General features: G+C 68.2%; 56 protein-coding genes (2 of these 56 running past the window's edge). 16 read left to right on the top strand and 40 right to left on the bottom strand.

Annotated elements, in window-relative coordinates:
- Positions 1-520, bottom strand: partial view of a CHAT domain-containing protein gene (locus NFW05_RS11660; protein WP_295306763.1) — the 5' portion only. The gene continues 701 nt to the left of window position 1, outside the view; only the first 520 of its 1221 coding nucleotides appear in the window; its start codon is at positions 518-520; the stop codon falls past the left edge of the window.
- 241 nt (positions 521-761) lie between these two features.
- Here NFW05_RS11660 and NFW05_RS11655 point away from each other — a divergent pair, with 241 nt between their 5' ends.
- Complete coding sequence (locus NFW05_RS11655; RefSeq protein WP_295306760.1) at positions 762-1748, top strand: DUF4351 domain-containing protein; 987 nt, start codon at positions 762-764, stop codon at positions 1746-1748.
- Positions 1749-1795: 47 nt separating this feature from the next.
- Here the strand turns inward: NFW05_RS11655 and NFW05_RS11650 are convergent, their stop codons facing one another.
- The 8 genes from NFW05_RS11650 to NFW05_RS11615 form a co-directional block, all read right to left on the bottom strand.
- Positions 1796-2677 (bottom strand): cell wall hydrolase, encoded by an 882-nt coding sequence (locus NFW05_RS11650; RefSeq protein ID WP_295306757.1) that lies wholly within the window; start codon positions 2675-2677, stop codon positions 1796-1798.
- Positions 2674-3618: a formylglycine-generating enzyme family protein gene (locus tag NFW05_RS11645; RefSeq protein WP_295306754.1), complete on the bottom strand. Its 945-nt coding sequence runs from the start codon at positions 3616-3618 to the stop codon at positions 2674-2676. The genes NFW05_RS11650 and NFW05_RS11645 overlap by 4 nt, the downstream gene beginning before the upstream one ends.
- Positions 3619-4020: 402 nt before the next feature.
- On the bottom strand, positions 4021-5043 hold the full coding sequence (locus NFW05_RS11640; protein ID WP_295306751.1) for an RNA-directed DNA polymerase: 1023 nt from the start codon (positions 5041-5043) through the stop codon (positions 4021-4023).
- Between the two features lie 11 nt (positions 5044-5054).
- Entirely contained in the window at positions 5055-5525 is a 471-nt protein-coding gene (locus NFW05_RS11635; protein ID WP_295306748.1) for an HRDC domain-containing protein, read from the bottom strand.
- 65 nt (positions 5526-5590) lie between these two features.
- A complete protein-coding gene (locus tag NFW05_RS11630; protein WP_295306745.1) occupies positions 5591-8521 on the bottom strand; it encodes a formylglycine-generating enzyme family protein in 2931 nt (976 codons plus the stop codon).
- Positions 8518-9501, bottom strand: a complete 984-nt coding sequence (locus tag NFW05_RS11625) for a MoxR family ATPase (protein ID WP_295306742.1) — start codon at positions 9499-9501, stop codon at positions 8518-8520. Before NFW05_RS11625 ends, NFW05_RS11630 begins: the two co-directional genes overlap by 4 nt.
- On the bottom strand, positions 9498-10925 hold the full coding sequence (locus NFW05_RS11620) for a trypsin-like peptidase domain-containing protein (RefSeq protein ID WP_295306739.1): 1428 nt from the start codon (positions 10923-10925) through the stop codon (positions 9498-9500). Before NFW05_RS11620 ends, NFW05_RS11625 begins: the two co-directional genes overlap by 4 nt.
- Positions 10926-10932: 7 nt before the next feature.
- On the bottom strand, positions 10933-11298 hold the full coding sequence (locus NFW05_RS11615) for a CU044_2847 family protein (protein WP_295306736.1): 366 nt from the start codon (positions 11296-11298) through the stop codon (positions 10933-10935).
- Positions 11299-11686: 388 nt separating this feature from the next.
- On the opposite strand from NFW05_RS11615, the gene NFW05_RS11610 reads away from it, so the two are divergent.
- The 6 genes from NFW05_RS11610 (at position 11687) to NFW05_RS11585 (ending at position 16946) form a co-directional block, all read left to right on the top strand.
- Positions 11687-12280, top strand: a complete 594-nt coding sequence (locus NFW05_RS11610) for a Uma2 family endonuclease (RefSeq protein ID WP_295306733.1) — start codon at positions 11687-11689, stop codon at positions 12278-12280.
- Between the two features lie 327 nt (positions 12281-12607).
- On the top strand, positions 12608-13999 hold the full coding sequence (locus tag NFW05_RS11605; RefSeq protein ID WP_295306731.1) for a toll/interleukin-1 receptor domain-containing protein: 1392 nt from the start codon (positions 12608-12610) through the stop codon (positions 13997-13999).
- Positions 14000-14140: 141 nt separating this feature from the next.
- Positions 14141-14536, top strand: a complete 396-nt coding sequence (locus NFW05_RS11600; protein WP_295306797.1) for an AAA family ATPase — start codon at positions 14141-14143, stop codon at positions 14534-14536.
- A 49-nt stretch (positions 14537-14585) separates the two neighbouring features.
- Positions 14586-15119 carry a hypothetical protein gene (locus tag NFW05_RS11595; protein WP_295306729.1) on the top strand — a complete coding sequence of 178 codons (534 nt, stop codon included), beginning with the start codon at positions 14586-14588 and terminating at the stop codon, positions 15117-15119.
- Positions 15049-15684, top strand: a complete 636-nt coding sequence (locus NFW05_RS11590; RefSeq protein ID WP_311104708.1) for a formylglycine-generating enzyme family protein — start codon at positions 15049-15051, stop codon at positions 15682-15684. The genes NFW05_RS11595 and NFW05_RS11590 overlap by 71 nt, the downstream gene beginning before the upstream one ends.
- Positions 15685-15833: 149 nt before the next feature.
- Entirely contained in the window at positions 15834-16946 is a 1113-nt protein-coding gene (locus tag NFW05_RS11585; protein WP_295306699.1) for an NADH:flavin oxidoreductase/NADH oxidase, read from the top strand.
- A gap of 81 nt (positions 16947-17027) precedes the next feature.
- Here NFW05_RS11585 and NFW05_RS11580 read toward each other — a convergent pair whose 3' ends face one another.
- Both NFW05_RS11580 and NFW05_RS11575 read right to left on the bottom strand, forming a co-directional pair.
- Positions 17028-17555 (bottom strand): Hsp20/alpha crystallin family protein, encoded by a 528-nt coding sequence (locus NFW05_RS11580; protein ID WP_295306696.1) that lies wholly within the window; start codon positions 17553-17555, stop codon positions 17028-17030.
- Between the two features lie 241 nt (positions 17556-17796).
- On the bottom strand, positions 17797-18375 hold the full coding sequence (locus NFW05_RS11575; protein WP_295306693.1) for a peroxidase-related enzyme: 579 nt from the start codon (positions 18373-18375) through the stop codon (positions 17797-17799).
- Between the two features lie 199 nt (positions 18376-18574).
- Between NFW05_RS11575 and NFW05_RS11570 the strand changes: the two genes are divergently transcribed.
- Complete coding sequence (locus NFW05_RS11570; protein ID WP_295306690.1) at positions 18575-19456, top strand: dienelactone hydrolase family protein; 882 nt, start codon at positions 18575-18577, stop codon at positions 19454-19456.
- Positions 19457-19545: 89 nt separating this feature from the next.
- Here NFW05_RS11570 and NFW05_RS11565 read toward each other — a convergent pair whose 3' ends face one another.
- Positions 19546-20208 (bottom strand): hypothetical protein, encoded by a 663-nt coding sequence (locus NFW05_RS11565; protein ID WP_295306687.1) that lies wholly within the window; start codon positions 20206-20208, stop codon positions 19546-19548.
- Positions 20209-20369: 161 nt separating this feature from the next.
- Between NFW05_RS11565 and NFW05_RS11560 the strand changes: the two genes are divergently transcribed.
- Positions 20370-20864 (top strand): C40 family peptidase, encoded by a 495-nt coding sequence (locus NFW05_RS11560; RefSeq protein ID WP_295306684.1) that lies wholly within the window; start codon positions 20370-20372, stop codon positions 20862-20864.
- Between the two features lie 13 nt (positions 20865-20877).
- On the opposite strand, the gene NFW05_RS11555 is transcribed toward NFW05_RS11560, so the two are convergent.
- Positions 20878-21321, bottom strand: a complete 444-nt coding sequence (locus NFW05_RS11555) for a hypothetical protein (RefSeq protein ID WP_295306680.1) — start codon at positions 21319-21321, stop codon at positions 20878-20880.
- Positions 21322-21511: 190 nt separating this feature from the next.
- Between NFW05_RS11555 and NFW05_RS11550 the strand changes: the two genes are divergently transcribed.
- The 3 genes from NFW05_RS11550 (at position 21512) to NFW05_RS11540 (ending at position 25064) form a co-directional block, all read left to right on the top strand.
- Positions 21512-23254 (top strand): cation:proton antiporter, encoded by a 1743-nt coding sequence (locus NFW05_RS11550; protein WP_295306677.1) that lies wholly within the window; start codon positions 21512-21514, stop codon positions 23252-23254.
- A gap of 97 nt (positions 23255-23351) precedes the next feature.
- Complete coding sequence (locus tag NFW05_RS11545) at positions 23352-24251, top strand: radical SAM protein (RefSeq protein WP_295306674.1); 900 nt, start codon at positions 23352-23354, stop codon at positions 24249-24251.
- The gene (locus tag NFW05_RS11540; protein ID WP_295306672.1) at positions 24252-25064 is read left to right on the top strand and encodes a Sir2 family NAD-dependent protein deacetylase; all 813 of its coding nucleotides are present in this window, start codon (positions 24252-24254) and stop codon (positions 25062-25064) included.
- A gap of 40 nt (positions 25065-25104) precedes the next feature.
- Here NFW05_RS11540 and NFW05_RS11535 read toward each other — a convergent pair whose 3' ends face one another.
- From NFW05_RS11535 to NFW05_RS11525, 3 genes are read right to left on the bottom strand one after another with little or no spacing between them, the layout of a single operon-like run.
- On the bottom strand, positions 25105-25677 hold the full coding sequence (locus NFW05_RS11535) for a hypothetical protein (protein ID WP_295306669.1): 573 nt from the start codon (positions 25675-25677) through the stop codon (positions 25105-25107).
- Positions 25677-26837, bottom strand: coding sequence for a M48 family metallopeptidase (locus tag NFW05_RS11530; RefSeq protein ID WP_295306666.1), 1161 nt, complete (start codon positions 26835-26837; stop codon positions 25677-25679). The genes NFW05_RS11535 and NFW05_RS11530 overlap by 1 nt, the downstream gene beginning before the upstream one ends.
- Positions 26834-27541 carry a hypothetical protein gene (locus NFW05_RS11525; RefSeq protein ID WP_295306663.1) on the bottom strand — a complete coding sequence of 236 codons (708 nt, stop codon included), beginning with the start codon at positions 27539-27541 and terminating at the stop codon, positions 26834-26836. Before NFW05_RS11525 ends, NFW05_RS11530 begins: the two co-directional genes overlap by 4 nt.
- A gap of 134 nt (positions 27542-27675) precedes the next feature.
- Between NFW05_RS11525 and NFW05_RS11520 the strand changes: the two genes are divergently transcribed.
- Positions 27676-28251 carry a DUF4337 domain-containing protein gene (locus NFW05_RS11520; protein WP_295306660.1) on the top strand — a complete coding sequence of 192 codons (576 nt, stop codon included), beginning with the start codon at positions 27676-27678 and terminating at the stop codon, positions 28249-28251.
- Between the two features lie 26 nt (positions 28252-28277).
- Positions 28278-29762: a metallophosphoesterase gene (locus NFW05_RS11515; RefSeq protein WP_295306657.1), complete on the top strand. Its 1485-nt coding sequence runs from the start codon at positions 28278-28280 to the stop codon at positions 29760-29762.
- A gap of 61 nt (positions 29763-29823) precedes the next feature.
- On the opposite strand, the gene NFW05_RS11510 is transcribed toward NFW05_RS11515, so the two are convergent.
- The 24 genes from NFW05_RS11510 to NFW05_RS11395 form a co-directional block, all read right to left on the bottom strand.
- Complete coding sequence (locus NFW05_RS11510) at positions 29824-30981, bottom strand: GNAT family N-acetyltransferase (RefSeq protein ID WP_295306654.1); 1158 nt, start codon at positions 30979-30981, stop codon at positions 29824-29826.
- A gap of 9 nt (positions 30982-30990) precedes the next feature.
- Positions 30991-31419, bottom strand: coding sequence for a DUF1841 family protein (locus tag NFW05_RS11505; protein ID WP_295306651.1), 429 nt, complete (start codon positions 31417-31419; stop codon positions 30991-30993).
- A gap of 69 nt (positions 31420-31488) precedes the next feature.
- Positions 31489-32145: an endonuclease III gene (gene nth / locus NFW05_RS11500; RefSeq protein ID WP_295306647.1), complete on the bottom strand. Its 657-nt coding sequence runs from the start codon at positions 32143-32145 to the stop codon at positions 31489-31491.
- A 20-nt stretch (positions 32146-32165) separates the two neighbouring features.
- Positions 32166-32864: an electron transport complex subunit E gene (locus NFW05_RS11495; RefSeq protein WP_295306645.1), complete on the bottom strand. Its 699-nt coding sequence runs from the start codon at positions 32862-32864 to the stop codon at positions 32166-32168.
- The gene (gene rsxG, locus NFW05_RS11490) at positions 32861-33532 is read right to left on the bottom strand and encodes an electron transport complex subunit RsxG (RefSeq protein WP_295306642.1); all 672 of its coding nucleotides are present in this window, start codon (positions 33530-33532) and stop codon (positions 32861-32863) included. The genes NFW05_RS11495 and rsxG overlap by 4 nt, the downstream gene beginning before the upstream one ends.
- On the bottom strand, positions 33529-34554 hold the full coding sequence (locus tag NFW05_RS11485; protein WP_295306639.1) for an RnfABCDGE type electron transport complex subunit D: 1026 nt from the start codon (positions 34552-34554) through the stop codon (positions 33529-33531). Before NFW05_RS11485 ends, rsxG begins: the two co-directional genes overlap by 4 nt.
- The gene (gene rsxC, locus NFW05_RS11480) at positions 34551-36299 is read right to left on the bottom strand and encodes an electron transport complex subunit RsxC (RefSeq protein WP_295306636.1); all 1749 of its coding nucleotides are present in this window, start codon (positions 36297-36299) and stop codon (positions 34551-34553) included. Before rsxC ends, NFW05_RS11485 begins: the two co-directional genes overlap by 4 nt.
- Before the next feature lie 148 nt (positions 36300-36447).
- Positions 36448-36990, bottom strand: a complete 543-nt coding sequence (rsxB, locus tag NFW05_RS11475) for an electron transport complex subunit RsxB (RefSeq protein WP_295306633.1) — start codon at positions 36988-36990, stop codon at positions 36448-36450.
- Entirely contained in the window at positions 36987-37571 is a 585-nt protein-coding gene (gene rsxA / locus NFW05_RS11470) for an electron transport complex subunit RsxA (protein ID WP_295306631.1), read from the bottom strand. Before rsxA ends, rsxB begins: the two co-directional genes overlap by 4 nt.
- Before the next feature lie 87 nt (positions 37572-37658).
- Positions 37659-38708, bottom strand: a complete 1050-nt coding sequence (locus NFW05_RS11465; protein ID WP_295306628.1) for a quinone-dependent dihydroorotate dehydrogenase — start codon at positions 38706-38708, stop codon at positions 37659-37661.
- A 186-nt stretch (positions 38709-38894) separates the two neighbouring features.
- A complete protein-coding gene (locus tag NFW05_RS11460) occupies positions 38895-39317 on the bottom strand; it encodes a c-type cytochrome (RefSeq protein ID WP_295306625.1) in 423 nt (140 codons plus the stop codon).
- A 158-nt stretch (positions 39318-39475) separates the two neighbouring features.
- Complete coding sequence (locus NFW05_RS11455; RefSeq protein WP_295306623.1) at positions 39476-41656, bottom strand: EAL domain-containing protein; 2181 nt, start codon at positions 41654-41656, stop codon at positions 39476-39478.
- Positions 41657-42169: 513 nt separating this feature from the next.
- Positions 42170-43081, bottom strand: coding sequence for a tRNA pseudouridine(55) synthase TruB (gene truB / locus NFW05_RS11450; protein WP_295306620.1), 912 nt, complete (start codon positions 43079-43081; stop codon positions 42170-42172).
- Position 43082: 1 nt separating this feature from the next.
- Entirely contained in the window at positions 43083-43469 is a 387-nt protein-coding gene (rbfA, locus tag NFW05_RS11445; RefSeq protein ID WP_295306617.1) for a 30S ribosome-binding factor RbfA, read from the bottom strand.
- Positions 43470-46346 carry a translation initiation factor IF-2 gene (infB, locus tag NFW05_RS11440; protein WP_295306616.1) on the bottom strand — a complete coding sequence of 959 codons (2877 nt, stop codon included), beginning with the start codon at positions 46344-46346 and terminating at the stop codon, positions 43470-43472.
- 19 nt (positions 46347-46365) lie between these two features.
- Positions 46366-47838 carry a transcription termination factor NusA gene (gene nusA, locus NFW05_RS11435; protein WP_295306613.1) on the bottom strand — a complete coding sequence of 491 codons (1473 nt, stop codon included), beginning with the start codon at positions 47836-47838 and terminating at the stop codon, positions 46366-46368.
- A 14-nt stretch (positions 47839-47852) separates the two neighbouring features.
- On the bottom strand, positions 47853-48320 hold the full coding sequence (gene rimP / locus NFW05_RS11430; protein ID WP_295306610.1) for a ribosome maturation factor RimP: 468 nt from the start codon (positions 48318-48320) through the stop codon (positions 47853-47855).
- 122 nt (positions 48321-48442) lie between these two features.
- A complete protein-coding gene (gene rluB / locus NFW05_RS11425) occupies positions 48443-49405 on the bottom strand; it encodes a 23S rRNA pseudouridine(2605) synthase RluB (RefSeq protein ID WP_295306607.1) in 963 nt (320 codons plus the stop codon).
- Entirely contained in the window at positions 49374-49982 is a 609-nt protein-coding gene (scpB, locus tag NFW05_RS11420) for an SMC-Scp complex subunit ScpB (protein ID WP_295306605.1), read from the bottom strand. Before scpB ends, rluB begins: the two co-directional genes overlap by 32 nt.
- Positions 49948-50796 carry a ScpA family protein gene (locus NFW05_RS11415; protein ID WP_295306794.1) on the bottom strand — a complete coding sequence of 283 codons (849 nt, stop codon included), beginning with the start codon at positions 50794-50796 and terminating at the stop codon, positions 49948-49950. The genes scpB and NFW05_RS11415 overlap by 35 nt, the downstream gene beginning before the upstream one ends.
- A 6-nt stretch (positions 50797-50802) precedes the next feature.
- Entirely contained in the window at positions 50803-52026 is a 1224-nt protein-coding gene (locus tag NFW05_RS11410; RefSeq protein WP_295306604.1) for a tryptophan--tRNA ligase, read from the bottom strand.
- 17 nt (positions 52027-52043) lie between these two features.
- The gene (locus NFW05_RS11405; protein WP_295306791.1) at positions 52044-52697 is read right to left on the bottom strand and encodes a site-2 protease family protein; all 654 of its coding nucleotides are present in this window, start codon (positions 52695-52697) and stop codon (positions 52044-52046) included.
- Between the two features lie 17 nt (positions 52698-52714).
- Positions 52715-53341 (bottom strand): L-threonylcarbamoyladenylate synthase, encoded by a 627-nt coding sequence (locus tag NFW05_RS11400; RefSeq protein WP_295306602.1) that lies wholly within the window; start codon positions 53339-53341, stop codon positions 52715-52717.
- Positions 53342-53359: 18 nt separating this feature from the next.
- Complete coding sequence (locus NFW05_RS11395) at positions 53360-54187, bottom strand: 3',5'-nucleoside bisphosphate phosphatase (RefSeq protein WP_295306599.1); 828 nt, start codon at positions 54185-54187, stop codon at positions 53360-53362.
- A gap of 137 nt (positions 54188-54324) precedes the next feature.
- Between NFW05_RS11395 and NFW05_RS11390 the strand changes: the two genes are divergently transcribed.
- Together NFW05_RS11390 and mgtE are read left to right on the top strand one after the other, a co-directional pair.
- Positions 54325-55245 carry a recombination-associated protein RdgC gene (locus tag NFW05_RS11390; RefSeq protein ID WP_366918267.1) on the top strand — a complete coding sequence of 307 codons (921 nt, stop codon included), beginning with the start codon at positions 54325-54327 and terminating at the stop codon, positions 55243-55245.
- A gap of 445 nt (positions 55246-55690) precedes the next feature.
- On the top strand, positions 55691-56080 hold the 5' end (the start) of the coding sequence (mgtE, locus tag NFW05_RS11385) for a magnesium transporter (RefSeq protein ID WP_295306596.1). It continues 1005 nt past the right edge of the window; only the first 390 of its 1395 coding nucleotides appear in the window; it begins with the start codon at positions 55691-55693; its stop codon lies beyond the right edge, outside the window.

The raw sequence follows: 56080 nt of genomic DNA, 5'->3' as shown, positions 1-56080 counted from the left end.
GGATTTTCCGTTCGATCTCCCGCGCCTCGTGGTCGAGCGCGAGGCGCGTCGTGTCGCCGGGATTGGCGGCGAGCATCAGGATCGTCGAGCGCCGCTGTCGGCGCGTGGAGGCGAACGGGCGACCGGCGGCAGCCGGTCGCGAGCCGGTGGCCGCGGCAACGACGGGACTCGACGGCGCGACCTGCGTCGCCGGCCCGATCTGGCCTTGGTCGGCCTGCGTTGGCGCGGCGCAGCGGCGGTCGAGTTCGTCGATCAGCGCGCGGAATTCGCCCTGGACCTCGCTGCCCGCGGCCTTCGCGACGACTTCGAGGAGCAGCGACAGCGCGTGCCGCGAGCCGACACAGCCGCGGTCGAGCAGGCCGCGGACGCAGCGCACGGTGAAATCGTCCGGCGCGCCGCTGCGATCGATCGCGTCGAAGATCGCCCGCTGCTCGTCGAAGGCGAGCGCGAGCCAGGTCGCGCGCTTGTCCCCGCCGAGGTGTGGCTGGAGCAGAGTGACGGCACGGAGAAGGAGGCTCATCGGAGTCGGCGGCTGATCGGCCGGGGAAAGCAATCGAAAGCGCGATCGGTGGCCGGACGCTGCCCGGCGAGGATCCCTCGCTCGCCCTCCCCCGCTCGCTCACCGCAAGTATAGCGCGCGCAGATCCCGGGACGGCCGCGCTGCGCTACCATAGCCACATCGCCTGCGAATCGGCGGCGGCGATGGCGCTGCCGACTGCATCGCCGCGACTCTTCCGACGCGCCGGGCGCACCGACCGACGATGGACCCCGAGACCCTGCCTCACGACGACTACGACACTCCGTGGAAGGAAGCGCTGGCGCGCTACTTCCCGGAGTTCATGGCCTTCTACTTCCCGCAGGCCCACGCCGGGATCGACTGGCGACGACCGCACGTCTTTCTCGACCAGGAGCTCGCACAGGTCGTCCAGGACGCCGCGCTCGGCCGGCGGCTCGTCGACCGGCTCGTGCAGGTGGCGACGCTGGCCGACGGAGAGCGCTGGGTCTACATCCATGTCGAAGTCCAGGGCGAACCCGACCGGGATTTCCCCGAGCGGTTGTTCACCTACAACTACCGGATCTACGATCGCTACCGGCGTCCGGTCGCCAGTCTGGCCGTTCTCGCCGACGAGCGCGCCGACTGGAAGCCGACTTCGTACGGCTACGAGCTCTTCGGTTGCCGGATGGGCATCCGTTTTCCGGCGGTCAAGCTCGTCGATTACGCGGACCGGATCGAGCCGCTGCTCGCCGATCCGAATCCGTTTGCGCTGGTCACCGCGGCCCACCTCTATACGCGCGAGACCAGAGGCGACATGCAGCGGCGCTACGCGGCGAAGTGGCGCCTCGCCCGGTTGCTCTACGAGCGCGACTGGGACCGCCAGCGAATCCTCGACCTCTTCGGCGTCATCGACTGGTTGCTGCGCCTGCCGAAGGAACTCGAACGACAACTCCTGCACGAGGTCTATGAACTCGAAAGGAAGGTCAGCATGCCGTACGTCACGTCCGCCGAACGCTTGGGCATCGAAAAGGGGCTGCAGCAGGGGCTGCAGCAGGGGCTGCAGCAGGGACTCGAGCAGGGACTGCAGCGCGGCGAAGCAGCCGTTCTCGCGCGCCAGATGGCCCGTCGCTTCGGGCCGCTGCCTGAAGCGGTGCAGGCTCGGCTGTCCGCGGCGACGACCGATCAGCTCGAACATTGGGCGATTCGGGTGCTCGACGCGACGTCTCTCGACGACGTTTTCGCTCCGTCCTGACACGAAACCGGCGACCAACCCCGGCCCGGCAGTCGTCGCGCGGCGCCTCAAGGCGAGTTCGTCACCTCCCGTCCAGAAGCCGGTGGCGAAGAACGGCGCAGCGCGGGATCCAGGTCGGCGGGCGGCCGATCGAGACGGTAGAAGCGGACACGCGCGGCCGGCGGCAGATCGACCGACTCCGGCTTGCCAATGAAGCTCAGCCCGGCGCTGCCTTCCCAGGGGGCGAGCGGACCACGCGCCTGCGGGGATCGCGGATAGTAGAAGTTGACCACCAGCGAGAGACCATGGCGCCGCTCCCACGGTGTTTCGATCAGCGGATTGTCGTGTCCGCGCAGCGCGGCGCCGGCCGCGTCGACGGCGAGCTGCCACGCCGCCGCATCCTTCGGGCAGAGGAAGTCGCCGGCGAACGGCGAACGTCGCGAGACGGCCGGGTTGAACTGCTGCGGCTGGAAGATCACTCCGGCGACCCCGCTGCCATAGCGGCGACGAGCGCTCGCCGACACTTCGCCGAGCCGCACGCGGTTCATCGCTCCCCAGGCGATTCCGCGCGCGACGCGCGGATCATCGGCGAAGCCCGTCGACCGCGTCTCGGCGTACACCAGCCGGGCGAGCAGATCTTGGTTGGACGGCCGGACGGCGAGCACCGCGGCCTGTGGCGCCTGATCCGCGGCGCGGTTCAGACACAGCGGCAGGTCGCCGGCGACTGCGGTGTGCGCGAGCAGCAGTCCGCAGGCCAGCCAGCCGAACCCGCCGCGCCCCGGGGTCTGTGGCGATCGGCCAGGCGGACAGGCGGGGGCATCGCGCAAAGCGTCGCCGGGCACCTGACGATTGCGAATTCCGGAAAGGACGTTGCTGGTGAGCCCCGCCCGCCGCCGGGCCTGACGAGGCGACCCGCGTGTTCCCGAGCCAGCCGCGCCGGCGCCGGTCACGCGTCCCGCTCGACCGGCGCACGCTGCGCCAGGCGCTCCGCGCCCGGCGCCCGCTCCGCGGCTATGGACCTCAGGGAGAGACGGAAGCCCCGGAGGTCGAGGCGCTCGCCGCGGCGCCACCGGCAGCGGGTCGCGGAGCGAAGCCCCCCGGCCCCGCGGCCCCACGAGCCGCCGCGCACGACGCGCCAGTCGCCGGCGCCTTCGGGACCCCGTGGGTCGTCGACGGTCTCGTCCGTGTACTCGCGCATCCCGTCGGCGCACCATTCCCAGACGTTGCCGTGCATTTCGTACAGGCCCCAGGCGTTCGGCGCGAACGACTTCACCGGCACGGTCCTCTCGCGGTCAATCCCTCGCTCGCCGCCCGCGTAAGGGTAGTTGCCGTCGAAGTTCGCCTGCGCGGTATCGATCGTCGGCCCCGTCGAGAACGGCGTTTCGCTTCCCGCGCGGCACGCGTACTCCCACTCGGCTTCGCTCGGCAAATCGGCGGTGACTCCGGGTACGCTCGACCGCACTCCACCGAGGAAGTCCTGCACGTCGTCCCAGCTCACGTTCTCGACCGGATTCTGCGCTTCGTCCTGGAACCGGCTCGGGTTGCTTCCCATCACTGCCTGCCAGAGTTGCTGCGTGCAGGCGGTGTCGGCGAGCCAGAATCCGGCCGTCAGCCGCACGCGGTGACGCGGGCCTTCGCCGTCGGACCGCTCGGTTTCGTTGTCCGGAGAGCCCATCGAGAACTCACCGGGTTCGATCCAGCGGAAGCGCTGGACGACTCCGGAGATCTCGACGTCGATCCACAGCCCGTACGCGTCGTCGCCGAAAGCGCAGACAAAGGGAGGTGGCCACAGCGGCGGGCAGCGCCGCTCGTCGGGGAGCCCGTCCTCGTCGTCTCGTCCGGGCGCCGGGGGCCCCTCGCCCGCCGGCGGACGAACAGGCGCTTCAGGCATCGGCGCCCCCCGATCGGGAAAGGACGGCGACCCGGGAGGCTGTCGGCGCCGGCATCCCCCGTTCGCGCCTACCGGCGCCCCGGGCGCCTTGCAGTTCGCCGCCGCGCAGCCGCACGGCGGCAGGACGTCGCGTCTGGTCCATGGCTTCCGACAAATCCATGCCGGTCCCGCGGGCTTCCCGATTCGCGCCAGCTTCGCTGGGCGGCGTCGCCATCCGGCGACGGTCGTCGCGCTCCGGGCCATCGAGCTCAGGGAGAGACGGAAGCCCTGGTTGTCGTTGCGCTTGTCGCGGTGCCTCTGGTTGCGGGTCGCGGAGCGAAGCCTCCTGGCCTCGTTGTTCCACGAGCCGCCGCGCTCGACGCGCAGGGCCTTTCTCTCTGACGACGGACATCCCGGCGCACACTATAGCACCGCATCCGCGCGCGCAGCGCCGAGCTCCTCGAGCACGCGGCGGCGAAAGGCGTCGCTCCGGCAGCCGCAAAGCGTCGCCAGCGCCGCATCGACCGCCCGCTGCAGTTCGCCGTCGCTGGCCACACCTTCGTCCGCCGCGCGCCCGATGCGCGCCAGCGCCGCGCGATAGCGGCTCATCCTGCGCGGACTGGCGAGCACGACGCCCTGCCGAACGCGGAAGCCACAGAAGCGGGTCCCTTGTTCGCTGCGCGCGATCCGCACGCTCGACTTCAGCGTCAGCCCGCGCTGCTCGAGCAGGTGCGCGCGCAGTGCGGCCAGGCTCGTTTCGGCGACCCGCCGGTCGTCACACACCCAGAAGAGGTCGTCCATGTAACGGACGACGCAGCCGCAGCCCGGCTCGGCGAGCAGCAGACGGTCGGCACTGTCGAGAAAGGCGTTCGCGAAGTGTTGCGAGGTCAGCGAACCGATCGGCAGGCCGACACTAGGCCCGTTGGTTGCAGCCCGGTCGAGAATTCGTTCGAGCAGGCGGAGGAAAGGCTCGCCGCGGAAACGGCGGCGCAGCAACTCGAGCAGCAAGTCGTGGCGGATCGACGGAAAGTACGCATCGACGTCGACCTGCACGAACCACGGTCGCGAGCGCAGGCCGCGCTGCACGGCGAGCACCGCGGCGTGCACGCCCTTCCCCGGCCGGCAGGCGTACGTGCCATCGACGAGCATGCGCTCGAAGCGCGCCTCGGCGAGGTTGAGGATTGCGTGGTGCAGCACGCGGTCGGCAAAACACGCCGCGTGAATCGTTCGCCGCTTCGGATCGTGAATCGTGAAACAAGTCGCCCGTCCGAGCGGCGCGCGCTCTTCGAGAATCGCTTCCGCGAGCGCCGCCAGTTGTCGGTCGAGGTCCGCGAGGAAGCGCGCGACCGCCGGCCGGCTGCTCTTTCCCTTCGCTGCCTTCCACGTCGCCAGCGCGAGGTTGTCGCGCGCGGCCAGAGCTTCGAGGGTGATCGTCTGGCGCTGCATCCGCGCTGCCCTCAGCGATCGCCCGACGCTTCGGCGAGCAGCGCGAGAAAGCGCTCCGCGTAGCGGTCGAGCCGGGTCTCGCCGACGCCATCGATCGCCCCGAGCGCTTCGCGCGTCCGCACGCGCGCGCGGACCATGCTCGCCAGCTGTTCGTTGGTGAACACCGCGTACTGGGCAACGCCCTCGCTTTCGGCGATCTGCTTGCGCAGCGCGCGCAACTGCGCGAAGACCGCGAAGTCGGCCTCGTTGAGCACTTCCCGATAATCGATCCGCCGCCCGCCTGGCGCGTCGGCCTTCAGCGATTCCGGCAGCCGGCCGGGCCCGGGCGCGAGGCTGACACAGACCGCCCAGAACGACGCCATCCCGGCGTCGACGAGATGGCGTTCGACGGCCAGCACGCGGTTCTTCGCCAGACAGTCGTTGAGTTCGTCCTCGGCCGGACGCGGCTGCATCACCGGAATCACGAAGAAACGAAAACTCATCGACTGACCTCTCTCCCGATCGAACCGGGAATCCGCAGACTTCGCCAGCACTTGCCGCGCTTCGCTCATCGCTTCGCGCGCGGACGACGAAACGCACCGGCGCTCGCCTGCGACCCGCGCCCGAACCCGCCTGGCTCGCCCCCTTCGTCCGCTCCGGACGCGCGGCGGCCTTCGCCTCCGGCGGCGGCCGCCGCCTCCGCCGACCCCTCCGGGGCCGGCGGCGAACCCTGCGCCAGGCGCTCCGTGCCCGGCGCCCGCTCCGCGGCTGTGGACCTCAGGGAGAGACGGAAGCCCAGGTCGACGTAGCGCTCGACGCGGTGCCCCCGGAAGCGGGACGCGGAGCGAAGCCACCCGGCCCCGCTGAGCCACGAGCCGCCGCGCTCGACGCGCAGGGCATCCGCGCCTTCCGGACCCCGCGGATCGTCGACCACTGCTTCGTCGTACGTCCTCTTCCCGTCGGCGCACCACTCCCAGACGTTGCCGTGCATTTCGTACAGACCCCACGCGTTCGCCGCGAACGACTTCACCGGTACCGTTCCGCCCGTGCCGTAGTTGGCGCGTTCGGGCGTCGGCTCGTCGCCCCAGCTGTACGCGGTTTCGCTGCCCGCCCGGCACGCGTATTCCCACTCGGCTTCGCTCGGCAGCTCCGCACGGACGCCGGGCAGCAAACCCTCGACGCGGCGCAGGAACTCTTGCACGTCGTCCCAGCTCACGGTCTCGACCGGCTTCCGCGGATCGTCGCTTAAGACACTCGGGTTGCTGCCGGTTACCGCCTCCCAAAGCCCCTGCGTGCACGCCGTGTCGGCGAGCCAGAAACCGCTCGTCAGCCGGACGCGGTGGCGCGGACCTTCGTCATCGTCGCGCCCCGCTTCGTCCGCCGGCGAGCCCATCGAGAACTCGCCGGGCTCGATCCAGCGGAAGCGCTGGACGACTCCGGCGATGTCGACGTCGAGCCAGAGGCCGTATTCGAGGTCGGCACCGACCCGGACACCCCGCCCGACTGCCTGCCCCGACGAGCGGAATCCGCGGGGAGGTGGCGGCCAGACCGCCGGTGCCTCGCCGTCGGCCGACCAGTACAGTCGCAGCGGCTCGCCGGCCAGCGACGGCGCCACCGCGAACAGGCCCTGCCGGTCGCGCCCCCAGGCCAGCGCCCACGACGGCCGCGGTACTTCGGCGACGACGATCCGCTCGCGGGCGCTGGCCACGACCCAGGGTCCGCCCCCGGAACGCAACGCAGCGAGCCGGACGCGGTCCGCGTCGCTCGCCGGCAGCGACTGCCAGAACCTGGCCGCGCGAGCGGCCTCGACCGCGACCCCGGTCACGGCTTCGCCTTCGGCGAGAACGAACTCGCCCACCTGTGGCGCACCGACGCCGGCGATGAGCGCCGGGCCGCAGAGACGCAGCGACCAGCGGCGACGCACGGCGGTCTCTTCCGGCAGCGCGAGCAGGCGCTCGAGGCTGCGCCCGGGCAACCCCGGGGGAACCGCCTCACCGGCGCGCAACTCGGCGCGCCGGGCAATCACGTAGGCGTCGGCAAGTGCCGGCAGCGCCTGCCACAGAGACTCGTGCGCGCGCCCCCCGGCGCGCCCGAGATACGCGGCGAGCTCGCACGCCGCCTCGCTCTGCGGCGCGCGCTGCAGCGTGCGCACCGCGCGCGCCCAGTCGCCCCGGGCCTCGTCGGCGTCGACACCGGCGAGATCGACGGCGAGCGCCGCCTCTTCGGAACGGATCGCCCGGTAATGGCCGACATGATGGCCGGCGATCAGCGCCGCGACGCGCTGCCGGTCGGCCAGCGGCTCGCCGGCAAGCCGACCCCGGTGCGCGGACAGCCGATCCTGGCGCAGTTGCATCCCGAGGACGCATGCTTCGCTGTCGGCGTGGTTCCAGGCGGCGAGTTCGTCGGCCAGCGGCAGCCCGAGCGCGACGCGGATCGCGCGCAGCAGTGGCGGCTCGACGACGACCGCCAGCGACAGCGCAGCGAGCAGGCGCTCGCTGCCCGCCTCTGCGCCGCTGCCGGCGGCGGCCGCGCCGGGGCGGCGCGCGCGCAACGGCCGGCCGTAATCCCAGCCGACGCAGCGACCGCGACGCGGCAAGCGGCGCAGCCATTCCGACGGCGAGCCGGCGCAAAGAACGGTCAGCGTGCCGCCAGTCGCGAGGTGCCGGCGGCAGCGGTTCTGCCACTCGCGACCAGCAGCGCAATCGGCGGACGCATGGCCCGGGTCACCGGCGAGCAGCCAGTGGTGAGCGCTCGAGAGCACCGCCTCGTCGACCGGTACCCATTCGCCGCGCCGGCCGGCGCGTCGGCACAACCAGCCCGAGCCGGGCGGGCGCGCGTAGACCGGCAGCCGACCGGCGGAAACTCGAGCAGCCTGCCAGGCGAGGTCGATGAGGTCTTCGCGCAGCGGCCAGACGGCCGGTGAAAGGTCGACGATCAGCGCGGCTTCGTCGCTCCAGTGCAGCCAGCGGCGCAATGGCAACCGCCGCGGCAGCGAGACGCGAGCGAGACGCGCGAGCAGTCGATCGACGTCGACTTCACGCCCGCGGCCCGGGGTACGCAGCGTGCGGCGCAGGAAGCTGGCCAGCCGCGCCGGCGGGCTGAGTGCCAACGCAGCCGGGACGACGGCGCCCGGCTCGGGCTGCAGCGTCGCGAAAACGTCATCGGCCTGTTCTTTGGTGGATTCGTCGGCGCGACTCGCGTCTTCTGCACCTTCGGCGGGCACCCGCTGCAGTTCGATGACCGCGAAGTGAACGGCGCGCAACGGCCGACGGGCTGCCTGCTCTTCGCGTGGCTGCAGCGGGCGCGGCGCCGTTGGCACTGGCGATGTTGGCTGCACGACCACTTCTTCCTCGCGCGCGAAGCCGAGCAGCGCCGCACAGCCCTGCGCTTCTCCGGCTGGCAGCACGTAGAGCAGCCAGGCGAGGTCGGCACGACTGACCGCGCTGGCCCGCGGCGGCAGCACGCCGGGGCGCGTGCGGGCACGGCGCACAGCCTTCATTCTGGCGGTTGCTTGTCGAAGAAGAAGGCGCGCAGCGCCTGCAGATGGGCCGACGGGTCGCCGCCGCCCTCGAAGGTGATCCGCTCGAGCACGCGCAGCAGGTCGAGATACTCGGCGAGGCCCGGCGTGTACGCACCGGCTTCGGCAGCGCTGCGGCGATCGCCGATGAGCTGTTCGGCGGCGGTGGCGAGGACGCCAGGGTGGCGGGCGTACAGCGCCGAGAAATGCAGCCGACCGAGGTCGACGAGGTATTCGGCGAGTTCGGCCGGCGCCTTCGGCAGCGCCAGCGTCAGCACCAGACAGCGGCGCACGAACGCCGGCGGCAGCTCGCGTTCCTCGTTCGAGGTGACGATCACCAGCGGCGCCGGAACGTTCTTCGGCCTCGAGACGACGCGACCGAGCGGCGGCACGCCGAAGCGGCCGTTGCCGAGCGCTTCGAGCAGCCCGTTCGGCAGATCGGCTTCGGCCTTGTCGATCTCGTCGATCAGCACGACCGTGCCGCGCTCAGGCTTCCAGTCGGCGGGAGCTTCTTCAGGATCGGCCGGAGCGACGCCGCTGGTACGGCAGTGTGCGAGTTGCTCTGCCGCCCCCTCCCAGTTGAACGCCCACCAGAGTACGCCGGGTTCGACGTAGCGCGCCGGTCTGAGGTCGCGCGGTGCCCAGCCGCCCGGAAGCGCCGCGAGCTGCGCGTCGGCGAGCCGGGCGACGGCGTCGAAGCGCCAGAGCAGGTCGCTCGCCTCGCTGCGCGAGTCGACGACGACCGAAAGGAACAGCCGGCCGCTGGCCACCGCCGCGGCATGGGCGAGCTGGCTCTTGCCGGTTCCCGGGTCGCCGCGCACGAGCAGCGGCCGGCCCGCGGCTTCGGCAGCGCGCAACGCGCCGGTCTGCTGCGCGTTGAAGCGGTGCCGGCTCGCCGGCCACGAGCCGATCGCCGGCAGGTCGATTTCGCTCTGGTCGTAGGCGGGAAGCGTCGTGTTCATTTCACGTTCCATTCGGGGTTGGAGAGCAGGGTCAGGAATTCGCAGATCCGCGCGAGCAACAGATCCTCGTCGCAGACGAACAGCCCCTTGCCGGCGGCCGGTGGCGTCAGGGTCAGCAGATTGACGCCGAGTTGGCTGGCCACCCATTCCTGCAGCTCGCGCCGTTCTTCCTCGGGCAGGCGCTGGCCGAGGACGAGCAGCCGCGCCTGGCCCTTGCGCGCGAGGATCTTCGCTCGACCACGGATCGTCCCCTGCAGCGCGTCGTCGATCTTCTCGGGCGCTTGGTCGAGATGGGAGACGCTGAGAAACGCGGCCTTGGCCAACTTGCGCTTGCGGTTCTCGCCGGCGCCGAGTTCGAGCGGCAGTTCGTGCGCGAATTGGTCGCGCACGACCGGTATGCCGCGATCGTCTCCGATTTTCCAGGCATGCTGCGGTGCCGGACGCACGGCGATTCCCGCACCGGCGACCCGGCTGGCCTCGACGTCGAGGACCGACGCGAGTTCGCCGGCCGGGTCGATGCCCAGCGCCTGCAAGTGCCCCGGGTCGAGACACAGTCGAGCGGCGGCGCCCATCGCCACGAGGAAGGCTTCGCGTGCCGAGCCACGCTCGTGCGCCGCGGGCAGCAGCTCGTCGTCGCGCAAGGCCTCGCCACAGTGCTCGACGAGGTCGATCAGCGCGTCGACGCAGGCGTCACCTGCACGCTCGGGCTGCGCGCCGGTGAGCGCGTCGTTGAGCGCCTCGGGCAGCCCGCCGCCGTCACGCCGGACGACGGCGTCGAATTTTTCGAAGGCCGGCTTCCGGAAAGCCTTCGTCATGACCTCCCGCCAGCGTGCGAGCCACTCGTCCCAAGTCGGCGGCGGACGCCGCAGAAGGTCGGGGCGTGCAGGCAACTGCTCGCGCAGCCAGTCGGCGAACTGATGGATTCCGAGCACGCAGCCGCGATGGACGTTGGGGTCGGAGTAGTGGCGCACGGCGATTCCCCAGACGCGGTCGCCGGAGCAGATCGCGCTGCCGCTGTGCCCCGGCGGCTGCTTGGGCTCGATCAGCCAGTGACGGGCCTGGGGATCGAACTGGAGTGCGGTGACTTTCTGCGGGTTTTCGTACCCGCCTTCGAAGAAACCGTTCAGCGACAGATCGCCTGGGGCTTGCGCTGCGCTGTTCGCCTCCAGCCAGCGCGAGCCGCTTGGCACCGCCTCGATGCGCAGCAGCGCGACATCGAGGTCGGAGTGGCAGAGTGGCGCAAGGACCGGATACGCCGTCGTCGCGTCAGCAGCCGCGCGCACCCACAGCAGCGCACCGCCGTCGAGGACGTGCCTGGCGGTCAGGACCGTCGCCGGCGCGACGAAGAAGCCGCTGGCCACGAAGTCGGCCAGCGCCGTCGAATCCTTCGAGCGCCAGAGCGAGACGAGCGCATCCCTGACCATCGCGCGCTCAGTCGCGGCCGCTGGTGGGCGCCGCCGGCGCCGGTTTCCACTTGGCGCTGATCCTGACCTGCGCGTTCGCCTCGCCCTTGGCGACGAAGACGCCAACCTCGGCCTTTAAGCCGAGCGCCAGTTCGAGGGTGACCTCGTCGGGAGTGAAGCGATCGAGCGCGGCGCGCACCGGCCCGACGACCGCCGCGAGAGTTGCGCTCAGGTCGACGCGGGCGAGCTCGTCGGTAACGGCGCTCGTCGCCGTAGTCGGCGCAAAGCGCTCGTCTCTCGCGGCGCCTCCGCGCACCGGCACGACATTGACTTCGGCGACCTCGACCCAGATCGGCTGGCCGTCGATTTCGATCTGCTGCAGGCTGACTGGCATCGTCTTCTCCTCATCGACAGGATGGTAAACAAGAGCGAAGTGTACGGCCAAACGCAGGTCCGTGCACTCGCCCTCGCGCCGACTCGTCCGGACTTCGCAGCGTGGCCGTCGGTGCGACCCGGCGATGACCGGCGGCAGCAGCTCGCTGAGCCAGGCGGCCTGGCGAATCGGCGACGGGGAAGACGCGCGAAGGGGAGAATTGCCACCCGCCGGCCGCCAGCGCTATCATTCCTGCGGCCGCGGTTTCGTGCGCGGACGCACGGCGACCGGCGAACCGGGTTGCCCGCTGCCGGCGAAAAAAACGGGGTCGGCCAAAAAAGGGGGCAGACCCCAAGAAGCACAAATTGGCACACCAGGCATTCGTCAGCGCCCATCAAACGAGCCAACGATGCACTCCACCAGCGAAGCCACCGCGAGTATGGAGGCGCTCTACGCGCAACTCGAAGCCTTGCCGCAAGACCTGACCGGCGAAATCATTGGCGGCCGACTGTACACTCAGCCGCGTCCGGCTTCGCCCCACGCCGTCGCAGGCTCGGTGCTGGGAATGGACCTCGGTTCGGCGTACCAGCGCGGACGCGGCGGGCCGGGCGGCTGGTGGATCCTCGACGAGCCCGAGCTGCACTTCGTGCGCGATCGCGAAGTTCTGGTTCCCGATCTCGCCGGCTGGCGCCGCTCCCGGATGCCGCGTCCTCCCGTGGATCAGCGCTTCGAAGTGGTTCCGGACTGGGTCTGCGAGATCGTTTCGCCATCGACGGCGCGCCAGGACCGGGGGCTCAAGATGCCGGTGTACGCGCGCTACGGCGTCCCGCATCTCTGGCTGGTGGACCCGCTCGCGAGGACGCTCGAAGCCTTCGCGCTGCGCGACGGGAGCTGGACGGTGATCGGACTGTTGCAGGAGAACGATCTGGTCAGCGTCGAGCCGTTCGGCGAAGTCACGCTCGAGCTCGGCGCCCTGTGGATCGAAACGGGCGCCGGCGAATGACGACGGCCAGCGCCAATCCACGACCAGTCGGCGGCGGCAGCGAAGAATAAAAAACCGGGTCAGCGCCCAAGTCGTCGGCGGCCGCGAAGCAGGAGAAAACGCGGTCAGACCCCAAATCCAGTGTTTCCACGCGTCCTCTGCAACATTCCGGAGCGCCTGGACTGCTGCGCGCGAGATCAGCGAACTGATGTTTGACGCACGGTGGGCGAGTGTCGATACTGCACGGCTGCCGGGTCGTGATCGGCGCAGCGCACGAGGTTCCGGCGAACAGGGGCGCGGTCGTCGAATCCGGCGGCCGGTCGTTCGAGTCCTGGCGGGAAGGCGGCAATGGTCAGCGTCTACGTTTCGTATGCGTGGAACGAGGAACGACAGAACCGGCTCGTCGACAAGCTCGCCGAGGCGTGTGCCAAGCGCGGCATCGAACTCGTGCGCGACACGGGGAGGATTGGCTACGGCGACTCGATCCGCAAGTTCATGGATGAGCTGAGCGCCGCCGAGCACATCGTGCTCGTGCTCAGCAACAGCTACTTCCGCTCCGATTCGTGCATGTACGAGTTGCGCGGCATCTACAGGCACCGACATTTCCGCGACTTCCGCGCGCGCGTCCATCCGGTCGTCCTCGCCGGAACGCACCTGCACAAGCCGGGCGACCGGATCGCCTTCATCAAGCACTGGATCGCCGAAGAGGAGAAGCTCGAGCAGGCGCTCAATGGGCTCAGAGACCCGAAGCACACGCTCGAACTGCGCAGGAGCCTCGAAGACTACGCCGACTTCCACCGGCTGATGGACCAGCTGACGAGCATCCTCGCCGACATGAACGCGCTGACCGAAGACGTCCATCTCGGCAGTGACTTTGCGGCGCTGCTCGAGCGCATCGCGCCGGACGAGTTTCGCCAGACGATCGCCGGCGAAGTACGCGAGATTCTGGCGCGGGATGCTCGCCTCGGCGGCGCGCTGGGCAGCCGTCTGCCGGCGTCCGGAGGAACGCCGGCCGGCGATCTCGCCGCGGCGCTCTGTGCGCTGCCGCCCGAGCAGGCGATCGGCGAGGTGCTCTTTCCGGCGACGCGCGCCTGTCTCGCTGCGCTTGCGGCCGCTTCCTCCGGCGGCTTCACCGACATCTGGAACTCCGCCAAGTCGCTGCTCGCCTGGCTGACGCTGCTCGCCGTCGACAGTCGGTCGCTCGCCGGCGGCGCGCGCAAGGCGCTGGCCGCCGGCAGGCTGGCGTTCGAGATCTGCGTCAGCACGCCGCTCGGCGTCGAGATCGTCAGTTCGCGCTCGCGCGAGATGGCGCCCCGCCTGCGCATCGACAAGAGCGGGGTCGTCGGCGAGGGAGCGATCGGCGTGCCGGTGGGCGAAAGCGGCTGGGACGAGGACGCCGCTTTCGAGAATCTGCTGCTCGAAGTGTGGCGATGCGTCTTCCCCGAGGAATCGCGCGCGCAACTCTCGGCGGCCGACCGGCGCATCCTTGGCGCGACGCTGCGCGTGCGCCGCGAGCAGAAGACCTTTCACCATTACATCGCGCTGCCTGGAGGCGAGAGCACGGCGCTCGCCAGCCCCGGGCTGATAACCCGCCTGGTCGCCGAGTTGCCCGATCTCGCGGTGATCGTCTTCCACGACGACGCCGGCACACCTGCGCTACTGGTCAGCGACGAGTACTATTTCATGAGCCTGATGCGCGAGTTCCTGACGATTCCCGAAGTGCTGGCCAAGAAGCGATGAGCCTGACCCCGATCCCCGACCTTCCGCTGACCGAAATCCCGCTGCCGCAACGAGGCTCGTGGCCCGAGTCCGTGCACCGCTTCGACGACGAATCGGCGTGGGCGGTGCGCTCGGCGCTCGGCGCTCGCCGCGCAGCGGCCGCTGCTCGTCCGCGGCGAACCCGGATCGGGGAAGAGCCAGCTCGCCCGCGCGGCCGCCGAGGCGCTCGGCCGGCTGTTCGTCGCCGAGGTCGTGCATGCGCGCAGCGAGAGTCAGGCCCTGCAATGGCGCTTCGACGCGCTCGGCCGCCTCGGCGACGCGCAGGCGATGGGTGCACACCACTGCAGCGCCGAAGAGGTCCGGCAGCGCCTCGAGCAGCGCAACGACCTGAGTCCGGGCGCGGTGTGGTGGGTGTTCGACTGGCTTTCGGCAGAGCGCCAGTACGAGCACAGCGGCGGTCGGCCGCGCCGACCTGCTGCGCGTCTGGGCTGCGCACGGCGACGACGGACTCGCCCAGGCGGCGGCCGCACTCGGCTACACGCCCCTGCCAAGGCGTGAAGCAGCAGTCGCCGACGCGGTCGTCGAGCCGATCGGCGAAGCACGGGCATTGGCGGGTGCCCCGCCCCTTCCCGAGCGCCCGCCGGAACTGCCGAAGACGCGCTTCTACCGAGTCGTCGAACATCGCCAGCACAAGCCCGATCCGGCCACCGACGTCGGCCCGGCGCCGCCCGCGTGGCTCGCCGGTGCGCGAGTCCTCGCAAACGACTCGCGGCCCGATTCGGTGCGCCACGCCGAAGTGCTCGCCTGCTGCCACCTGGCTGCCGAAGCCGTGCCGTGCGAACTCGCCGAGCGCGCGCAACGCGCGCGGCTGGCCGGCGTCAGGGGCGAAGATCTCGCCTACTCCCTGCGCGATGCCGGCGAGGTGGCGCCGCGCAGCGAGTGCGTGTTGCGGCAGCGCGGCGACGAACTTCGGCTCGAGGCCGCGGCGACCGGTGACGCGCCAGCGCTCGTCGCCGGCAGCCCGCTTGCCGAACTGACGCTCGTCGACCAGGCGATCGAGGTGAGCGTCGTTGCGGCTGCCGGGCGCGCCGATTCGGCGAGCCGGCGCAGATTACGCTGCACGGCGAGCATCTCGAGCTGACCATCGCGCCGCTGACCAGGCCCGGCTGGGCAAGGGCGATCGGCCGGGACGCGCGCGGCCTGTACGCCGAAGTGTTCTGGCTCGGCGAGCGCTGCCGGCTCGACTGGCAGCCGCCGCGCGACGAGCGCGCCGGGGGCTGGACGAGCGCCTGCCGAGCGAAGCCGAATGGGAGTACGCGTGCCGCGCCGGGACGACGACGCCGTTCTCGTTCGGCGCGAACATCACCCCCGAGCAGGTGAACTACGATGGCCGCCGCCCGTACGCGGGCGGCGAGCAAGGCGTGTCTCGGCAGAAGACGGTGCCGGTCGGCTCGCTACCAGCAAATCCGTGGGGCTTTTGCGAGATGCACGGCAACGTCTGGGAATGGTGTGCCGACTGGTACGGCAAGTACCCGGCGACGGCGCAGGTGGACCCGCAGGGGCCTCCGTCGGGCGCCCACCGCGTGTTGCGCGGCGGCTCGTGGTACGACGACGGCAGGGTCCTGCGTTCCGCCCTCCGCTACCACTTCGAGGCGGGCTACCGCAACGTCAACATCGGCTTCCGGCTCGCCCGAGGTCCTAACTGAGCGGGCAGGCCGGCGGAGCCGGCGGCAGCAGCTTCCCGCGCAAGCGTGACCCCCGCGGCCGAAAGGCGCGGAATCCTGTTGCACGAAGCGGGAAACGCCGGGCATCATTGGCGTCGTCGCGGCCGCGCCGCCGATCGAGGAGCTTGCCAATGAGCGCGCTGTTCTCTCCGATGAGCATCGGAACCCTGGCCCTGGAGAACCGCATCGTCGTCGCGCCGATGTGCCAGTACTCGGCCGACGACGGAGTGGCCAGCGACTGGCACCTGATCCACCTCGGCCAACTGGCGATCTCCGGCGCGGGCCTGGTGATCGTCGAGGCGACCGCGGTTTCGCCCGAGGGCCGGATCACGCCCGGCGACCTCGGCCTCTATTCGGACCATTGCGAAGCCGCACTCGGGCGGGTCCTGGCGAGCGTCCGCCGCTACGCCGACACGCCGCTGGCGATCCAGCTCGCGCATGCGGGACGCAAGGCCTCGAGTGAGCTGCCCTGGGACGGCGGCGCGCAGATCCCGAGTGGCCGCGGCGGGTGGACCGCGCTCGCACCGTCGGCGATCGCCCACGCCGACAGCGAGGAGCCGCCGGCCGCGCTCGACGACGCGAACATCGCCCGGATCATCGACGCCTTCGCTGAAGCCGCGCGCCGCGCGGCGCGGATCGGCGCCGAGGCGATCGAGGTGCACGCCGCGCACGGCTACCTGTTGCACGAGTTCCTGTCGCCGCTGTCGAACCGGCGTGACGATCGCTACGGCGGCTCACTCGACGCCCGCTGCCGGTTCCCGCTCGAGGTCTTCGCCGCGGTGCGCTCGGCGTTTCCGGCCGGAAGGCCCGTCGGGGTGCGCATTTCGGCGACCGACTGGGTCGATGGCGGCTGGGACCTCGAGCAGAGCGTACGCTTCTGCCGAGAGCTCGAAGCGATCGGCTGCGCGTACATCCACGTGTCGAGCGGCGGGCTGTCGCCGGCGCAGCGGATCAGCCCGGCTCCGGGCTTCCAGGTGCCGCTCGCCGCGCGGATCCGCGAGGCAGTCGGCGTTCCGGTCGTCGCCGTCGGAATGATCAGCGACCCGGAGCACGCCGAAGCGATCGTCGCTGCGGGTCAGGCCGACCTCGTCGCGCTGGCCCGCGGAATCCTCTACGACCCGCGCTGGCCGTGGCACGCGGCCGCCCGGCTCGGCGCCCAGGTGAGCGCGCCTGCCCAGTACTGGCGATGCCTGCCGGCGGGTTGCGAAGGAATCTTCGGAGCGGTGCGCAGCGGCGGGCGCTAGCTCCCGCTGCCCGGGGGCTCGTCCGGCCGAAGGGCAGCGCCGGCAGTCCGCCGGCGCGGGTGAACCAGCGAAGGGGCGGGATCAGTCGATCGGCACCTTCCGGCCTTTGGCGCCGGCGAGCTTGGGCAGGGTCACTTCGAGGACGCCGTCCTTGAACGCCGCCTTGGCCTTCTCGGAATCGACTTCCGCGGGCAGCCACATCGAGCGCGAGAACGCCGACGAGCTGATCTCGCGCCGCCGGTAGTTGCCTTTCTCCTCGTTTTCTTCCTTGCGGCTCGTCGCCTCGATGGTGATCGAGTCGCCGCTCAGCGAAATCGAGATGTCTTCCTTGCTCACTCCGGGCAATTCGGCACGAACGACGATCTCGGTTTCGCGGTCGATCAGGTCGACCGCCGGAGCCCGGAACTCGGCCAGCTCGGACCATTCACGCTCGAAGGGCCGCATCCAGCGGCTCGGCGAGAAGCCGCCCATCATCCGGTCCATGAATCGCTCCATCTGTTCGAAGCGGTCTTCGAGGTTCTTGAACGGAGCGAGGACACCGCGCTGAACCTGCAGGGCCTTGCCGCCCTTCTCTTCATTCGCTTCCGACTTGGCTTCCTTGTCTGCCATGGGACTCTCCTCAGCAAATTGCGCCCTGCCGCTCGCCGGAAGGCCCGCCACATGAGTGCCGCGGGCTGCCGGGCAGCGGGGGCTGACGACCGACACTTGCCCGACCTGCGCGTCGCGGTTACGGCGAAGCTGCCTGGTGCGCCGCGCCCGGAACGACGACAGGTCTCAACTTCAGAATAGCGGTCGAAGCGAGGAATTCAAGCCCCGCACGACAAGAATGACTGCCCGCGGGGCCGCCGCGCTAGGCCTTCGGCAGCCTGCCCATCAGGAAGAACTCGTCGTTGGGCCGCATCGAAGACAGGTTGGCGAGACGGTTGGACATCGCGAAGAACGCCGCCACGGCCCCGATGTCCCAGATGTCCTGATCGGAAAAACCGTGTTCACGCAGCGCGGCGAAATCGGCATCGACGATCCCGGACGAGCGCAGCGCGACCTTCAGCGCGAAGTCGAGCATCGCGTGCTGGCGCGGTGAAAGATCGGCCTTGCGGTGGTTGACCGCAACCTGGTCGGCGATCCACGGGTTCTTCGCGCGCACGCGCAGGATCGCGCCATGCGCGACGACGCAGTAGAGGCACTGGTTGGCGCCGCTCGTCGCGACGACGATCATCTCGCGCTCGGCCTTGCTGAGACCGCTCGCCTTCTCCATAAGCGCATCGTGGTAGGCGAAGAAGGCGCGGAACTCGTCGGGGCGATGCGCCAGGGTAAGGAAGACGTTGGGCACGAAACCGGCCTTCTCCTGGACTTCGAGGATCCGGCTGCGCACGTCCTCGGGCAGTTCGTCGAGTTCGGGGACCGGGAAGCGGCTGATCGGGGCGCCCATCGCTCAGCCCCTCGCCGTCGTGAAACAGCGCGTCGCGGGGCCGGCGATGCTCGGCTCGATGCCGGCCAGATCTTCTATGGTGTGGCCTGCCGGTGAATTCATCGGTTCCTCCAGGAAAATGGGTTGCGGTGCGGGCGCCGGGCGTGGTGCTCTTCGTGGCATGATACACAATATCCCGGCCGATCCAGAGGAGACGCGTGTGAGCCCAGACAGCGATTTCGACAGCCTCTTTCCTGCCCGGCAGATCAGCCGCCGCGAGTTCGTCGTCAGCGCTCTCGGTGCCGGCTTCGCACTCTCGGTGCAGCCGATCGAGGCGCAGACGGCGATCTCGACCGACAGCTCGGGTCTGACTGCCGGCGAACTGCGCATTCCGACGACCGACGGCGGCGCGGTGCCGGCGTATCGCGCGCAGCCGGCGAGCGGCAGCGACTGGCCGGTGATCCTCGTCGTCCAGGAGATTTTCGGGGTGCACGAATACATCCGCGACGTCTGCCGCCGCCTCGCCAAGGTTGGCTACCTGGCCATCGCAGCCGAACTCTTCGCTCGGCAGGGCGATCCCCGGCAGTACACGGCGGTTCCCGAACTGATCGAGAAACTCGTCAGCCGCGTTCCCGACGCGCAGGTGCTCGCCGACCTCGACGCCTGCGTCGCCTGGGCGGGCGCGCACGGCGGCAATACCGCACGCCTCGGGATCACCGGCTTTTGCTGGGGCGGGCGGATCACCTGGCTTTACGCGGCGCACAACCCGCAGCTCAGAGCCGGCGTCGCGTGGTACGGCCGACTCGTCGGCCAGGCCAGCGAGCTGACCCCGAAACAGCCGATCGACGTCGCCGGCAAACTCTACGCGCCGATCCTCGGGCTCTACGGCGGCGCCGATAAGGGGATTCCGCTCGACACGGTGGACCGGATGCGCGTGGCACTCGCCGAGGGAGTCAGCCCGGCGAGCCGGGCGTCGACGATTCAGGTTTACGCGCAGGCACCGCACGCCTTTCACGCCGACTACCGGCCGAGCTACGGCAAGGACGAGGCTGAGGACGGCTGGCGCCGCCTGATCGCGTGGTTCAGGCAGCACGGCGTCTGAAGAAGAACTGCAAGAACGGTAAAAACGGGGACAGACCCCTATTTTCTCGGAGAAAATAGGGGTCTGTCCCCGTTTTTACCGATTTCTAGCTAGTCGCCGCCGCAGCCGCCCCCGCCGCAGCCGTCACCCGCACTTGAGTCGCCATCACCGCCGCTGCACCCGGCGTCGCCCGACCCAGCGCAGCCGATATGCCCGGCGCAGAACGCGGTTCCGGCGCCCGTCTGCGCGGCGGCCAGGCAGTCGAGCTGGTAGATGAAGCCGCCGCTGATGCCGAGCAGCGCATCGAGCGCGAAGAGCGTCGGCAGCGAGTTCGGCGCGCGTGGGTCGATCCCCTCGCGCCGGCAGGCCAGGCGCCACGCCCGCCGGATTCCTTGCTGAGCTTCGGTCGGCGAACGCATCGCCTCGGCCGGGGTGTGGTGCAGGAAGCGACCGAGACCGCGCGTGCAGAACTGCTGGTAGTGCCGCGTGAACAGGATGAATTCGTGCCAGGCGTCGTCGACGGCCTGCGAAGGCATCGCCACGAGTCGGTTCCCGGCCTGGCGGCAGAGCTGGAAGTATTCGCGCAGCCCCTCGAAGACGAGCGCGCGCTGCGCCTCGCCGAGTTCCGGCCGGCGGTCGGCGAGCCGCCGGTCGAGAAGCCTGGCGTACGGGTAGCTCTCGATATACGCCACGCGCTTTCTGAGCAGCGCTCGCCACCAGAGAATCGACGCGACGATCAGGCCGGCGAAGGCCAGCACGATGACGATCTTCATCCGGATTTCCTCTTCCCCAGCCCTCGCTGACCTCACCGAACGCTGAGCGTCGCTCTTCGTGAGGCGACCGCCAACCGGCACCGACGAAGCGCCGTCGGACGACCCGTCTTGCGGCTGGCGGCACTCCGCCATTGCGAGAGCCGCAGTTTATACTGTGCACCATGCGTGTCCACCTGCTCGTCAGCTGCTCGATCGCCATCGTCCTCGCCGCGTGTGCGGGCAGACCGCCGGCGCCGGTCGATGCCTCACGGCGGCCAGCCGACCGGCTGGCGAGCAGCGCGCAGGGCAACGACGTGGTGATCTTCGCGCTGAGCCTCGTCGATACCGGCTACCGCTTCGGCGGCAAGAACCCCGACGCCGGCCTCGACTGCAGCGGCATGGTCTCGTACATTTACGGGCGGGCAGCCGGGCTGCGGATCACCGGCAGCGCCGCGGACATCGCCCGGCGCGGCCGGCCCATCGAGCGCGAGTCGCTGCGCCCCGGGGATCTCGTCTTCTTCAATACGCGCAACGCCGGGTATTCGCACGTCGGGATCTACATCGGCGACGACCGTTTCGTGCACGCGCCGTCGAGCAACGGCCGGGTACGCATCGATCAGCTCGGCGCGCGCTACTTCGCGCAGCGCTTCGAAACCGCGCGGACCTACTTCGACTAGTCCGGCGGCCGCTTCAGTCGTTGCGCAGCTCGACGCGGCCTTCGACGACCCGGACCGGATCGCCGCGGCGGACGACCGGCTCACGGTCTTCGTCGATGAACCCGTAGCTGCCGTCGAGGTAGCGCACGGTGATCACGTAGCTGACCACCGGCGCACTGCCCTTGCGCGCGTCGGCGACCACATCGCCGGTGCCGAGGATCGGCGTCGTCTTGAGGTTGCCGCCGAGGCCCGCGCCGTCGCCGGCTGCCGGCGCGAGGTTGCGTGGTACGGGCCCCTCGTGGCTGCGCGTCTGAATCGCGGTGACCACGCCGCACTGCGCGCAGAGCCCGCCGCGCGGGTCATGCAGCAGGTCGCGGTAATCCTGCGCACTGCTCGGCAGGCGCAGCGGGGTCTGGGCGAGCGACGGCGGCGAGACCAGCACGATCAGGCAGCTAGCGAAGACCAGGCGTAGACTCACGGGGACTCCTCACGGAACGGATGCGGGCGATTGGCCGGCGCAGCGCCTGACCAGCGCGCATGTTAGCATTGCCCGCGAGTCGGCCGGAACGGTGGGCCCCCCGCGATCGGTTAGTATTGCCGTCTGCTCCGCCACCCGCAGGCTCGACCGCGAGCGGCGTCACCGCTTCGGGGCAGAGCAAGGGATTGCCATGGACCCGAAATCGTTCGTCTACTCTGCCGTCCTGCTGCTCGTCGTCGCGTCGATCGCCGTCGCCGTCTTCCGGCATTTCGGGCTCGGCTCGATCCTCGGTCTGCTGGTCGCCGGCGTCGTCGTCGGACCGCACACGCCGGGCCCCCTGGTGACCACGCACGTCGAGGACGTGCGCCACTTCACCGAACTCGGCGTCGTGTTGCTGCTCTTCCTGATCGGCCTGGAGATGAAGCCCCGCCGGCTCTGGGATCTTCGGAGAACGCTGTTCGGTCTCGGCTCGCTGCAGATCGTCGTGTCGACGGTGCTGATCGGTGCGTACCTGCGCCTCTTCCTGCCGCTATGGTCGACGGCGCTGCTGCTCGGCGCCAGTTTCGCGCTCTCGTCGACGGCTTTCGTCGTCCAGATGCTCAGGGACCAGGGGGAAATCGCCAGCCGCCACGGCCAGACGGCCTTCGCCGTCCTGCTGATGCAGGACCTCGCCGTCGTGCCGCTGCTCGCGCTGGTCCCGATCCTCGCCGAGCACGGGCCACTGCCGAGCGAGATGCCGCTCTGGGAGCAGATCGCGCGCGCGGTCGCCGACGTCGCACTGGTCGTCGTCGGTGGCCGCTACGTCGTCCCGCGCCTGCTCGACCGGCTCGCCCGACAGAACAACCGCGAAGCCTTCTTCCTCGCGGCGATGGCCGCGGTCTTCGCCGCGGCCTGGGCGATGGACGACGCCGGCATGTCGATGGCCCTCGGTGCTTTCCTGATCGGCATGTTGCTGTCGACCTCGCGTTACAGTTTGCAGATCGAAGCGACGATGGAACCGCACAAGGGCCTGCTGATGAGCCTGTTCTTCGTTGCGGTCGGGATGTCCATCGACCTCGGCGCACTGGCTGCGAATCCTGGACGCTTTGCGCTGCATGTCGTGGCCATCGTCTTGCTCAAGATCGTCGCACTCTACCTGCTGTGTCTGGGCTTCGGTACGGGTCGCGGCACGGCCGTGCGCGTCGCTTTCCTGCTCTCGCAGAGCGGCGAGTTCGGATTCGTCGTCTTCGGCGCGGCCAAGGCGCTCGGCGTGATCGACGATCGACTTTTCGTGATGTCCGTGGCGGTGATTTCGCTGACCATGCTGCTCACGCCGCTGCTCGCCCGACTCGGCAATGCGCTGGCCAGGCACCTTACCGACGAAGGGGCTGAAGTCCACGAACGCTTCCGCCACTCTGCCCGCGACGACAGCGAGCCACGCGTGGTGATCGGCGGTTATGGCCGCGTCGGGCATGCGGTCGGCACGATCCTGGCGAGCTGCGGCATCCGCTACCTCGCCTTCGAGACCGACGCGCAACTCGTCGCGCGCTGGCGCAGCGAGGGCCACCCGGTCTTCTACGGCGACATCGGCGATCCGGGGCTGCTCGGCAGCGCGTCGCTGCAGAACGTCGATCTCGTCGTGCTGACGATCGACGACCGCCAGGCAGCGGTCCGGGCTGCGACGCTGATCCGTTCGCGGCTCCCGGAGGTGACCATCGTCGCCCGTGCCCGCGACCTCGTCACCTGTGACGCGCTGCTGCGCGCGGGAGTGACCAAGGCCTTCCCCGAGACGCTCGAAGCGAGCCTGCGCCTCGCCGCGGAAAGCCTCGAATCGCTGGGCATCCCGTCCGCGGAAACCGAAATGCTGTTGCGTGGCCTGCGCAGCACCGACTATGCGCTGGTCCGCGTCGGCCCGGAGAGCAACTCGCCCGAACGCGCCGAAGCCGATCGCTGAGCTCGTGCAACGTGCGCGGCGACTCGGACGGGCGGCGGCGACGCCGCAGTGCGCTACACTGCGCGCCTGCCCAAAGCCTCACCGGAGCTGACCGCGCATGTTCCCGACCGTACCCATCCGCTACGTCGAACCCGTCTACCGTCCGCCGAGCGAGGCCGAATCGCTGATCCTTCCGGTCACCGACGGCTGTTCGTGGAACCGCTGCACCTTCTGCGAGATGTACACGGCGCCCGAGAAGCGCTTCCGTGCGCGCGACGAGGGCGAAGTGCTCGAGAGCGTCCGGCTCACCGGCGAGCGCTTCGGCAGCGTCGTGCGCCGGGTCTTTCTCGCCGACGGCGACGCGCTGGTGTTGCCGACCCGCCGCCTGCTGGCGATCCTCGAGGCCATCCGCAAGCACTTGCCGGCCGTGCGCCGCGTGTCGAGCTACTGCCTGCCGCGCAACCTGCGCCGCAAGTCGGTCGGCGAACTGCGCGAGCTCGCCTCGGCGGGGCTGGCGATCGCCTACGTCGGTGCCGAGTCGGGTGACGACGAGGTCCTCGAACGTGTCCACAAGGGCGAGACTTTCGCCTCGACGCTCGCAGCGCTCGACAAGCTCGCGCAAGCGGGGATCACGCGCTCGGTGATGATCGTCAACGGCCTCGCCGGACCGGCGCTGTCGCTGCGCCACGCGGAGAACTCGGCACGGCTGGTCAACGCCAGCCCGCCCGAGTACCTGGCCACGCTGGTGGTCAGTTTTCCGCTCGGCGAGCAGCGCTTCCGCGAGGCCTTTCCCGGCTGGCGGCCGCTGAGTCAGCGCGAGCTGTTCGTCGAGATGGAGCGCTTCATCGCCGGGCTCGAACTCGAACGAACGGTCTTCCGCAGCGACCATGCTTCGAACTGGCTGATCCTCAAGGGAATGCTCGGCGCCGACAAGGCACGGCTGCTCGGCGAGTTGCACCAGGCGATCGACGATCCGGAAGCGGCGCCGCTGCGGCCGGCCTGGGCCCGCGGACTGTAGATGAGCGGCGACTACCGGCGCTGCGCCGAGTTGATCGGCGAGGCCGACGGCCTGCTGGTCACCGCCGGCGCCGGCATCGGGGTCGATTCGGGGCTGCCCGATTTCCGTGGCCCACAGGGCTTCTGGGGCGCTTACCCGGCACTCGGACGCGCGCGGATCGCTTTCGAACAGATCGCCAATCCGGCGGCCTTCGCCGCACGACCTCGCCTCGCCTGGGGTTTCTACGGACACCGCCTGGCGCTCTATCGACGAACCGTCCCGCACGAGGGCTTCGCGATCCTGCGCCGGATCGGCGAACGAATGGGACACGGCGCGTTCGTGTTTACGAGTAACGTCGACGGTCAGTTCCAGAAGGCCGGCTTCGCCAGCGAACGGATCAGCGAATTCCACGGCTCGATCCATCACCTGCAGTGCCTCGCCGGCTGTCACGAGGGAATCTGGCCGGCAGACGACTTCGCGCCGCAGATCGACGACGACGAGTGCCTGCTCACCGGCGATTTCCCGTGCTGCCCGCGCTGCAGCGGGATCGCCCGACCGAACATCCTGATGTTCGGCGACTGGGGATGGCTCTCCGAACGCAGCGACGCGCAGGAGCGACGGCTCGACGCCTGGCTGCGGACGGTCGATCGCCTGCTGGTCATCGAGATCGGCGCAGGAACCCGCATCCCGACCGCGCGGCTGATCGGCGAGCGCCTGCCGGGCCGGCTGATCCGGATCAACCCGACCGAGCCGCAGATGCCACCGGGCAAGGGCGTGTCGCTCGCCGAAGGCGGACTCGCCGCGTTGCGCGCAATCGCCGGCCAACTCGGCTGAAGGCTTTCTCCGGGCAACCGGCGAAGCTGGCCGGTGGCGATCAGCGAATCGAGACGGTCCTGGCGATCGCCTCGACGCGATCCTTGTGACGCGGAAAGAAGGTCAGCCGCGGAGCCTGGTAGATCAGCGCGAAGAGTTCGCCACGGTCGACCGCCCCGAAGCCGACGCCGCGCTGCTGGACGTTGTCGACCTTGCGGATCCGCTCGTACTCGAAGCGAAAGCCCTGACCACCAGCGAACGGGTAGGGTTCGACGCTGATCACTCTGAACGTCGAGCCGTCGCGAGTCAGCAGGCCCTCGAACATGGCCACGACGTCCTCGATCTGCATGTTGCTGCGAAAGACGATATTCTTTTTCTGGCTGCTGGCCGGTGTCTCCGGATGCATCACCTGTCCGTCGCGGATCCCCGAGTAGATCAGGAACTCGTCGATCGTCACTCCTTCCATCGTCCAGATCTGGGCAGGACGGATTCCCGGATAGTCGAGATGGTTCCAGTCGCCTTCGATGGTCATCGTCATCCGCTCGCCGACCGGCCGGCTACCGGACTCGACCTTCCGGACGGTCGCGCAGGCGGCGAGAACGACGGCCAGGGCGACGACGAGCAGCTTGTTCATCAGCGTAGCTCCGCGACATAGGTCCCGATCAGTCTGGCATCGGGTGCGTCGGGCGCCAGTTCGAGGTACCGGGACAGGGCAGCGACGGCCTCCGTTTTCTGGCCGAGTTGGCGCGCGGTCAGCCCGATGCCGCGATAGGCCCGCGGAGGCGCATCGGCCGAGCGGATCGCCGCCTGGTAATCGGCCATAGCCAGGTCGACGTCGCCCTTCTCCCCGCGCAGCCGGTAGACGTCGCCACGATGCAGGTGGATCACCCCCTGGCCACTGCGCCGGGTGAGCAGGCGCGAGAGCAGCACCAGCGTCTCGGCGTACTGGGCCCTTTTCACCTCGTCGTCGAGCCACTCGTCGAGGAAGCGGCCCGTACCCGTCTCGTAGGCCGCGTCGCCGGCGGAGCCGCCGGGCAACGCCGCGGCGTATGCGGCGAGGGTCTCGCGGCGTTCGGGTGGCGCCGGATGGGTGGCGAACAGCGGGCTGATCAGCTCGGGATCCTGGCCGCGCGCCTTGAGTTCGTCGAGCAGGTTGCCCCACACGCGGGACGCCTCGGCGACGTCGTAACCGGCCTGGTGCATCAGAATCGCCCCGATGCGATCGGCTTCACGCTCGTGATCGCGGCTGTAGGCGAAGGCACTGGCCAGCACGGCGAGCTGCCCGACGGCTCCGGCGAGCCCGAAGAGCCCGAGAAACTGCCCGAATGCCGACCTGGCCTTGATGTCGCGCAGCCGATCGACGGTGTGGCGCTGCAGGTAGTGACCGATCTCATGGCCGACGACGGCGGCCAGCTGGGCCTCGTTCTCGATCCGCAGCAACAGCCCGGTCCACAGCTGCATCATGCCGTTCGGCGACATCGTCGCGTTGAAGACCGGTGTGCGGACGAGATGGATGCGCAAGTCCGGACAGTGATCGCCGCCGAGCCGGCAGGCCACGTCCTGGACGTAGGCCTTGAGCCCGCCGTCGCGAACGGCGAACGGGCTGCGCCGAAGGCTTCGCTCTTCGCGGTCCATCAGCGCCCAGAGCCCGCCTTCGTCCGAAGCCGGATCGGGCTGGGTCAGCCGATCGGGCATCGCATAATCGAGATCCGCTGGCGTCTGCGCCCAGGCGCTGTGCACGAGCGAGCAGGCCCAGCATGCGGCCCCACCGGCGAGCAGGTCGCGTCGCTTCATTGGCTGGTCGGGAAATCCTTGAGCAACGCAGACACCGCTTCCTTTGCCGGCTCTGCTTCGCGCAGGTCGCCGGTGCCGCGGATCAACTGGTTGAACCAGAGCACTTGGCCGCTGCGCAGGTCGACCAGCGACGCGTAGCCAACCTGGAAGCCGCCACTCATGCTGACGCCGAGCAGCGCGAAGACGACGATCGCCGCCTTGCGCTCGGCGCTCGCGTAGCTGTCGCGAATCCAGATGAACAGTGCGTAGTCGCCGCCGGTCGCCTCGCGGATCGGCAACACGGCATCGCCAAGCGACCAGTCGAGCTTGCCCTCCTTGGTCGGCAGTGCGTTGTTGCCGCCCCACAGGTGATGGATGGCAATCGACCGCGCCACCGCAGCGTGCAGCGCGTTGACTTCGGCGAGATCGTCGGCCTGACTCTCCGAAACCGTGCGAACCTGGACGCCGAGCTCGGCCGCCCTGGCCTGCAGAGCGGCTTCGACATGGGTCATCGCCGCCGTCGTCCAGTCGGCTCGTGGCTCGGTGACACCGCCGGCAGACAGCGAGAAGAGTTCGATGTCCGGCGGCATGACGACGATCGCTGCGCCCTTGGGCAGCGACGAGAAACCCGGAGCGAGATGGCGTGACTCGGCGTGCAGCTGACCGAGGCCGACGACGACGAGCAGCAACGCGGCGCAGACGGCGCGCCACGATCGTTCAGCCATGGCTCTTTCCCCTGATCGAAGCGTGTGTCAGGATGACACGATGGCGCGCAGATCTCAAGACATGAGAAGCTGCTCGCCGGGCGCCCGTCCGCGTTAGAATGCGCACCCCCAACGATCCACGGAGAGCAATCAGCATGTCTGGTCACGGATTCCACGTACATGGCCCGCACGACCACGAAGTCGAGCACGTCGCGCAGCACGGCGGCGACAGCTTCACTTCGCGGATCGCCGTGCTGACCGCCGTGCTGTCGACGATCGGCGCGATCTTCGGCTACCTCGGCGGCCATTCGCAGAATGCCGCGCTGATCTACAAGAACGAGGCGGCGATCCAGAAGACCGCCGCGTCCAACCAGTGGAATTACTATCAGGCGAAGAGCAACAAGCAGAACCTCGCCGAACTGTCGATCGCCCTGACCAGCGGTGAAGCGCGCGAGCGCTACGTCCAGGAAGTCGAGCGCTACAAGCGGGAGAAGCAGGAGATCAAGGTCGACGCCGAGAAGCTCGAAGACCTCGCCAAGGAGGCCGACCGCAGGAGCGACCAGGAGATGCACGTCCATGAGCGCTGGGCGATGGCCACGACGCTGCTGCAGATCGCCATCGCGATGGCCGCGATCACCCTGTTGACGCGCAAGCGCTGGATGCTCTTCGGCGTCTATGGTGCGGCCGCGCTCGGCGTCGTCGCCGGCGCAGCGGGTTACCTGCACCTCTGACCTCCCGGGCCGGCGGAAATCGGTCGATGCTGCGCTCGCCATCCGCTCCGCCCTCGTGCTGGCGACGGCCGGCGGTCGCCGCGAGCCTGGTCGTGCTCGCCGGCTGCGTGACGCCGCCGAACGGGCGGATTCCGCCGCTGGCCGGATGGACGCAACTCGCTCCCGACGGCCGAACCAGCCTGCGCGCGGTCGTCACGGCCGGCAGCGAATGCCCGTCGGCAAGCGTCGACGGCCAGCCCCAAGCCCTCGCCGAGCGCGCCCGGGCGACTTCGGGCGAGGAAGTCGGAAAGCTCCGCGACAATCCGGCGTACCGGCCAGCCTTCCCGGTGACCGCCTGCGAGCTGACGCTGCCAGCTTCGGCACGGCAGGCCAGCGTCGCCGGACGGCTCGTGCCGATGCCGCGCGACGCGGTCCGGCGGATCGTCGTAGTCGGCGATACCGGCTGCCGGATCAAGGTTCCCGCGAACGGTCCCGGCGATCCGCTTCAGGACTGCACGAGCGCGGCCAACTGGCCATGGCCGTCAATCGCCGCGGCCGCCGCGCGCACCCGCCCCGATCTGGTGATTCACGTCGGCGACTATCACTACCGCGAGTACTGCGACAGCCCGGCGCTCTGCGCGCTACTCCGCGCGCGTGGCGAGATCATCGGCTACGACTGGGCTGGCTGGAAGGCCGACTTCTTCGCGCCGGCGGCACCGCTGCTCGCCGCAGCTCCGTGGATCTTCGTGCGCGGCAACCACGAAGACTGCGACCGCGGCGGCGAAGGCTGGATGCGCTTTCTCGCTCCGTCGGGGTATCAGCCCTGCCCTGACCAGCAGTACCGGACAGCCAGCGCGTCAGTTCTGGCCAACAACCTGACCGCCGACGCGTACCGGGTCGACCTCGACGACAACCTGACGCTCGTCGTCGCCGACAATGCCGCGCAGCGCGACTTCCTCGCGGCGGACGCGACACCCGACGACTCGGCGATGCTCGAGAGGTCGCTCGCGGCGCTCGAGGAACTGCCCCCCCAGAGAACGGCCTGGCTGCTCGTCCACCGCCCGCTGTGGTACCCGCTGATCGACGCGTCGGCACAAGCCAATGCGCTGCAGCGCGTCCTTGCGGCAAGGATGCCCACGCAGGTCCAGCTGATCGTCTCCGGCCACGAACACGCTTTCGAGACGATCAATTTCGATCGCAGCGCCGACCCGCTGCGCTACCCCGAGGGGCGACCGGCGCAGCTGATCGTCGGCAACGGCGGCACCCAGCTCGAAGCGCTCGACCCGGCGTCACCGCTCTACGAGGGCCGCGATGGCCCGGGCAGCAGGGAGAGCGCAGAGCCCGACAGCCGGTTGTACGACGGCATCCGGGCGAGCAGCGGCATCGTCGTCAACCGCTACGGCTTCCTGCTCCTCGAACGAAGCGATGCCGGGTGGAGCGGAGCGCTGCTCGACGCCGAAGGAAAAACGATCAGCGACTGCCGGATCGACGCTTCGCGCAAGGCGATCGACTGCCGCTTCCCCGGCCGCTGACCGCGAGCTCGGGCACCCCCGGAGTGCCGCCGTGCCCCGGGATCACCGGACACCGTGTCCCTCAGTGCGCCGCAGAGAGCCGGAAAGGCAGGTGCCGCGCAGCGTCTTCGCGATAGGCGGAGACCTCGCGACGCTGCACGGCGAGATGCCGCTGCAGCAGCTGACGCATCGCCGGATCGGCGATCCAGTGCGCCGAGTGCACGACCGACGGGACGAAGCCGCGCGCGATCTTGTGCTCGCCGCCCGCACCCGGTTCGAAGCGGTCGAGCCCCTCGCGCAGACAGTAGGCGATTCCCTGGTAGAAGCAGAGTTCGAAGTGCAGGCTGTGGTATTCGCCCCGACAGCCCCAGTAGCGCCCGTACAGCGCGCGGTCGCTGCGGAAGCAGATCGCGACGGCCACCGGGACTCCGGCCTCGCGGGCAATGAACGCGACCAGACGCCGCCCGAGGGCGTCGGCAAGGGCAGCGAAGCACTCGGCCGAGAGGGCCGCGTAATTGCCGAACCTGTCGAAGGTGCTGGCGTAGAGCGCGTGCAGTCGGGGCCATTCGCCGGCATCGATCTGGTCGCCGTGGCGGGTCTCGACGTGCAGGCCGCTTTCGGCGACCCGCCGCCGCTCGGCGCGGACCTTGCGCCGCTTCTCCGAAGTGAAGCCGGCGAGATAGCCATCGAAGTCGGCGCAACCGGGATTGCGCCAGTGAAACTGGACGTCATCGCTGATCAGCAGGCCGGCGCTGGCCAGGAAGGGAACCTCCTCTGCGCTCGGCAGGGCGACGTGCCACGAGGAAGCCGCAGAGGCCTTGGCCAGCTCGATCGCCGCTTCGATCAGCGCTGACCTGATCGGCACGCGTTCGGGGCTATCCACGGTCAGCAGGCGTGGCCCGCCGACCGGCGTGTGCGGCAGGCAGGTCATCAGCTTGGGATAATACGCGCGGCCGAGTTGCCGGTACGCCGCAGCCCACGACCAGTCGTGGATGAAGTCGCCGTGCGAATGCCGTTTGAGATAGAGCGGCAACAGGCCGACCGCGGCACCACTACCGTCAAGCGCGAGCAGATGCCGCGCTGTCCAGCCCGACTCTGGAGCCGCCGCTCCGTGCTGCTCGACGATCGCCAGGAAGTCGCCGTTCAGGAACGGATGATCCGGAGGACACAGTCGCTGCCACACGGCGCGCGGCAGGGAACTCGCTGCGCTCAGACAGCGGATCGACAGTTGCGCGGACATCGCGAAGACTCAACTGCCGGCAGCGCGGCGCAGCGCATCGAGGTAGGCGGCACCGTCGATCGCGCCACCGCGGCGCTGGGCATTGAACAGCGCTTCACCGAGGCACTCGACGACGACGTGCTCGGCGTCGTGCACATCGAGCCGCGAGCGCAGGGCCTGGTAGGCGGCGAGTATTCCGTGCGGCTGGTCGATGCTCAGTTGTTCGGCGACGGCGAGATGCAGCGAGAGGTGGAGAAATGGATTCGTCTGCCCGCGCTCGGGAAGAAACTCCTCCTCGAGAGCCCGTTCGAGGTTCTCGAGCAACGCGTGATACTCGGGATGTTCGAGGATCAGCTCAGCCGCGGTCATTTCGGCCCCCTGCAGCGGCAGACGCTGGCGATACTTGCGCCACGACTCACAGAAGAACTGGCGAACCTGATCGCGGCTGGGGTTGAACATTGCGGATCTCGGGGCGGCGGACGGTTTCGGGGAAGCAGCTGCGCACGGCGACGCGGTCTTAGTCTGCGATCACCGCCGAGCAGTTCCCGCAACCCCGGCGGCCTTCTCGGGGTAGACGCACAGATCGGCGATCACGCAGCGCGAGCACTCGGGTCGCCGCGCCTTGCACACGTAGCGACCGTGGAGAATCAGCCAATGGTGCGCCGACCGGCGAAACTCTTCGGGAACCACTTGCAGAAGCGCGCGCTCGACGGCCAGCGGCGTCTTCCCCGGGGCCAGGCCGGTGCGGTTGGCGACGCGGAAGATGTGCGTGTCCACGGCAATCGTCGCCTCGCCGAAGGCAACGTTCAGGACGACGTTCGCGGTCTTCCGGCCGACCCGCGGGAGGGCCTCGAGCGCCGCCCTGGCGCGCGGGACCTCGCCGTTGTGCTGCTCGATCAGCTGCCGGGAGGTAGCGATGATGTTCTTCGCCTTGCTCTGGTACAGGCCGATGCGGCTAATGTAGCCAATCAGTCCATCCTCGCCGAGCACGAGCATCGCCTCGGGAGTCGGCGCAACGGCGAAGAGTCTTCGCGTGGCCAGGTTGACGCTCCGGTCGGTGGCCTGCGCCGAGAGGATGACCGCGACGAGCAGTTCGAAGGGCGTCGCGTACTCGAGCTCGCTCGCCGGTTCGGGGTTCGCCGCACGCAGGCGCGCGAAGACTTCTCGGCAATCGGCGTCGGTCATCGGCTCCGCATCTCCACGGGCTACCTGCCGTCGGCGACGGCCGGCGTGGCAGTCTGGCGATGGCCCGGGCGGCGCGCGCGCGCGGCCATCCGCGCTTCGATCCAGTTCTTCCAGGCGATCAGGCAGCCAAGCAGGATGAACGCCCCGGGCGGCAGGATCGCGAGCAGGAAGCCCGGGTAGTCGGCCGGCAGCAGCTGCAGCGGCTGCACGCCGGGAAGGACCATGTCGATTCCCGAGAACAGCGTGCCCGCGCCGATCAGCTCGCGAAGCCCGCCGAGCAGGGCAAGCGTCCACAACATGCCGACACCCATGAACACACCGTCGAACAGCGACTGCAGCGGCGGGTTGCGGTTGGCGAAGGCCTCGACGCGAGCGAGAACGATGCAGTTTGTCACGATCAACGGAATGAAGATGCCCAGGACCAGATAGAGCTGATGGAGCTGGGCATTTAAGACGAGATCGACGACGGTGACCAGCGCGGCGACGATCAGGATGAAGACCGGAATGCGGATCTCGTGCGGGATCAGATTGCGCAGCGAGGCGACGGCGACGTTCGAGACGGCCATGACGAGGATCGTCGCCAGCGACAGCATCACGCCGTTGACCAGGTTGGTCGTCACGGCGAGCAGCGGGCAAAGCCCGAGGATCTGCACGAGACTGGTGTTCTGGCTCCAGACGCCGTTGTTCCGGATCTGGGCGAATTCTTCACGACTGATCATCCGTCCTCTCCTGAATTCGCCGCAAACAGCCGCTGGCGATTGTCTTCCACGTAACGCAGCGCCTTGTGCACCGCGCGGATCACGGCGCGTGGGCTGACCGTCGCGCCGGCCAGCGAGTCGAAGCGACCGCCGTCCTTGCGCACCCGCCACTCGCGCTCGGGCACACTGGCCAGCGACAGGCCGTCGAACTGGCGGATCCACGGTCGCTCGCGGTTCCTGTCCTTGCGCGGGTCGATGTAATCGCCGAGCCCTGGCGTCTCCTTGTGCTGCGTCACGCGCACGCCGAGCAGCGACCCGTCGACACCAACGCCGATCAACAGGCGGATCCTGCCCGAGTAGCCGTCGGGAGCGACGGCCTCGAAGACCAGCCCGGTCACCTGGCCGCCCCTGCGCGCCTGGTAAGCGAGCGATTCGTCTTCGAGCCCGAGCGCGGGATCAGGGGCGATGCGCAGGCTGCTTTTCAAGAGATCGTTGTCGAACAGTTCACCGGGCAGCACTTCGCTGATCGACTTCATCTTCTCCTCGGCGGCAGCCGCTTCGACCGCCGGTCTGGTCCACAGATACGCGCCGGCGAGCAGGCTGGTGAACACGACGACGAAGAGCAGCAGGATCACCGCCGTGCGCAGCGCCATCCGGGCAGCCGTTGGCTTCCTCACCTGCGGCGTCACTTTCCGTCCTTCATGCCGAAAATCGGCGGCCGGGTATACATGTCGATCAGCGGCACACAGAGGTTGAGCAGCAGAACGGCGAACGCGACGCCGTCCGGATAGCCGCCGAAGACGCGGATCGTGTACGCGATCACCCCGGCTAGGAAGCCGAAGATCAACCGGCCGCGGGTCGTCGTGCACCCGGAGACCGGGTCGGTGACGATGAAGAACGCGCCGAGCATCGCACCGCCGGAGAACAGATGGAACAGCGGGCTGGCGAAGCGCTCGGGATTCCACAGCCAGAGGGCACCCGCGAGCAGCGACAGACCGCAGATGAAGCCGGCGGGCGCCTGCCAGTGAATGACCTTCCGCTGCCAGAGCCAGAGTCCGCCAAGCAGATAGCCGGCGGTCACCCACTCCCAGCCACGACCGGCGAAGGTTCCGAAGACCTCCTGCGTGGCCAGCAGCGTCGGTATGTCGATGTTCCCCTCGCCGATCTTCAGCGCGGTCTTCAGCGCGTCGAGCGGCGTCGCGCCGCTCAGCGCATCGATCCGCGGGGCGAGTCCGAAGATCATCTCGAGCTGCTCGACCAGGGTCAGCTTGAGACCGAGGACCGGCCACTGCGACATCAGCGCCGGAAACGAGACGATGCAGGCCGCGAAAGCGATCATCGCCGGGTTGAACGGGTTCTGGCCCAGGCCGCCGTACAGATGCTTGGCGACGACGATCGCCAGCAGCGTGCCGACGGTGATCAGCCACCACGGGGCCAGTGGCGGGAAGGTCAGGGCGATCAGCCAGGCGGTGACCAGCGCACTGCCGTCGCTGAGGAACAGACCCAGCGGTCTGCCGCGCAGGCGCAGCATCAGCGCCTCGGCAAGCAGTGCGGCGAGCGACGCGACCAGCAACTGCAGCAGGATGCTCGGGCCGATCAGCCAGACGTAAGCGCCAATCCCGGGCAGCAGCGCGACGAGCACCTGGACCATGACCCGGCGCACGCTCGTGTGTGCCTGGAGGAGGTACGGCGGTGTGGAGAAGTCGATCACTCGTCGGGACCTTTCGGCGACTCGCCGGCTGACCCGAGCACCGCCCGGCGCGCGTCGATGGCCGCGATTTCGCGCAGCTGCGCGGCGCTCAGGTGGTCGGTGTTCTTCGGCTGGGCCGACTCGCGCTGGGCGCGGGCGCGCTCCATCGCCGCGACGATAGTCGCCTTTCTGAGCGCCTCGGCGTCGCCGACCGCGGGGGCGGCTGCGGCATCGGTCGGCGATTCTGCCCGACTGCCCGACCCGGCTTCAGCGGATGAGCCCCGCGGGCGGGCGGGCGGCCCGGCGTCCGTCGCCGCGGGCCTGCTCCCGGACGTCCGGGCCACAGAAGCCTTGGCCAGGCGCTCGGCCTTCTCGGCCTGTTCGCGTTCTTCGCGCGAGTTCCGGCGCTCGAAGCGCGCCTTCGCCGCGTCGGCCGCCTGTTTCTCGCGTTCGCGTGCCCAGATCTCGCTCTTCGCGAAGCGGAAGTACTGGACGAGCGGAATGTGCGAGGGACAGACGTAACTGCAGCAGCCGCACTCGATACAGTCGAACAGCGAGTACTCCTGAGTCTTGCCGAAGTTCCTCGCCCGGGCGAACCAGTACAGATCGAAAGGCTGCAACTCGTGCGGGCAGGCTTCGGCGCAGGCCCCGCAGCGGATGCACGGCATTTCCGGCGGCGCCGGCGGGAAAAGCGCCGGCGACCCGGCGATGATGCAGTTGGTCGCCTTGACCACCGGAGCGGCGAGGTCGGGAATCTCGAATCCCATCATCGGCCCGCCCATCAGAAAGCGAGTCGTGTCGGGTTTCGGGCGGCCGAGCGCGACGAGATCACGCATCGGCGTACCGAGACGGACCTCCCAGTTGCGAGGCTGTTCAACGTTCCCGGTCAGGGTGACGATCCGCGAGAGCACCGGCTCTCCGAAGGCCAGCGCCCGATACGCCGTATAGACCGTGGCAACGTTGAAACACTGCACGCCGAGTTCGGTCGACCGCTTGCTGGCCGGAACTTCCTTGCCGGTCAGCACGCGGATCAGCTGCTTGGCGCCGCCAGCCGGATAACGCGTCGGCACGGCGACGACCTGATAGTCCTCGCCGAGTCGCCCCACCGCCTCGTGCATCGCGGCGACCGCCTCGGGCTTGTTGTCCTCGATGCCGATCAGCACACGCCGTGCGCCGAGCAGGTCACGGAAGATCGCGATGCCACGGACGATCTCGTCGGCGCGCTCGCGCATCAGCACGTCGTCGCAGGTCATGAACGGTTCGCATTCGGCGCCGTTGATGACCAGGTCCTCCATGGCCACGGCCTTCGCTGCGGTCAGTTTGGCATGGCTCGGGAAGACGGCGCCACCGAGACCGACGACACCGGCGTCGCGCAGGAACTCGCGGACGCGCTCGGGCGGCAGGCTGCGGTGATCGACAACCTGGCGTTCGATCCATTCTTCCCGGCCGTCAGGCTCGATGACCACGGTCAGCGTCGTCAGGCCTGAGGGGTGGGCAGCAACGTGCTCTTCGACGGCGATGACGGTCCCCGAGGTCGGCGCATGGACTGCCGCCGAAACCCAGCCCTCGGCTCCGCCGATCAGTTCTCCCTTGAGCACGCGCTGACCCGCCTCGACGAGCGGATTCGGGTGCCCCCCGATATGCTGGTGCAACGGCACGTAGAGGCGCTCCGGCAGCGGCGCGAGGCCGATCGGCACCTGCACCGAAGGCGCCTTGTTCGTTTCGGGCTTGACCCCGCCGCGGAACGAAAACAGTCGTTGGAGCATCCCCCTCCTTCAGCGGACGCGGCTTGCCTCAAGGCACCCGCGCTGCCCGCTCTTCGTCACGCAGCCGCTCCAATCGGTCGGTTTTTTCTTTGCCGCCGGGCTTGCCCAAGCGCCTGTCGCAGTGCTCGACACATGGCCTCGCCGAATCTCAGGCCACCCGCCTGATTTCGATCACCGGGTACTTCCACTTCCAGTTATCGAGCTTCTCGGTCAGCGGCTCCATGGTGATGCATTCGACGGGGCAAGGCTTGACGCACAGCTCGCAACCGGTACACAGCGATTCGACGACCGTGTGCATCTGTTTGGCCGCGCCGACGATCGCGTCGACCGGGCACGCCTGGATGCACAGCGTGCAGCCGATGCACGTCTGTTCGTCGATGATTGCCACTTGCTTCGGCTTCTCCTCGGCAGCCAGCGGCTTGACCTCCCGACCCAGCAGGTCAGCCAGCTTGCGTACGCCGTCGAGGCCACCCGGTGGGCAAAGGTTGATCTCGGCCTCGCCCGCGGAAATCGCCTCGGCATAGGGTCGGCAGCCCGGATAGCCGCACTGGCCGCACTGGGTCTGCGGGAGGATCGCGTCGATCTTCTCGACCAGCGGATCGCCCTCGACCTTGAAGCGGATCGCCGCGTAGCCGAGCGCTGCGCCGAGAACGACCGCGCCGAGCGCCATGATCGCCAGCGCACTGATCACTGGTATTTGTCCAGACCGGCGAAGCCCATGAACGCGAGGCTCATCAGCCCCGCGGTGACCATCGCGATCGCCACCCCCTGGAAGCACGGAGGCACGTCTGCGCCTTCGATCCGCTCGCGGATCCCGGCAAAGAGGACGAGGACGAGTGAGAATCCGACCGCGCTGCCCGCGCCGAAAAGCAGCGACTCGATGAAATCGTGCCGGTTGCCGACGTTGAGCAGCGGCACGCCGAGGACCGCGCAGTTGGTCGTGATCAGCGGCAGGTAGATGCCGAGAACCTGGTGCAGCACCGGGCTGGCCTTCTGGATGACCATCTCGGTGAGCTGGACCAGCGCGGCGATCGTCACGATGAACGACAGCGTGCGCAGGTATTCGAGCCCGAAGGGCATCAGCAGGTAGTGGTCGATGACGTAACTCGCCCCGGTCGAGACGGTCAGCACGAAGGTCGTCGCCGCACCCATGCCGATCGCCGTGTCGAGCTTTTTCGAGACGCCCATGAACGGGCAAAGTCCGAGAATCCTGACGAGGACGACGTTGTTCACGAGGACCGCGCCGACGATGATGAACAGGTAGTGAGTCATGGTTCGCGGGCAATCAGTTCGGCGCAGTCGCTAGCCTGCCGATTATCGCCCGCCGGGTGCACGTGTTCAACCCTTTCGTCGGGTACGTCATCCGGCGTCCGGCCGGTGGCGCGCTCCGGCGATCGCTGCCGCCGCCTCGCCGATCAGCTCCGGTCCGCGATAGACGAAACCGGTATACAGCTGGACCAGCGTTGCGCCTGCGGCGATCTTGGCGGCCGCATCCGCGCCAGTCGTGATTCCGCCGACGGCGATGATCGGCAACTCGCCGGCCAGCGCCGCGGCGAGTTTGCCGACAACGGCCGTCGCCGCAGCGAGCAGCGGAGCGCCCGACAGTCCACCGGCCTCGCTGGCGTTCGGCAGACCCTCGACGCCGGCCCGCGAGAGCGTGGTATTGGTGGCCACGACCGCATCCATGCGGTGCCTGCGCAGCAGATCGGCGATCGCCTGAACCTGCGCTTCGTCGAGGTCGGGAGCGATCTTCACGGCGACCGGCACGTAGCGACCGTGGCGATCGGCAAGACGCGACCGGGCGCTGGCTATCTCGCCGAGCAGCGCGTCGAGCGCTTCGTCCTGCTGCAGCTCGCGCAGGTTCTTCGTGTTCGGGCTCGAGATGTTGACGGTCACGTAGCTGGCCAGAGCGTAGACGCGCTCGAGACCGATCAGGTAGTCGTCAGCCGCCCGCTCGATCGGCGTGTCGAAGTTCTTGCCGATGTTGATCCCGAGAATGCCGCCGCGGCGGACGAAGTCGGTGCGCGCGACGTTGGCCAGCAGGCGGTCGACGCCCGCGTTGTTGAACCCCATCCGGTTGATCAGCGCCTGTCGCTCGGGCAGGCGAAACAGCCGCGGCCGGGGATTCCCTGGTTGCCGACGTGGCGTGACCGTGCCAACCTCGATGAAGCCGAAACCCAGCGCGGCCAGGGAATCGACGTGTTCGCCGTTCTTGTCGAGACCGGCAGCGAGTCCGACCGGGTTCGGGAAGCTGAGCCCCATCGCCTCGACCGGGTCGGCAGACACTGGACCGGCCAGCAGAGCGCCCGCCCGCAAGGCATTGATCCAGTCGATTCCGGCCATTGCCACGCCGTGGGCCGTCTCCGGGTCGAGGGAAAAGAGCAGCCGGCGCAGAAGCGGATAGAACATGATCCGCGATTTTACCGCAGACCAGCCGGTCGGCGAACGGACCGGCAGACTGTCGCGGCGTGCGGAACCGCCGCCACGGCCATCGGGCGCAGCCCGGCTCGCCTGGCGCATTTCGGCCCGGGGAGCCCGCTTGACGGGCGCAGCCGGAACAGCCTGCGGCGGGTGCGGCCCGCTGGGCAGCGGCGCCTACTTGACCTGCAACCGATTCAGGTAATCAATCAGCGCCAGCGTCCTCGCCCAGACGAAGATCGCCGCGTTGTAAGGATAGTCGTCGAACTGCGGAACCGCCTCGGCGTTGTAGACGTCACCCCAGATCGGCATCTCGCGTGTCCCGTGCCCCTTGACCATGTTCCGGCCGTCGATGATCTCGACGACCCGGTTCACCGGGAACAGTCCGCCGTTGTTCTTCGTGAGCACGGTCAGGTCGGGCACCTTCACGGTGAGCAGGTCGCTGAACGGTCCGTCGCCCCGCCCCTTGGTGCCGTGGCAGACGACGCAGTTCGCCTCGTACTCCCGCTTTCCGATATCGAGGCGCTCGGCAGCCGCGGCGTTCGCCGCGAACACGCTTACCGACACCGCTATGCAGGCGCGCAACAACTTCCCGCTCATGATCGCTCTCCTTGGTGGCTGATGGGAACTGCAGCAGTATGACACAGACTTCAGTTTAGCTGCTCGCCCTGCGACTGCAAGCGTTTTCCGGGCATGCCCTAGCGGACGGCGACCGGCGAGGACCTGAACGGCCGAGCCGTCCACGGCGGGCTGGCCACTCAGAGGTTCGTCCGGAGCAGCAGCTCGGCGAACTCGTTGGGCGGCAATGGCCGACTGAAGTAGAAACCCTGGATTTCTTCGCAGCCCGCACCACGCAGGAATTCCATCTGGGCTGCCGTTTCGACCCCCTCGGCGATCACCGACATGCGCAGGCTCCGGGCCATACTGATGATCGCGCGAGCGATCGCCGAATCGTTCCTGTCGCAGGGAATCCCGCGCACGAACGAGCGGTCGATCTTCAGGTTGGTGATCGGAAACCGCTTGAGATAGGAGAGGCTCGAGTAACCGGTTCCAAAGTCGTCGAGAGTCATCAGCAGCCCGGCCTCGCCAAACTCGCGCATCATCGCGACCACCGAGTCGGCGCTGTGCATCAGCATGCTCTCGGTGATCTCCAGTTCCAGCGAATCGTGCGGAATCGCCTGCCGGGCGATGATCGTGACGACCCGCTTCGGCAGCGAAGCGCTGAACTGACGCGCCGAGAGGTTTACCGCCACACGCACCTTGCTCAGTCCGAGATCGAGCCATTCGCGAATCTGCCGGCAGGCCGCGTCGATCACCCATTCGCCGATCGGCTGGATCAGCCCGGTCTCCTCGGCGACCGGGATGAACTGTGCCGGCGATATCGGCCCGTGCTCGGGATGATTCCAGCGCAGAAGCGCTTCGGCGCCGACGATGCGGCCGCTGCCGAGGTCGAGTTGCGGCTGATAGACCAGGTGGAATTCGCCGCGCTCGCTCGCCCGGCGCAGCGCCCCTTCGATCTTCAGCTGCTCCAAGGAACGCTGATTCATCTCCTGCGAGTAGTAGACGAGCGCGCTGCTGCCCCTGCCCTTGGCCCGGTACATGGCCACGTCGGCGTTCTTGAGCAGGGCCTCGGTGTCGCGTCCGTCCTCGGGGAAGATGCTGATCCCGATGCTTCCCGAGAGCAGGATCTCCTGGGTTTCGAGGAAGTATGCTTCGGCGAGTACGGCGAGCAGCTTCCTGGCCACCTGACCGGCATGCTCGCGACGACCGATGTCCGGCAACGCGATGACGAACTCGTCGCCGCCGAGGCGCGCGACGATGTCTTCGGCTCTGAGCGTCGCGCTGAGGCGACGGCTCACTTCCTTGAGAATCAGGTCTGCCTGAGTGTGGCCGAACGAATCGACGATGTGCTTGAAGCGGTTGAGGTCGAGAAAGAGTACGGCGACATGTGTGCGACTGCGCACGGCGATGCTCAGCGCCTTGTCGAGCAGCGAGTACAGCAGACTGCGATTGGGCAGACCGGTCAGCGCATCGTAGTAGGCGAGCTGATGAATCTGGCGCTCCGCCTCTTTCCGTTCGCTGACATCGGAAAACACGAAGAAGTAGTTCTGCACCCGGCCAACGGCATCCCGCACCGCGGCAATCAGGGTTCGCGCCGGAAATGGATTTCCGTCCTTGCGCGTGAATTGGAGCTCGCCTCGCCATTCTCCCGCGACGCCCATCCTGTCGGCGATCCGCGCGAGCAGCGTCGACTGTCCGTCCCGGTGAAGCAGCATGCCCGGCGACCTGCCGAGCACTTCACTCTCCGGATAGCCGGTCATGTCCGAGAACGCGCGATTGATCGAGACGATGCGTTCCTCACGGTCGGTCACCAGAACCGCCTCACCGCTGCATTCGACGATCGCTGCGTGCAGGCGCAGGGTTTGCTCGACTTCGCTCGCGCCGCCCGGCCAGCTGGCCGGGTGTGCGGCAGCGCTCCCGCGGTCGACCTGCGTGCCTCGGAGCGGAGACGGCTTGGCGACTCCAGGCGGCGCCGCGGGTGCGCGCGGCACCTTGTCGCGCGCCGACAGGGCATTCGCCAGCAGCGACGCGAGCGCCGAAAATCGGCTCTGCGCAGCAGCATCGTAACCGCCTCGCCTGCCGGAAACGCCGACGAATCCGATAACTCCCCGGTAGCCCAGCAGGGGGGCGGCGAGCCAGGCGCAGCGACCACCACCTGCGATCGTCTCGCCACCGACCACCCCCCTTCTTTCGGTCGCGCTGGCGAACGCCCGCTGCCAGTGCTCGCCGCTGCACCGGATCTGGCCGGACAGTTCGACGACCGCTTCGCCGCTCGCCAGCGCCCTCCTGAACAGTGAGCCGATCGTCTGGCGGCAGAAGCCTAGTGGTGAATGGAGAGCGGCGCGACACAGTTCGCTGGCCAGTTCGAGATCCGACACGTCGACAGCGCCGCCCTGGTGATCGCCGGTCGCCCTTCCGGCACTGAGCGTCGACCGCCTCACCGGACTGCCCCCAGATCGACCACCGGCACTGGAGGAGCACCACCGACGACGCAGCCCCAAGGAAAACCCCGCCTCGCCGCGGGGGACGCCCGGCCCGACGAGCGCGCACGACTCCCGCAACCGCTTCCGCCGCTCCTGATGTTTCGACGATTCTCCGACTTCCCCACCGGCCGCCCCCGCTCCCGAGCAGACCAACATGGTAATACAGCGGCGTGACAACTTGCACCTTAAATCATCGTGATCGCGCAGTTCCGGAGGCGCAACGGGGCAGCCGGCCCGAGGTCGGTCCTCTTCCCTGGGGCGGCGGTCCGGCGGCAGCACAACCGTTCCCGGTTCCGCTGCAACCGGCACGCTCGACGACGTCACGGTCAGTCAGCGGACGGCTGGTTGCCAACAGACCCGGACGCTTCCTCTTGAACCGGACGACTCGAACGCCTGCGCCCTTCGCAATCAGTCGCCGGCGGAAGGCGACGAGCTGTCGACGACGCGGCGTGGGTGGAGCTTGCCGAGCGGATCGAGTTCGCCGACGCCGAGGAAGCGCCCGACGGAGTAGACGCGCCTTCTGCCGCCCGTCCCGGAGGCTGGCACCGGATTGCCGCGGGCAAAGCGCCTGCCCTCTGCCTCGTCGAGGTCGACCGCCGGCAGCGTCTGCACCAGGGTATCGGCAGCAAGCAGGCAGTCGTGTCGCCGTTCTTCGGGAAGCGCCGCGATGCGCTCGATCGTCCATGCGTCGGCGATAGCGAGCGCGCCGACGGCGACTCGCCGCAGCGCGCTGACATGGGCGCCGCAGCCGAGCGCTTCACCGAGATCGACGGCCAGGGTGCGCACGTAGGTCCCCTTGCTGCACGAGACATAAAGGCGGCACGAGTCACCGGTGAAGGCGAGCAACCGGAGTTCGTGGATGCAGACCTGGCGCGCTTCCCTGTCCACCGTGATTCCCCGCCGGGCCAGTTCGTAGAGAGGCCGACCGTCCCGTTTGAGCGCCGAATACATCGGCGGCACCTGCGTGATCGGACCACGAAAGCGCCCCAGAGCCGCGTCGAGCTCGGTGGGCAACAGGCTGACTGTCTGGCGCGAGAGAACGGCACCTTCCGCGTCGCCCGTGTCGGTCCGTACGCCGAAGCACACTTCGGCCTGATAACTCTTGTCGGCACCGAGCAGGTCGGAGGAAAATTTCGTCGCCTCGCCAAAACACAGCGGCAGCAGACCGCTGGCCAGCGGATCGAGGGTTCCGGTGTGTCCGGCCCTGGCCGCGCCGAACAGGCGCCGCGCAGCCTGCAGGGCGGCGTTGGACGACATCCCGCAGGACTTGTCGAGCAACAGGACGCCGTCGACCCGGCGCCAGTGCCTGCGTGCAGCCAAGTTACCCCCTGTCCGGGGGATCGCCGTGTCCGGAAATCGCTGCCGCCTCGCCGATCAGCTTCGAGAGCTGGGCCCCTCTTTCGAGAGACTCGTCGAAGACGAAATGCAGTTGCGGCGTCATGTGGATGGTGATCCGCTTGCCAAGTTCGCTGCGCAGGAACCCGGAGGCCTTGTCCAGACCGGCCTGGACCTCGGCGAGTCCCTCGCTGCCGGCGAGCGTACTGAAATAGACCCTGGCGTGCGCGTAGTCGGGACTGATCTGCACTTCCGTCAGACTGACCATGCCGACGCGAGGATCGCGAAGCTCGCTGCGGATCAGTTCGGCCAGCTCGCGACGGATCTGCTCGGCGATCCGGTCGCTGCGCGAGAATCCCCTGTTGCCGGCCACCTAGAGCGTCCTCGCGACTTCCGTGACGTCGTAGATCTCGAGCTGGTCGCCCTCCTCGTAGGCGGTGAAGTTGCGCAGCGAAAGGCCACACTCGAAGCCCGCCCTGACCTCCTTGACGTCGTCCTTGAAACGCTTGAGCGACTCGATCTCGCCGTCCCAGACGACGATGTGATTGCGCAGCAGACGCGCCCGGGAGCTGCGCTTGACGATCCCCTCGAGCACGTAGCAGCCGGCGATCGTGCCGATCCTCGTCGCCCGGAAGACCTGGCGGATCTCGACCAGGCCGGTGACTTCCTCACGCTTCTCGGGCGCGAGCATGCCGGACAGCGCGGCCTTGACCTCATCGACGGCATCGTAAATGATGTTGTAATAGCGGATGTCCACCCCGGCGGCCTCGGCAGCCTTGCGTGCGCCGGCGTCCGCGCGGGTGTTGAAGCCGATGATCACCGCCTTCGAGGCCTGCGCCAGGTACACGTCGGACTCGCTGATCGCGCCGACCGCCGCGTGAATGACGTTGACCTTCACTTCGCCGGTCGACAGCTTCTGCAGCGACTGGACCAGCGCCTCCTGCGAACCCTGGACGTCGGCCTTGATGATCAGCGCGAGGACCTTCGCTTCGGCTTCGGTCATCTGTTCGAGAATGCTTTCCAGGCTGGCCGCCTGCTTGGTGGCCAGCTTCACGTCGCGGTACTTGCCCTGGCGGAAAAGCGCGATCTCGCGTGCCTTCCGCTCGTCGGCGAGCACGACGGCTTCCTGGCCGGCAGCCGGGACGTCGGACAGACCGAGGATCTCGACGGGGATCGACGGGCCAGCCTCCTTGAGGACCTTGCCGTTCTCGTCGAGCATCGCGCGCACCCGGCCAAAGACCTGCCCGGCGAGCAGCACGTCACCCTGGTGGAGCGATCCCGAAAGGACGAGCATCGTCGCCACCGGTCCCCGACCCCGGTCGAGCCGGGCTTCGATGATCAGGCCCTTGGCTGGCGCCTTTCTCGGCGCCTTGAGTTCGAGCACCTCGGCCTGGAGGAGCACGTTCTCGAGCAACTCGTCGATGCCCGCACCGGTCTTCGCCGAGACCAGGACGAACGGTGCGTCGCCGCCATACTCCTCGGGAACCACCTGCTCGGTAACCAACTCCTGCTTCACCCGGTCGGGCTGCGCACCGGGCTTGTCGATCTTGTTCACGGCGACGACGATCGGCACCCCGGCCGCCTTGGCGTGGTGAATCGCCTCGCGGGTCTGCGGCATCACGCCATCGTCGGCAGCGACGACCAGAATGACCAGGTCGGTCGCCTTGGCGCCGCGAGCACGCATCGCCGTGAAGGCCTCGTGACCCGGCGTGTCGAGGAAGGTGACCGTTCCGCGACTCGTCTTCACGTGGTAGGCGCCAATGTGCTGGGTGATCCCCCCGGCTTCGCCGCTGGCCACACGCGTCCGCCGGATGTAGTCGAGCAGCGAGGTCTTGCCGTGGTCGACGTGGCCCATCACCGTGACCACCGGTGCGCGCGGTTCGAGCGGCACGTCCTTCTGGTCGGAGGAGACGACCTCGGCGAGGAAGGCATCGGGATCGTCGAGTTTGGCGGCCAACGCCTTGTGGCCCATCTCCTCGACGATGATCATCGCCGTCTCCTGGTCGAGCACCTGGTTGATGGTGACCATCGAACCCATCTTCATCAGCGCCTTGATCACCTCGGTTGCCTTGATCGCCATCTTGTGCGCGAGGTCGGCCACCGAAATGGTCTCGGGCACGAAGACCTGATGCACGACGGGTTCGACGGGCAGCTGGAAAGCATGCGCTTCGTCTTCCTCGCTCGACCCGCGGCCCGGCCGCTTGCCGTGCTTCGCATCGCGCCAGCCAGTGGCCCCGGTGACTCCGCGAGTCTTCAGGCCAGGCCGCCGGCTCGCGCCCTCGCTCTTCCACGGGCCCTTCTTCTCGGCGCCCTTCTTCTCGGGCGCCTTCTTCTCGACGGGCTTCTTGTCGCCCGGCGCGGCCTTCGCAGCGGGCTTGTGCAGGGTCTTGTCCTCGACCCCCCGGTCGCTCGCCGTCTGCGCGGCGGCCTGCTTGGCAGCTCCGGCGGCCTTGGCCGCCTCGGCCTTTTCTTCGGCTTCCTGCTTCAGCCGCGCGAGCTCGACGCTGCGCTGCTGCTTGCTCTTGAACTCTGCCTCCTGGATCGCTCGCAGCTCGGCATGGCGCCGCTCCTCCTCGGCGCGCAGGCGCTCCTGCTCCTCGCCGATGATAGACGCACGCGTGACCACCTTGCGCGTGCCGGGTGGCTTCGCCTCGGCCGCCGGCTGCTCACCCTTCCTGCCACCGGCGGCGCCGACCGGTGGCTCGGCAGGCGGCGGAGCGACCTCCTGAGCCACTGGCTCGGGTGCGCGGACCGGCGCCTCCGCTGGCGGTGGGGCGACTGCTTCCGTGGCCACCGCCTCGGCACGCGCCGCGACAGGTGGAGCGACAGACACGACGACCGGCTCGGGAACCGGCTCGGGAACCGGCGGAACGACGGCTTCACTGACCGCGGCCACCGGCACGGCTTCTGTGACCGCCTTCGCGCTCGTCGCCTCGGGTTTCGGCTCGGGTGCTTCGCGCTTGACCAGAACCCGCTTCCTGCGCACCTCGACCTGCACGGTATGTGATTTGCCGCGCGAATCCTGCTGCCTGATCTCGGTCGTTTCCTTGCGCGTCAGCGTGATCTTGGTGCGCGTGTCCGCCGGGCCGTGTGCACGCCGCAGGTAATCGAGCAGCCGGGACTTGTCCTGTTCGGTGAGCAGGTCGTCCGCCTGCTTCTTGACCACGCCGGCCCGCTGCAGTTGCTCGAGCAGCGAACTGGCCGGCATCTTCAGCTGCGTGGCAAATTGGGCAACACTTGTTTGCGCCATGTGGACTCCTCTTCCCCCCTCACTCGAACCAGTGCGCACGCGCCTTGGTGATCAATTGTCTCGCTCGCTGCTCATCGATGCCGGTCATCTCGGTCAACTCGTCGACGGCCAGATCCGCGAGTTCGTCGCGGGTCTTGACGCCGTTGCCAGCGAGCTTGCCGGCCAGCGACTTGTCCATTCCCTCGAGGTTCAGCAGGTCCTCCGAGACGTCACCGAGGTGCTCCTCGGTGGCAATCGCCTCGGTCAGCAGAACGTTGCGTGCCCGCTCGCGCAACTCCTGAACGGTGGCCTCGTCGAAGGCCTCGATCTCGAGCATCTCGTGCAGCGGTACGTAGGCCACCTCCTCGATCGTCGAGAACCCCTCGTCGATCAGCACGTTGGCCAGGTCTTCGTCGACGTCGAGTTTCTCCATGAAGAGCACGCGGACTGCTGCCGCCTCGGCCTCGACGAGCGTCTTCGACTCCTCTTCCGTCATCAGGTTGATTATCCAGCCGGTCAGTTCCGAAGCAAGGCGGACATTCTGACCACCGCGACCGATGGCAATCGCCAGATTCTGCTCGTCGACGACGACGTCCATGCTGTGCTTGTCTTCGTCGACGATGATCGAGCTCACCTCGGCAGGAGCCAGCGCACCGACTACGAACTGCGCCGGATCGGCCGACCAGAGAACGATGTCCACCCTTTCGCCAGCAAGCTCGTTGGTCACCGCGGTCACGCGCGAGCCACGCATGCCGACACAAGTCCCGATCGGGTCGATGCGCTGATCGTTCGACTTGACCGCGATCTTCGCACGCATCCCCGGATCCCGCGCTGCGGCCTTGATCTCCAGAAGGCCGTCGTCGACCTCGGGGACTTCCAAGGCAAAGAGCTGGATGATGAATTCCGGAGCAGTCCGCGAGAGGATCAGCTGCGGGCCGCGCGCCGAGCGGTCGATGCGCAGCAGGTAGGCCTTGACCCGGTCGCCGACGCGCAGGTTCTCGCGGGGAATCATCTGGTCCCGCGGCAGCAGCGCTTCGATCTTGCCGGTTTCGATGATCGCATTGCCGCGCTCCATGCGCTTGATCGTTCCGGTGACCAGATGCTCCTTGCGACTCAGGAAGTCACTGAGCACCTGCTCCCGCTCCGCGTCGCGAATCTTCTGCAGGATCACCTGCTTGGCCGCCTGCGCCCCGATACGACCGAAGTCGATCGGCTCGAGCGCCTCTTCGAGGTAGTCCCCGATCTCGACTTCGGGGTCCTGAGTCAACGCTTCGGAGAGTGGAACCTGATGCTGCTCGCTGACGAAGTCCTCATCGGCGACGACCTCCCAGCGACGGAACGTTTCGAAATCTCCGGTCTCGCGATCGACCGCCACGCGAACGTTGGCCTCGTCGTGAATCCGCTTCTTCGTCGCCGAGGCCAGCGCCAGCTCCAGAGCGCCGAAGACGATGTCCTTGGCCACGTTCTTCTCGCGCGCCAGGACATCCACCAGCAGCAGGATTTCTCGGCTCATTTCCTCATCACCTCCTAAACCAGCCTGTCGCCCGACTTCGGTGTCTCGAACCGGGGCACGAGCCGCGCCTTCTCGATGTTCGCAAGGTCAAACTGCAGTTCCCCACCGTCGGTCTGAACGATCACCTTTCCGGACAGCACACCCTGCAGAACTCCGCTGAAGTTCCGCCGCCCGTTCAGCGCGAGGTGCAGCCTGAGGCTGATCACCGAGCCCGCGAAGCGTACGAAATCCGACTCGCGGCGCAGCGGCCTGTCGAGACCCGGTGAGGACACCTCGAGCCGATCGTAGTCGACATTCTCGACGGCCAGCACCCGGGAAAGCTGATTGCTGACCAGAACGCAATCATCGATATCCACCCCGCCAGGCTTCTGCTGCCTGTCGATAAACACGCGGAGCACGCGCCCGCGCGGGCTCCTCTCGACATCGACCAGTTCATAGCCGAGGCCGGTCACTGTCTTCTCCAGAACTTCGTAGACATCCATCTCTGCAAACAAAAAATGGGCGAAAAGCCCATCCCGAAAGAATGCCCCGTGGGGCCAGCGGAAAGCCCTTGGATTATAATGAAAAACGCTGTGGACGTAAATTGGTCGGCGGACCCTCCGGATCAGCCCGGTCGGCTGCGCCGGACGGCCGGAAAACGACCCGGCTGGCCTGTAGATAGCCCGAAGTCATCGAGCAGGCGACGGACTTCGGCCTCCGCGAGCTCGACGACCTGGCCCCGCCTGAGCCCTCGCGGCAGGAAGAACGGGCCGTAACGCACCCGGATCAGCCGGCTGACGACCGCGCCGACGGCCTCGAACATCCGGCGCACTTCCCGATTGCGGCCCTCGTGGAGCGCGACCCGGTACCAGCGGTTGGCTCCTTCACCCCCGGCATCCTCGAAGCTCGCGAATTGTGCCGGGCCGTCGGCCAGACCGACGCCCTGGATCAGACGGTGCCGGGCGTCGGCGGAGATCTCGCCGAGAACCCGCACCGCGTACTCGCGGACAAGCTCGTATCGGGGGTGCATCAACCGGTTGGCCAGTTCGCCCGAAGTGGTCAGCAACAGCAGGCCGCTGGTGTTGAAGTCCAGGCGGCCGACAGCCACCCAGCGCCCGGCCGAAATCTTCGGCAGTGCTGTGAACACGTTCGGACGACGACCCGGATCGTTGCGCGAGACGATCTCGCCTTCCGGCTTGTGATAGAGAATTATCCGTGGCAGCCGATCGGAAAAGCGCAGCTGCACGAGCTTGCCATTGACCTTGACACGATCGCCCGGGCTGACCACCTGGCCGAGATGCGCCGCCTGACCATTGACGGCGACGCGCCCGGCAGCGATCAGCCCCTCCATCTCCCGGCGCGAGCCAACTCCGCTGTTGGCCAGCAGCTTGTGCAGTCTCTCTGGCTGGCCCTGCGCCGCCGGCTGACGCCGGCGGGCCGGCGACGCAGGCTGACCCGGCCGGACAATGCCCAGGTCAGCGACTTCACCGCTTAACCTGACCGGCGATCGGGGCTGGCCTCGCGCCGGATTGCCGGGCTGTCGGCCGGGAGCGGAATCAGGAGGAAGTCTGCGTCGGGGGCTTGACATCGACGAGGTCCAGGTCGGGATTGATCTGATCGAGTGGCGGCAAATCGGCAAGACTGCGTAGACCGAGGTCGTCGAGAAACTTGCGGGTCGTCGCCAGCAGCGCCGGTCGTCCGGGGGTATCGCGGTGGCCGACGACGTCAATCCAGCCACGCTCCTCGAGGACGCGGATGACCTGAGTCGCCACGCTGACCCCGCGAATGTCCTCGATGTCGCCGCGCGTGACCGGTTGGCGATAAGCGATGATCGCCAGGGTCTCGAGCACCGCGCGCGAATAGCGCGGCGGCCGTTCGGGATTGAGCCGTTCGAGGTAAGGCATGAACTCGGCGCGCGTGCGAAAGCGCCAGCCGCTGGCCACCTGCAGCAACTCGAGCGGGCGATCTCCCCACTCGGCGCGCAACTCGTCGAGCAGCGACCGCACGACATCTCCAGCGAGCTGATCGGCAAACACCTTGCGCAGGTCGGCCAGCGACAACGGCTCGCGGGCACTCAGCAATACCGCCTCGAGCACCTTCCTGACCGCTGCCGGGCTGCCCGGCAGGGCATCATCCGGACGCCGGTCGGGAATCGCTTCGCTCATCGGTCAGGCGGAGATAGATCGGGGCAAAGGCTTCGACCTGGGTCATTTCCAGCAGACGCTCGCGCGCCAGTTCGAGCAGCGCGAGAAAATGGACGACGACCACCGCAACGTCCTGTCCCGGATCGAAGAGATCGACGAAGTCGACAAAGCCGCTCGCCTCGCGCAGGCACCGAAGGATCTTGCCCATGTGCTCGCGCACCGACAGTTCCTCGCGCTGCACCAGATGCCGGGTGTGCAGTCGGGCCTGGCGCAGGATCCCCCGCCAGGCATTCTGCAGGTCTTCGGCGCTGACCTCCGGCAGGCGCAGCAGCCCTTTCTCGACCCACGCCTCGACCCAGTCGAAATCGCGCTCGGCCTGCGGGACTTCGCCGAGCCGCTGCGCCGCGCGCTTCATCTGCTCGTACTCGACGAGACGGCGTACGAGCTCGGCACGCGGGTCTTCGGCCGAATCGCCGGTGACCACCTTCGGTTTGGGCAGAAGCATCCGCGACTTGATTTCGATGAGCATCGCCGCCATGACCAGGTAATCGGCGGCGAGTTCGAGGTTCTGCGAACGCATCGCCTCGACGTAGACGAGGTACTGCTCGGTCAGCAAGGCCATCGGAATGTCGAGCACGTTCACGTTCGCCCTGCGGATCAGGTAGAGGAGAAGGTCCAGAGGTCCTTCGAAGGCCTCGAGCATCACCGCCATCGCGTCCGGCGGGATGTACAGGTCGTGCGGCAACTGGTCGAGCGGCGCGCCATAGACGCGCGCGAGCGGCGCGCCGGCAGCCTGGCCGACCCGTCCCTGGTCGAGAATCGCTACGTCGCCGATCACCGCTCAGGTCCCCCCCACGCGACCCCGGTCATAATCGAGGCCCATCGCCTGGCGTACGTCGCGCATCGTCTCGCGGGCCAGGTGACGCGCCTTGCCGTTGCCATCGGCGATGATCTCGCGGACCAGTGCCGGATTGTCGAGGTAGGGCTGCGAACGCTCGCGCATCGGCGCCTGCTCACGCAGGATGCCGTCGATCACCGGCTGCTTGCAGTCGAGACAGCCGATCGCAGCGCTCCGGCAGCCCTGCTGCACCCACGCTTGGCAGCCCTCATCGGAATAGACCTGATGCAGCGGCCAGACCGGGCACTTGCCGGGGTCGCCGGGATCGCTACGCCGGATTCGCGCGGGGTCGGTGGGCATCCGGCGGAGCTTTTGGGTCACCGACGCGGCGTCCTCGCGCAGCGTGATCGTATTGCCGTAGGATTTCGACATCTTCTGCCCGTCGAGACCCGGCATCCGCGACGCTTCGGTGAGCAGCGCGCCGGGTTCGACGAGGATCATCTTGCCGGTGCCTTCGAGATAGCCGAAGAGCCGCTCGCGGTCGGCGTGCGAAAGGTCGTGAACCTCGTCGAGCAGGGCGTGCGCGAGTTCGATCGCCGACTGCTCTCCCTGCTGCTGGAAGCGCGTGCGCAGTTCGTCGAAGCGCCGTGCCCGGCGCGCGCCGAGCCTGCGCGCCGCCTCCCGGGCCTTGTCCTCGAAGCCCGACTCGCGCCCGTAGAGATGATTGAACCGGCGAGCGATCTCTCTCGAAAACTCGATGTGCGGCACCTGGTCCTCACCGACCGGCACCTTGTCGGCGCGATAGATCAGGATGTCGGCCGCCTGCAGCAGCGGATAGCCAAGGAAGCCGTAGGTCGACAGATCCTTGTTCTCGAGTTTCTCCTGCTGGTCCTTGTAGGTCGGCACGCGCTCGAGCCAGCCAAGCGGCGTCATCATCGAGAGCAGCAGATGGAGTTCGGCGTGCTCGGGAACCTGCGACTGAATGAACAGCGTCGCCCGCGACGGATCGACACCGGCGGCGAGCCAATCGATGACCATCTCCCACGAGGCCGCGACGATCCCCTGCGGGTCGTCGTACTCGGTGGTCAGCGCGTGCCAGTCGGCGACGAAGAACAGGCAGGGATACTCTTCCTGCAAGCGGACCCAGTTCTTGAGCACGCCGTGGTAATGACCGAGATGCAGGCTGCCGGTGGGGCGCATTCCGGAGAGGACTCGTTCTGCGTACATGTCGGGCGTCAGACGGTTCAGGAGGGTAACTGGAAGAGGACTTCGACTACGCCGGCGACCACACGCATCACCGGGGTCAGCACGGAGCCCAGCACACCGGTGAAGAGCAGCAGCAGAAGGATCGGAAAGCCGAAGCGCTCGATCTGCGCGAAGCGCCACGCGGCTTCGGGCGGCAGCAGGCTGACCGCGATCCTCCCGCCGTCGAGCGGCGGCAGGGGAAACAGGTTGAGGACCATCAGGGCGATGTTGATGCCGATTCCGATCTTCGCCATCTCGGCCATCGGCAGGCTGAAGACGTTGACCGGCAGCAGCCAGGCGAGCTTGAACACGGCGGCCCAGGCGAGGAGCATCGCCAGATTGGCCCCCGGTCCGGCAGCGGCGACCCAGAGCATGTCGCGCTTCGGGTGCCGCAGACGGCCGAAATTGACCGGCACGGGCTTGGCCCAGCCGAACAAAAGACTGTTGCCGGAGAGCAGCAGGATCAGCGCCGGAACGAGGATCGTGCCGATCGGGTCGATGTGCTTCAACGGATTGGCGGTGATCCGCCCCTCCTGCCAGGCAGTGGGATCGCCGAAATGGCGAGCGGCGTAACCGTGTGCCGCCTCGTGAAGGGTGATCGCCAGGACCACCGGCAGCGCCGCAATGGCAATGCTCGCGACAAAAGCGAACAGGTTCATCATCCGACTCCTCAATCCAGGCCGAACGGCGCCAGCGATCCCCGACCGGCGCGGACGAGTTCGGGCAGCGCTCCGGTCAGGTCGATCACCGTCGTCGGCTCGATTCCGCAGCGGCCTCCGTCGAGGATCAGGTCGAGCTGCGCGCCGAGCCGGTCTCTGATCTCCCAGCCTTCGGTGAGCGGCAGATCGTCTCCGGCGACGATCAGCGTCGAGGTCAGCAGCGGCTCGCCGAGCGTCTCGAGCAGGGCCCGCGTCACCGTGTGCGCGGGCACGCGCAGGCCGATCGTCTTGCGCTTCGGATGCAGCACGCGCCGCGGCAGTTCGCGGGTCCCCTCGAGGATGAAAGTGTAGCTGCCCGGCGTCGTCGCCTTGAGCAGGCGGTACCGCGCGTTGTCGACACGGGCGAACTGCCCGATCTGCGACAGGTCGCGGCACATCAGCGTCAGATGATGCCGCTCGTCGACGTCACGCAGCGCGCGAATCTTCTCGACCGGGGCCTTGTCGCCGAGCTGACAGCCCAGCGCATAGCTCGAATCGGTCGGCAAGGCGATGACCCCCCCCTGGCGGATGACCTCGACGGCTCGCACCAGCAGCCGGCCCTGGGGATTGTCGGGATGGACCAACAGATACTCAGCCATCGGCAGCGTTCGGCATCGTCAGAAAAGCACCCAGACCGGCTTCAGGGTTTCGGGCAGCGGCGGCAAAAGGCCAAGGTCGACATGGCTTTCGCCCGGTCCGTGAAAGTCGGAACCGCGCGAGGCCAGGAAGTCGAACTCCTTGGCCAGTCGCGAGAAGGTCTCGACCTGCTCGGGAGTGTGACTCCCCGACAGGACCTCGATCGCCTGCCCGCCGAGATCCCTGAACTCACCGAGGAAGCGCCGCAACTCGGAACGCGACAGGCGGTAGCGGCCAGGATGGGCGACCGCCGCGACCCCCCCGGCGCCGAGAATCCAGCCCAGCGAATCAGCGAGCGTCGCCCAGCGGTGGGCGACATAGCCCGGTCGTCCGGGGACGAGGTACGAGTCGAAGACGGCGTGCAGATCCCTGCACAGCCCGATCTCGACGAGATAACGTGCGAAATGCGCGCGGCTGATCAGCTTCGGGTTGGCCGCGTAACGCATCGCGCCGTCGAAGGCGCCGGTGATGCCTATCCTTTCGAGGTCCGCGGACATCCGCTGCGCCCGCTCGATCCGTCCCGAACAGATCCCTTCGAGACCGGCGCGCAGCAGCGCATCGGACTCGTCGAAGGCATAGCCGAGGACATGGATCTGCAGCCCGCCCCACTCGATCGAGACTTCGACGCCGCTGACGAAACGCATCCCCGTCTCGCCGGCAACCGCGCGCGCCACCGGCAGACCCTGAAGATCGTCGTGGTCGGTCAGCGACAGAAGGGTCACCCCGTTCGCCGCAGCCCTGCGCGCGACTTCCCCTGGCAGCAGCAGCCCATCCGAACAGGTGGAGTGACAATGAAGATCGCAATTCATCGGGACAAACGCCAAACAGCGCGAAGGCAAGCCGTAGATCATAGCACAGGCACTCGCTCCTCCCGGCGGCAAGTCCCCTGCGACGCGCGCTGCCCGAGATGACCGTGCCACGCGCCGGCGGGCGATGGCGCCTATAATTGAGCGCTTTTTCGGAGCCGACGATGTGGTTCAAGAACCTGCAACTCTACCGCCTGCCGGCAGACTGGGCGATCGACGCCGAGCAATTAGCCGATCAGCTGGCCAGGCATGGCCTCCAGTGTTGTGCGGCAACCGAGGCGCGCAGTCTCGGCTGGGTTGCTCCGCGCGAACCCGGCCCCTTGGTGCACGCGGTGGATCGGCAGTGGCTGCTCGCCCTCGGCGTCGAGGAGAAGTTGCTCCCGGCGTCGGTGGTCAAACGCTTTGCCGCTGACCGCGCCCGGGAAATCGAGGAGAGCGAGGGCCGGAGCGTCGGGCGGCGCGAAATGCGCACGATCGTCGAGGCGATGACCCTCGAACTTCTGCCACGGGCCTTCGTCCGCCGGAGAACGACTTTTGGCTGGATCGATCGGGTCGGAGGCTGGCTGGTCGTCGACACGGCTTCGCCGGCCAAGGCCGAGGAATTTCTCGAGCATCTGCGCAGGTCGACCGAGCGGCCGCCGGTCAAGCCGCTCAAGGTGCTCCGCTCACCGTCGGCGGCGATGACCGCCTGGGTCGCCGACGGCGAGGCACCGGCGGGGTTCACCGTCGACCAGGAAGTCGAGTTGCGATCGAACGAGAAGGCGACCGTCCGCTACCTCAATCACCCACTCGAAGGAGTGGAGATTCCGCAACACATCGCTGCCGGGAAAACCGTGACGCGCCTGGCGATGACCTGGAATGACCGGATTTCGTTCGTCCTCGGTGAATCCCTGCAGATCAGGCGCCTGGCCTTTCTCGACATCCTCAGGGAACAGGCGGAAGCTCAGACAGACGACGCGGATGAGCGTTTCGACAGCGATCTCACGCTGATGACCGGCGAACTCGGCAAGATGATCGGCGATCTGGTCGCCGAGCTCGGCGGCGAAGCCCCGGCCAGTTAGCATCGACGCGCTCAACGAAGCGCCCGCCGGTCCGGCCGACCGGAGGAACGGGCGTCGCCCACGGGCGTAGGCGAAGCGACGAATGCGCTCGCCAAGGGCCGCGGCAACCGATATTCCCCGCGGCGTGAAAGAGCCGCCACGCGACGACCCACAGCCACCGCCGAGTGGCCAGCGGATGACTTCCGGCGCACCTCGACCGCCCCGGTACGCGAGTCCCGAAAGGCCTCCGTCGGGCCCTCGGCAGATCACGACTTTGTCATATCCAGACCGATGTGAAAGAATTTTTTCTTGTTTTTGGCCATGTTTTCCGGTGAATGACCGGGTTTTTGTCATATTCCTGTTGCGACCCGGCGAGCTTGTGCTATAAGCCTACCTCGCTGGCCGGAGGAGCATCGGGGCGCGAGCTTCCCGAGCCGTGACGGCCAGCGACCACGGGAGTTCCGCCATGTTCATCGACACCGAAAACAAAGCGCCCAGGCCCGAAGACGAGGACGATTCGAAGGCCAAACTGCTGATCGAGACGATCGGGCGTCTCTACGACTACAGCGCCCATCGTTCGCTGAAGCGCATGCTGGCCAAGATCTCGCCACAGGACTTGGCGAGCATACTCGAGGCCCTGACCAGGAATCGGGTCGCCGGGGTTTTCTGCGACATCCAGGAGAAGGAAGTCGCCGCCGAGGTGCTCAAGCTCGTCTCCCCCGAATTGCGCGAGTTCCTGCTCACCGACCTGCCGCCGACAGTGCTCTCCGAACTCGTTTTGTACCTGAGTCCTGAGGCGCTCACCGACCTGCTCGGTTCGCTCGACGAAGCGCAACGCGACCGGCTCCTGGCGATC

Source organism: Accumulibacter sp., from assembly GCF_023806625.1.
Lineage (GTDB): Bacteria > Pseudomonadota > Gammaproteobacteria > Burkholderiales > Rhodocyclaceae > Accumulibacter.
The sequence above is the reverse complement of the archived record's forward strand: the minus strand, read 5'-3'. Positions and strand labels throughout refer to the sequence as shown.

Coding starts and splice junctions, on each gene's coding strand:
- NFW05_RS11655 (WP_295306760.1), top strand. CDS start 762: ATGGACCCCGAGACCCTGCCTCACGACGACTACGACACTCCGTGGAAG.
- NFW05_RS11565 (WP_295306687.1), bottom strand. CDS start 20,208: ATGAAGATCGTCATCGTGCTGGCCTTCGCCGGCCTGATCGTCGCGTCG.
- NFW05_RS11630 (WP_295306745.1), bottom strand. CDS start 8,521: ATGAAGGCTGTGCGCCGTGCCCGCACGCGCCCCGGCGTGCTGCCGCCG.
- NFW05_RS11515 (WP_295306657.1), top strand. CDS start 28,278: ATGCTGCGCTCGCCATCCGCTCCGCCCTCGTGCTGGCGACGGCCGGCG.
- NFW05_RS11520 (WP_295306660.1), top strand. CDS start 27,676: ATGTCTGGTCACGGATTCCACGTACATGGCCCGCACGACCACGAAGTC.
- NFW05_RS11460 (WP_295306625.1), bottom strand. CDS start 39,317: ATGAGCGGGAAGTTGTTGCGCGCCTGCATAGCGGTGTCGGTAAGCGTG.
- NFW05_RS11575 (WP_295306693.1), bottom strand. CDS start 18,375: ATGGGCGCCCCGATCAGCCGCTTCCCGGTCCCCGAACTCGACGAACTG.
- rsxC (WP_295306636.1), bottom strand. CDS start 36,299: ATGCTCCAACGACTGTTTTCGTTCCGCGGCGGGGTCAAGCCCGAAACG.
- NFW05_RS11580 (WP_295306696.1), bottom strand. CDS start 17,555: ATGGCAGACAAGGAAGCCAAGTCGGAAGCGAATGAAGAGAAGGGCGGC.
- NFW05_RS11410 (WP_295306604.1), bottom strand. CDS start 52,026: ATGTACGCAGAACGAGTCCTCTCCGGAATGCGCCCCACCGGCAGCCTG.
- rsxA (WP_295306631.1), bottom strand. CDS start 37,571: ATGACTCACTACCTGTTCATCATCGTCGGCGCGGTCCTCGTGAACAAC.
- NFW05_RS11540 (WP_295306672.1), top strand. CDS start 24,252: ATGAGCGGCGACTACCGGCGCTGCGCCGAGTTGATCGGCGAGGCCGAC.
- NFW05_RS11605 (WP_295306731.1), top strand. CDS start 12,608: ATGGTCAGCGTCTACGTTTCGTATGCGTGGAACGAGGAACGACAGAAC.
- rimP (WP_295306610.1), bottom strand. CDS start 48,320: ATGGATGTCTACGAAGTTCTGGAGAAGACAGTGACCGGCCTCGGCTAT.
- NFW05_RS11530 (WP_295306666.1), bottom strand. CDS start 26,837: ATGAAGCGACGCGACCTGCTCGCCGGTGGGGCCGCATGCTGGGCCTGC.
- NFW05_RS11560 (WP_295306684.1), top strand. CDS start 20,370: ATGCGTGTCCACCTGCTCGTCAGCTGCTCGATCGCCATCGTCCTCGCC.
- rluB (WP_295306607.1), bottom strand. CDS start 49,405: ATGTCAAGCCCCCGACGCAGACTTCCTCCTGATTCCGCTCCCGGCCGA.
- scpB (WP_295306605.1), bottom strand. CDS start 49,982: ATGAGCGAAGCGATTCCCGACCGGCGTCCGGATGATGCCCTGCCGGGC.
- NFW05_RS11640 (WP_295306751.1), bottom strand. CDS start 5,043: ATGCAGCGCCAGACGATCACCCTCGAAGCTCTGGCCGCGCGCGACAAC.
- NFW05_RS11625 (WP_295306742.1), bottom strand. CDS start 9,501: ATGAACACGACGCTTCCCGCCTACGACCAGAGCGAAATCGACCTGCCG.
- NFW05_RS11510 (WP_295306654.1), bottom strand. CDS start 30,981: ATGTCCGCGCAACTGTCGATCCGCTGTCTGAGCGCAGCGAGTTCCCTG.
- NFW05_RS11645 (WP_295306754.1), bottom strand. CDS start 3,618: ATGCCTGAAGCGCCTGTTCGTCCGCCGGCGGGCGAGGGGCCCCCGGCG.
- NFW05_RS11550 (WP_295306677.1), top strand. CDS start 21,512: ATGGACCCGAAATCGTTCGTCTACTCTGCCGTCCTGCTGCTCGTCGTC.
- NFW05_RS11545 (WP_295306674.1), top strand. CDS start 23,352: ATGTTCCCGACCGTACCCATCCGCTACGTCGAACCCGTCTACCGTCCG.
- NFW05_RS11535 (WP_295306669.1), bottom strand. CDS start 25,677: ATGAACAAGCTGCTCGTCGTCGCCCTGGCCGTCGTTCTCGCCGCCTGC.
- NFW05_RS11395 (WP_295306599.1), bottom strand. CDS start 54,187: ATGAATTGCGATCTTCATTGTCACTCCACCTGTTCGGATGGGCTGCTG.
- NFW05_RS11615 (WP_295306736.1), bottom strand. CDS start 11,298: ATGCCAGTCAGCCTGCAGCAGATCGAAATCGACGGCCAGCCGATCTGG.
- NFW05_RS11585 (WP_295306699.1), top strand. CDS start 15,834: ATGAGCGCGCTGTTCTCTCCGATGAGCATCGGAACCCTGGCCCTGGAG.
- NFW05_RS11620 (WP_295306739.1), bottom strand. CDS start 10,925: ATGGTCAGGGATGCGCTCGTCTCGCTCTGGCGCTCGAAGGATTCGACG.
- infB (WP_295306616.1), bottom strand. CDS start 46,346: ATGGCGCAAACAAGTGTTGCCCAATTTGCCACGCAGCTGAAGATGCCG.
- NFW05_RS11525 (WP_295306663.1), bottom strand. CDS start 27,541: ATGGCTGAACGATCGTGGCGCGCCGTCTGCGCCGCGTTGCTGCTCGTC.
- NFW05_RS11635 (WP_295306748.1), bottom strand. CDS start 5,525: ATGAGTTTTCGTTTCTTCGTGATTCCGGTGATGCAGCCGCGTCCGGCC.
- nth (WP_295306647.1), bottom strand. CDS start 32,145: ATGACCGACGCCGATTGCCGAGAAGTCTTCGCGCGCCTGCGTGCGGCG.
- nusA (WP_295306613.1), bottom strand. CDS start 47,838: ATGAGCCGAGAAATCCTGCTGCTGGTGGATGTCCTGGCGCGCGAGAAG.
- NFW05_RS11610 (WP_295306733.1), top strand. CDS start 11,687: ATGCACTCCACCAGCGAAGCCACCGCGAGTATGGAGGCGCTCTACGCG.
- NFW05_RS11465 (WP_295306628.1), bottom strand. CDS start 38,708: ATGTTCTATCCGCTTCTGCGCCGGCTGCTCTTTTCCCTCGACCCGGAG.
- NFW05_RS11495 (WP_295306645.1), bottom strand. CDS start 32,864: ATGATCAGTCGTGAAGAATTCGCCCAGATCCGGAACAACGGCGTCTGG.
- NFW05_RS11505 (WP_295306651.1), bottom strand. CDS start 31,419: ATGTTCAACCCCAGCCGCGATCAGGTTCGCCAGTTCTTCTGTGAGTCG.
- NFW05_RS11400 (WP_295306602.1), bottom strand. CDS start 53,341: ATGGCTGAGTATCTGTTGGTCCATCCCGACAATCCCCAGGGCCGGCTG.